The organism is Microbispora sp. H10670 (assembly GCF_014161385.1).
In the GTDB taxonomy this organism is placed as follows: Bacteria; Actinomycetota; Actinomycetes; order Streptosporangiales; family Streptosporangiaceae; genus Microbispora; species Microbispora triticiradicis.
The window spans coordinates 1-43639 of the sequence record NZ_JABBWW010000042.1; the positions used below are offsets into that span (position 1 = coordinate 1).

General features: G+C 71.0%; 33 protein-coding genes and 1 tRNA gene. 25 read left to right on the forward strand and 9 right to left on the reverse strand.

What is annotated here, in order from left to right; genetic code table 11:
* Positions 1-629: 629 nt before the first annotated feature.
* Positions 630-2162: a recombinase family protein gene (locus HHX33_RS32830; RefSeq protein WP_182877971.1), complete on the reverse strand. Its 1533-nt coding sequence runs from the start codon at positions 2160-2162 to the stop codon at positions 630-632.
* 116 nt (positions 2163-2278) lie between these two features.
* On the opposite strand from HHX33_RS32830, the gene HHX33_RS32835 reads away from it, so the two are divergent.
* Together HHX33_RS32835 and HHX33_RS32840 are read left to right on the forward strand one after the other, a co-directional pair.
* Entirely contained in the window at positions 2279-2623 is a 345-nt protein-coding gene (locus tag HHX33_RS32835; RefSeq protein ID WP_182877972.1) for a hypothetical protein, read from the forward strand.
* Positions 2624-2632: 9 nt separating this feature from the next.
* On the forward strand, positions 2633-2884 hold the full coding sequence (locus HHX33_RS32840; RefSeq protein WP_182877973.1) for a hypothetical protein: 252 nt from the start codon (positions 2633-2635) through the stop codon (positions 2882-2884).
* An 86-nt stretch (positions 2885-2970) separates the two neighbouring features.
* Here the strand turns inward: HHX33_RS32840 and HHX33_RS32845 are convergent, their stop codons facing one another.
* On the reverse strand, positions 2971-4014 hold the full coding sequence (locus HHX33_RS32845) for a substrate-binding domain-containing protein (protein ID WP_182877974.1): 1044 nt from the start codon (positions 4012-4014) through the stop codon (positions 2971-2973).
* A gap of 230 nt (positions 4015-4244) precedes the next feature.
* Between HHX33_RS32845 and HHX33_RS32850 the strand changes: the two genes are divergently transcribed.
* Positions 4245-4321, forward strand: a tRNA-Ile gene (locus HHX33_RS32850).
* A gap of 127 nt (positions 4322-4448) precedes the next feature.
* Here HHX33_RS32850 and HHX33_RS32855 read toward each other — a convergent pair.
* Positions 4449-5714, reverse strand: coding sequence for a serine hydrolase domain-containing protein (locus HHX33_RS32855; RefSeq protein WP_310741623.1), 1266 nt, complete (start codon positions 5712-5714; stop codon positions 4449-4451).
* 493 nt (positions 5715-6207) lie between these two features.
* Here HHX33_RS32855 and HHX33_RS32860 point away from each other — a divergent pair, with 493 nt between their 5' ends.
* From HHX33_RS32860 to HHX33_RS32885, 6 genes are all read left to right on the forward strand, one after another.
* Entirely contained in the window at positions 6208-7806 is a 1599-nt protein-coding gene (locus tag HHX33_RS32860; RefSeq protein WP_220502456.1) for an AAA family ATPase, read from the forward strand.
* 138 nt (positions 7807-7944) lie between these two features.
* A complete protein-coding gene (locus HHX33_RS32865; protein WP_182877975.1) occupies positions 7945-8193 on the forward strand; it encodes a hypothetical protein in 249 nt (82 codons plus the stop codon).
* The gene (locus HHX33_RS32870; protein ID WP_182877976.1) at positions 8190-8591 is read left to right on the forward strand and encodes a DNA-binding protein; all 402 of its coding nucleotides are present in this window, start codon (positions 8190-8192) and stop codon (positions 8589-8591) included. The genes HHX33_RS32865 and HHX33_RS32870 overlap by 4 nt, the downstream gene beginning before the upstream one ends.
* A gap of 536 nt (positions 8592-9127) precedes the next feature.
* The gene (locus HHX33_RS32875) at positions 9128-10099 is read left to right on the forward strand and encodes a hypothetical protein (RefSeq protein WP_396786236.1); all 972 of its coding nucleotides are present in this window, start codon (positions 9128-9130) and stop codon (positions 10097-10099) included.
* A 15-nt stretch (positions 10100-10114) separates the two neighbouring features.
* Positions 10115-13042, forward strand: coding sequence for a DEAD/DEAH box helicase (locus HHX33_RS32880; RefSeq protein WP_182877978.1), 2928 nt, complete (start codon positions 10115-10117; stop codon positions 13040-13042).
* A complete protein-coding gene (locus HHX33_RS32885) occupies positions 13039-14235 on the forward strand; it encodes a hypothetical protein (RefSeq protein ID WP_182877979.1) in 1197 nt (398 codons plus the stop codon). The genes HHX33_RS32880 and HHX33_RS32885 overlap by 4 nt, the downstream gene beginning before the upstream one ends.
* A 30-nt stretch (positions 14236-14265) precedes the next feature.
* On the opposite strand, the gene HHX33_RS32890 is transcribed toward HHX33_RS32885, so the two are convergent.
* Both HHX33_RS32890 and HHX33_RS32895 read right to left on the reverse strand, forming a co-directional pair.
* A complete protein-coding gene (locus HHX33_RS32890) occupies positions 14266-16131 on the reverse strand; it encodes an ATP-binding cassette domain-containing protein (protein ID WP_182877980.1) in 1866 nt (621 codons plus the stop codon).
* A complete protein-coding gene (locus HHX33_RS32895; RefSeq protein ID WP_220502457.1) occupies positions 16128-18029 on the reverse strand; it encodes an ABC transporter ATP-binding protein in 1902 nt (633 codons plus the stop codon). Before HHX33_RS32895 ends, HHX33_RS32890 begins: the two co-directional genes overlap by 4 nt.
* Before the next feature lie 330 nt (positions 18030-18359).
* Here HHX33_RS32895 and aspS point away from each other — a divergent pair, with 330 nt between their 5' ends.
* Positions 18360-19658 carry an aspartate--tRNA(Asn) ligase gene (aspS, locus tag HHX33_RS32900; RefSeq protein WP_117410169.1) on the forward strand — a complete coding sequence of 433 codons (1299 nt, stop codon included), beginning with the start codon at positions 18360-18362 and terminating at the stop codon, positions 19656-19658.
* Between the two features lie 20 nt (positions 19659-19678).
* Here the strand turns inward: aspS and HHX33_RS32905 are convergent, their stop codons facing one another.
* On the reverse strand, positions 19679-21523 hold the full coding sequence (locus tag HHX33_RS32905) for an ATP-binding cassette domain-containing protein (RefSeq protein WP_182877981.1): 1845 nt from the start codon (positions 21521-21523) through the stop codon (positions 19679-19681).
* 309 nt (positions 21524-21832) lie between these two features.
* Here HHX33_RS32905 and HHX33_RS32910 point away from each other — a divergent pair, with 309 nt between their 5' ends.
* The 12 genes from HHX33_RS32910 to HHX33_RS32965 all read left to right on the forward strand — a co-directional run bounded on the left by HHX33_RS32910 (position 21833) and on the right by HHX33_RS32965 (position 36660).
* Positions 21833-24577 carry a helix-turn-helix transcriptional regulator gene (locus HHX33_RS32910; RefSeq protein WP_182877982.1) on the forward strand — a complete coding sequence of 915 codons (2745 nt, stop codon included), beginning with the start codon at positions 21833-21835 and terminating at the stop codon, positions 24575-24577.
* 322 nt (positions 24578-24899) lie between these two features.
* Positions 24900-25883 carry a TauD/TfdA family dioxygenase gene (locus tag HHX33_RS32915; RefSeq protein WP_182877983.1) on the forward strand — a complete coding sequence of 328 codons (984 nt, stop codon included), beginning with the start codon at positions 24900-24902 and terminating at the stop codon, positions 25881-25883.
* Positions 25884-25920: 37 nt separating this feature from the next.
* Positions 25921-27060 carry an amidohydrolase family protein gene (locus tag HHX33_RS32920; RefSeq protein WP_182877984.1) on the forward strand — a complete coding sequence of 380 codons (1140 nt, stop codon included), beginning with the start codon at positions 25921-25923 and terminating at the stop codon, positions 27058-27060.
* A gap of 18 nt (positions 27061-27078) precedes the next feature.
* A complete protein-coding gene (locus tag HHX33_RS32925) occupies positions 27079-28194 on the forward strand; it encodes a hypothetical protein (RefSeq protein ID WP_182877985.1) in 1116 nt (371 codons plus the stop codon).
* Positions 28187-29020, forward strand: a complete 834-nt coding sequence (locus HHX33_RS32930; protein ID WP_182877986.1) for a TauD/TfdA family dioxygenase — start codon at positions 28187-28189, stop codon at positions 29018-29020. Before HHX33_RS32925 ends, HHX33_RS32930 begins: the two co-directional genes overlap by 8 nt.
* Positions 29021-29039: 19 nt before the next feature.
* Entirely contained in the window at positions 29040-30107 is a 1068-nt protein-coding gene (locus HHX33_RS32935) for a Rieske (2Fe-2S) protein (RefSeq protein ID WP_182877987.1), read from the forward strand.
* Positions 30104-30889, forward strand: coding sequence for an ABC transporter ATP-binding protein (locus tag HHX33_RS32940; RefSeq protein ID WP_220502458.1), 786 nt, complete (start codon positions 30104-30106; stop codon positions 30887-30889). Before HHX33_RS32935 ends, HHX33_RS32940 begins: the two co-directional genes overlap by 4 nt.
* A complete protein-coding gene (locus HHX33_RS32945; RefSeq protein ID WP_182877989.1) occupies positions 30882-31646 on the forward strand; it encodes an ABC transporter permease in 765 nt (254 codons plus the stop codon). The genes HHX33_RS32940 and HHX33_RS32945 overlap by 8 nt, the downstream gene beginning before the upstream one ends.
* Positions 31643-32404, forward strand: a complete 762-nt coding sequence (locus HHX33_RS32950) for an ABC transporter permease (RefSeq protein ID WP_117410159.1) — start codon at positions 31643-31645, stop codon at positions 32402-32404. Before HHX33_RS32945 ends, HHX33_RS32950 begins: the two co-directional genes overlap by 4 nt.
* 47 nt (positions 32405-32451) lie before the next feature.
* Positions 32452-33480 (forward strand): ABC transporter substrate-binding protein, encoded by a 1029-nt coding sequence (locus tag HHX33_RS32955; protein ID WP_165900901.1) that lies wholly within the window; start codon positions 32452-32454, stop codon positions 33478-33480.
* Entirely contained in the window at positions 33473-34708 is a 1236-nt protein-coding gene (locus HHX33_RS32960; protein ID WP_182877990.1) for a glycosyltransferase, read from the forward strand. Before HHX33_RS32955 ends, HHX33_RS32960 begins: the two co-directional genes overlap by 8 nt.
* On the forward strand, positions 34705-36660 hold the full coding sequence (locus HHX33_RS32965; RefSeq protein WP_182877991.1) for a hypothetical protein: 1956 nt from the start codon (positions 34705-34707) through the stop codon (positions 36658-36660). The genes HHX33_RS32960 and HHX33_RS32965 overlap by 4 nt, the downstream gene beginning before the upstream one ends.
* An 82-nt stretch (positions 36661-36742) precedes the next feature.
* Here the strand turns inward: HHX33_RS32965 and HHX33_RS32970 are convergent, their stop codons facing one another.
* Complete coding sequence (locus HHX33_RS32970; RefSeq protein ID WP_182877992.1) at positions 36743-38470, reverse strand: cellulose binding domain-containing protein; 1728 nt, start codon at positions 38468-38470, stop codon at positions 36743-36745.
* Positions 38471-38882: 412 nt separating this feature from the next.
* Here HHX33_RS32970 and HHX33_RS32975 point away from each other — a divergent pair, with 412 nt between their 5' ends.
* The gene (locus HHX33_RS32975; protein ID WP_182877993.1) at positions 38883-39404 is read left to right on the forward strand and encodes a SigE family RNA polymerase sigma factor; all 522 of its coding nucleotides are present in this window, start codon (positions 38883-38885) and stop codon (positions 39402-39404) included.
* A 23-nt stretch (positions 39405-39427) separates the two neighbouring features.
* Positions 39428-40288 carry a hypothetical protein gene (locus HHX33_RS32980; RefSeq protein WP_182877994.1) on the forward strand — a complete coding sequence of 287 codons (861 nt, stop codon included), beginning with the start codon at positions 39428-39430 and terminating at the stop codon, positions 40286-40288.
* 80 nt (positions 40289-40368) lie between these two features.
* Here HHX33_RS32980 and HHX33_RS32985 read toward each other — a convergent pair whose 3' ends face one another.
* Entirely contained in the window at positions 40369-41109 is a 741-nt protein-coding gene (locus HHX33_RS32985; protein WP_220502459.1) for a trypsin-like serine protease, read from the reverse strand.
* Positions 41110-41737: 628 nt separating this feature from the next.
* Here HHX33_RS32985 and HHX33_RS32990 point away from each other — a divergent pair.
* Complete coding sequence (locus tag HHX33_RS32990) at positions 41738-42385, forward strand: hypothetical protein (protein ID WP_182877996.1); 648 nt, start codon at positions 41738-41740, stop codon at positions 42383-42385.
* A 209-nt stretch (positions 42386-42594) separates the two neighbouring features.
* Here the strand turns inward: HHX33_RS32990 and HHX33_RS32995 are convergent, their stop codons facing one another.
* Positions 42595-43503, reverse strand: a complete 909-nt coding sequence (locus HHX33_RS32995) for a hypothetical protein (RefSeq protein WP_182877997.1) — start codon at positions 43501-43503, stop codon at positions 42595-42597.
* Positions 43504-43639 lie beyond the last annotated feature (136 nt).

A 43639-nucleotide genomic window follows, 5' to 3' on the forward strand; every position in this document is an offset into this window, starting at 1 on the left:
CGCCTCCACAGCGCCTGCAACGACCTCCCACCAGCCGAATTCGAGACCCACTACCAAACACAAACCGACCCGGCTATCCTCACCCCAGCCAGCTAACCCGGCCTCCACGAAACTCGGCGCGGTTCAGAGGGCTCCTTTCGCCGAAGGGAGCCACCGGGCACGAGAAGGCGAAAGCACCAGCGCCGAGCATGCCGAAACCCGACATGATGCGGTGATGGTGCCTTCAGCGAGAGATTATTTGGAGTGTTTGTTTTTATGCGCGACTTTTTATAGACCGGTTGGCGTGTCCATTTTCTGGCCTACCGCTGGGCCGGGTCCCTCCAGCGGAACAGCAACCATGAATTTTTTGGTTTATGTGCCCGGTGTTTGATTCGCGCCTGTACGTGTCGCGTGCCGGTTTCTCGCTGTCCTGTCGTTCGTGGTCGGTGGCTTGTGAACACCTCTAGATCTACCAGGCTGAGAACGGACAAAGCCAGCTCAAGGTTCCCGAACGAGGACGTTCCGTCAGCGTCCGTAGGCGTCCAGGGGCGTCCGTAGGCGTCCGTAGAAGTCCGCGAATCCCGGGTCAGAAGTTAGAGAGCCGTCACCCCAAAGTAAGGGGAACGGCTCTCACGTATCCCTAGGACGTCTCAGACGTCCTCACGCCCGACCGGTTCGAGGAGATCGGGATTGAAGGGTGCGCGGCCTGTCCTGCCACTCGGATGGACGATCACCGCCACCAGGGCTTCCCGGACGTACATACGCTTGCGCGACAGAGGAAGGCCGCCGTCCTCTTCCGGCAGATACCAGCGCTTGCGGAGGTCGTCCACGTCGATCTCCGATCGGGCCCGCTCGACTTTCGCGGCACCCTCATGCTTGTTCTTCTCGGCACGCAATTCAGCCACGTCTCTTTCGAGATCGGGAAGCAGTCGATAGAACAGTTCGGCCGATATCCTCTTGGGCTTCGCCATGAACGCCGCTATATGCTCGTCGAGAGCGGCTTGCGCCTCTTCGAGTTCCGCTCGGCGAGGCCACTCGGCCGAAGGAACGCGCTTGCGCATCTGCGCCTCTTCGAGCTTCGCCAGCACCATTTCGGAGACGTACAGGTCAACGAGATCCCCGCGCCGTGACAGGCCACCGCACCCGCCCGCGCTACGAGCCGGGCAGAGGTAGACGTGGTGACCGAGTTCCGGGCGTTGCGCGACCCGTAGTTTCGTGTTGCAGATTCCGCCGTTTTCGGTCGGACGCCCGCACCGAAGAATTCCGGTGAGCAGGTAGCGATGTTCCCGATAGTCGGGAGCCAGCACTTCACCGGCCGTGCCGTCCTTGCTGACGCTGCGACCTTTGCGCGTGGCGAAGATCGCTTGCACACTGACCCACTCGTCGGGCGTGAGGATGGCTTCCCACTTGCCGACGACAGGGTCACCGTTCGCGTCTCTGACAAGTTCGTCACCGAGTTTGCGCCACCCGCACAGCCGAGGGTTCGCGAGAGTGCCCTTGAGAACCCGCGTCTGCCACTCTCCCCCGCGTGGAGTCCGCACACCTTTGCGCGCCCACTCGTTGACGATGGAGCGCAGCGAGCGCCCCGCGATGAAGTCTCGCGCTGCCTGCTGAAGTAGCGGAGCCTCAACCGGATCGAGGGATACGCGGTCGGCCTGCCAGCCGAACGGCCGAGGCCCGCCCACCGGGATACCCTCCTCAGCCCTCCGGCGATGCGCCCGCCGTACGCGGCGTTGCATCTTCCGCACCTCCATCTTGGAGATGACCGCGCCGAACAGGCCCATGCTCTCGACGTCTTCGCTGTAGAGGTTCTTGGTCTGCTTGGCGTCCGCGAACACGAACCCGTCGTTGTAGGTGAACGCCTCTACGAAGCGCTCGTAGTCACCAGGGCGACGAGTCAGCCGGTCATCGGCCACGACCACCACCCCGCGAACCGACCTGCCGTCATCGAGCTTGCCCGCGCGGAGCGCCTTCAACAGGGCCTCGAAATCGTCACGCACGACATCGGCTTTGGCAGCAGACTTGTCGTTGTCCGTGAACTCATGCACGACGGCCCAGCCGTGCCGGGCAGCCGTCTCCCGGTTGACCTTGTGCTGGTCCCGTACGCCGTGCTCGTCTCTCTTCGTGTCGGCCGAAATGCGCGCATAAGACACGACGGGGATCGCATCCGCGAGCCTGAGCATGTGATCTCCTGGGGGAAGAAGAACGTCCTTTAGGACAGTACTACCTGCAGTCGCTGTTCTCGTTCTTCAACGCCCCGCTGTTCGCGACGTTCATCATCGGCCTGTTCTGGCGGCGGATGACCGCGTGGGCGGGTTTCTGGGGACTGCTGAGCGGCACCGTCTGCGCCTTCGCGTCGTACATCCTCTACAAGGTGGGCGTGCTCGACTTCGGCACCGAACTCAACGCGAGCTTCTGGGGCGCGGGCATCGCCTTCGTGGTCGACGCGGTCGTCTCGGTCGTGGTCACGCTCGTCACCACCCCCAAGCCGCAGAGCGAGCTGCGCGGGCTCGTCTACGGCCTGAGCGACGCGTCCGTCTCGGACGACGCGCTGGCGGGAGACGCCGCCTGGTACCGCTCCCCCGTGATCCTCGGCGCCGGGGCGGTCGTCCTCGCCGCGGCGTTCTACCTGCCCTTCCTGTAGGAGGTTCCCATGGCCGCCCCGCAACGGCTCTTCGACATCCGCCGCGTGATCGGTGGTCTGTTCCTGCTGTACGGACTGATCCTCACGGTCACCGGCCTGTTCGACGGCGCCCAGGAGATCCAGAAGGCGGAGGGCATCCGCATCAACCTGTGGACGGGCATCGCCATGCTCGTGGTCGGCGGCGCCTTCCTGCTGTGGGAGCGCCTGCGCCCGTCCGACGCCCCCGCGCCGTCCGACGCCTCCTCCGTCGACGAGGAGTGAGGCCGATCCCCTCCCGGGACACGAGGGCCGCGGTCGTCCCGACCGCGGCCCTCGTCGTTTCCGATGACGCATATGCGATGACGCGGTCAGCGCGGACGGACCACCGCTCCGGCCGCGCCTTCGGGAACGGCGGGACCGGCGGCTTCGGGACCGGTGGCGTTCCGGGGTCCGGGCGCGGAGTCCTTCGTGACGACGACGGGAGGCACCAGCACGGCCGGGATCGAGGCCGTGGTGCCGTTGGACACGGTGGCCGTGCCGTACACAATTCTGCCGCCCGCGACCTCGACGGCGAGTCTCGCCGCGGCGGCGGCCTCGGCGGCGACGTCGGAGCGCACGGTCGCGGTCGAGGCTTGCGTCTGCGCCCGCCGCGGGACGCCCGTCCCGCCCTGCCCGACCAGCGGGACCCCGGCCGCGCCCGCTCGCGCCAGCGCGGCCACGACCGTCTCGCTCGCGTCGCCCGGGCAGCAGACGCCGGCCACCTTCGCGGGCCCGCCGAGCGCCGCGAGGGCCGCCGCCACCTCGCGCGCCGCGTCGCCGGGCCGGGCCAGGTCCCGTTCCCATGCGATCGTCACTCGGCCGTCCAGCACCGCGTGCAGGCTGCGCTTCACGGCCGCCGCGTACGGATCGCCCGGCGGTCCGTTGAGGAGCAGGACGGGCCCGGGGCGCTTCATCGCGCCGAGCAGGGCCAGGGCCTGCATCCGGCCGGCCCGCGCCGGGTCGGTCGAGACGTACGCGTCCACCGGCCCGTCGGCGAGCCGGTCGTACGCGACGACCTTCGCCCCGGCCAGCTTCGCCCGCGCCACCCAGGGGGCGGCGGAGCCGGGGTCCACGGCGCCGAGGATCAGCACCCGGACGCCGTCCGCCAGCATCCGCCCGATCTGCCGTCCCTGCCGGGCCCGGTCACCGGCGGCGTTCGCGTACTCGACCCGGCAGCGCGGGCAGCGAGCCGTCAAGGCGCGGGTGAACAGGGCGCGCTCGGGGCCCTCGCGCGGAAGCAACAGGCCGACGGTGAAGCCCTCGCGGATGGTCCCGATGGCGCCGAGGCCCGCTTCCCGCTCCTCCCCTCGCTGTCCGCACGCCGAGACCGACGCCAGGAGAAGCACGCAGACGCCCGCCAGCCGTCTCCCCACCGGGACACCCCCGATCCGTTGCGGAGCCACGTTTCGCAGAGCCGTCGTGTGTGGAGCCTGACCACCTCTCGCATCACATACCCGGACAATGGCCCCACAACTCCCAGACCACCCAGCAGCACCAGCGGACGATCAGCGGAGGCGGGGATTACGCCGTGGGCCGAAGGGCGCCGCTCCCCTCCGCGCCCGCATCCCCTCCCGCCCTAAGTTGTGAGAGACTCCACCATTGCGGGGCGGTAGCTCAGCCGGTCAGAGCATCGGACTCATAATCCGTGGGTCGTGGGTTCAAGTCCCACCCGCCCTACCACGTACGGCCAGCGATCAGCGGTCCGACCTGCGCATGCTCCGATGGTCTCGCCTGTCCGTACATGCCGCCTCGCTCACATGTCCGGCTCGGCCGTCCAGAGCTGCCGGAGGATGAGCGGCCTCACCTCTTACGAGGCGTTCTCAGCTGGGGCGTCTTCGTCGCCGCACAGTGCTTGCCGCTTGAAGGCCGTCAGCGCGTCATCGATGGGATGGCGCTGCGGCCGACCCGAAGAGTCGATCGTGTTCCACCTCGCGAGGTTCATCGCGACGGAGATCTGGCGCTTGCCGTCCGCGCGGATCCACGACTGCGTCTCGGCGCCCCAGACCGTCCCGTCGTTGCCCCAGAAGGTGCCGCAACCCGGGATCTGGAGCTCGTGCAGGCCGAGGCCGTAGGAGATCATCTGCCCGGACTGGCTGATGACAGGGCCGGTACGCCGCATCTGGGCCAGCGATGACGGCTTGACGATCTTGCCGTCGAACAGCTTGCCGTAGAAGCGGTTGAGATCCTCCATCGTCGACACCAGCGAGGCCCCTATCCCTGTCCAGGACATGTCGTAGACGCTGTAGTCGCGCGGCGGGTCGATCAAGCCGAAGAACGCCTCGTACATCCGTGGATGCGGTCCATCAACCCGCGGCCCGACCGGAAACACGGTGTGCCGCAACCCGGCGCGTCTGATGACATTCTGGGTGATGTACGTCTCGGCGGTGGTACCGGTCACCTTCTCCAGGAGCTCGCCGAGGATCAGGTAATTGGTGTTGGCGTACACCCCCGGCGAGCCTCCGGGCTCGCCGACGGCGGGGGCCCTGAGCCCCATCCCGATCAGCTCAGCCGGAGTGAACCGCTTGAACCGGTTGTCGTCCAGGCTCTTGGGCGACATGTCCGGCAGAGAAGGAAACCCCTGGAGGGACGGAAACGCATAGCCGAGGTATTCGGCTATGCCGCTGGTGTGGTTGAGCAGCATCCGAACAGTGATCTTCTCGCCGCGTTCGCCCGGCACCAGGTGCGGCAGGTAGCGGCCGATCGGCGCGTCGAGCCCGACTCGCCCCTTCTCGACCTGCTGCAGGACCGCGGCCGCGACGAAGGTCTTGGCGAGGCTGCCGACGCGTTGCAGCATGCCCGGCGTCACGGGACGGCCGGTCTCCAGATCGGCCACCCCGGAGGCACCACGCCAGACCTGGCCGTCAGAGCGCACCTCGGCGAACACACCGGGCATCCCCGCGCGGTGGACATCGTCCAGGGCGGACTTCAGCCTCGCGGGATCGACGCCTGTCACCGAGCCGGTCGCGTCGGCCCGCACGACTGCCGTCTCGCTGGTCGCGGGCACCGCCGTCACCGTGCCCGTGCCGACACCCAGCATGGCCACGCTTGCCAATGCCATCAGTCCGATCTTCACGCCAGTCGTCCTTTCGTGATCCCTGGGCGCGACGGGGACTGTCCCCTCGCGTACATGCCGGACATCGTGGCCTTCGGGCCGGTCAGCGGTCGTCCTGCCCAGGAAGACATCTCAGCCTGGCACCGGGGAAGCAGGCCGCGCCCGGCTACATCCTGGGGAGTAGCGGTCACTCGTTCCCCGGCGCCCGGGCTCGATGGAAGAAGCGGCCGGCGGTGCCTTCACGGCCGCGTGGCACGAGCAGTGTGTGAGCGCCGCCGTACCAAGACTCGGCATCGGTCTGATCGTCATCGTCGCCGGATGGCTCATCGCAGCCGCCTTGCGGTCCGACATCACGCGTACGCGGCAACACCGATCAACAGACCGAGCACCCGGCCATCCTCCGGCCGGGTGCCTCGACTCCGTGGTGATCACCTGAGCGTGAGCGGGAGTCCGGGCGACAATCACGTCCGGCATCGGCCCGCACACCGGACGAGATCAGTGGCAGAATGTGACCATGCGGCCACCCTCGGCGAAGTACTTCAACACCACGGGCCCGTGCGACCCGCGGCGTCACTACATGCTGCCCCCTACGCCGCGGCTCCCGCAGGCGCGCGTGCTCATCGAGATGGATCGCTACTTCGTGCTGCACGCGCCCCGGCAGACCGGCAAGACGACCACGCTGAATGCCCTGGCTTCCGAGCTGAACGCCGAGGGCGACATCGCCGCCCTGATGTTCTCCTGCGAGCGCGCCAAGTCAGCCGGAGACGACTATGCCGCCGCGGAAGAGATCCTGCTGAAGTCCCTCCGCCAGGCCGCCGAGTGGGCGGCATGGCCGGAGGAGCTGCTGCCGCCGGACACCTGGCCCCAAGCTCCGGCGGGCACCCGATTCGGTTCGGCGCTGACCGAGTGGTGCCGCCGCTGCCCGCGCCGGGTGGTGCTGTTCCTCGACGAGATCGACGCCCTGCAGGGCAACAGCATGGTCAGCATCCTCAGCCAGCTCCGCGAAGGCCACAACGCACGGCCGGGAGGCCGTCCGTTCCCCGCGTCCGTGGTGCTGTGCGGGCTGCGCGACGTGCGTGACTACAAGGTCGCCTCGGGCGGCGTACCCGGACGGTCGAACCCTGCCAGCCCGTTCAACATCGTCACCGAGTCGCTGCGCCTGGACGACTTCAGCGCCGACCAGATCGCCGAACTCTACGGCCGGCACACGCAGGCGACCGGCCAGGAGTTCGCCAAGGACGCGGTGGACCGGGTCTTCGAGCTGACACAGGGACAGCCGTGGCTGGTCAACGCCCTCGCCTATGAGATCACCGTACGGATGGGGGTGGCCGATGCCATTAACGCCGGTCAGGTGGAGGAGGCCAAGGAGCGGTTGATCCGGGCGCGCGCCACCCATCTGGACTCTCTGGTGGCCCGGCTGCACGAGCCGCGGGTCAAGCGGGTGCTGGAGCCGGTCGTGGCCGGGGTCTTCCCCCATGTCGAGCCCAGCTTTTCCGACGACCTTTCCTACGTCCGCGACCTGGGCCTGATCAGGCAGAAACCCCCACTGGAAGTGGCGAACCCGATCTATCGGGAGGTCATCCTGCGGGTGCTGGGCGACCCGTCGGAGCAGTACGTGATGGCCGATCCGCACAGCTTCGTACTGCCGGACGGCAGATTCGACCTGCCGCGCCTGCTGGAGGAGTTCGTCGTCTTCTGGCGCGAGCACGGGGAGGTCCTCGTCCGGCAGGAGGGCTACCACGAGGCCGCCTGCCAGATCATCCTCATGGCCTTCCTGCACCGCCTGGTCAACGGCGGCGGCCACCTCGACCGGGAGTACGCCGCCGGCACCAAACGACTGGACGTGCTCATCCGCTGGCCCTACACCGGCCCCGAAGGCGAGCGGCACATGCAGCGGGAGGCCATGGAACTCAAAGTCAGGCGAGCAGGCGAGAACGACCCGACGTCCGACGGCCTCGCCCAGCTCGACCGTTATCTGGACCGGCTCACTCTCTCCACCGGCGTCCTGGTGATCTTCGACCGCCGCCCCGAGGCCCCGCCCTGGAAGGAACGCGGCGGCTTCGAGCGGACGACCACCCCCTCCGGCCGCCAGGTCACCGTCCTGCGCGTGTGACGGGGATGATCAAAGTCTGCGGGGCCGCGCCCGCTACAGCCGGCCGCGCGCCCCGGGCGAACACCGGCCCCGCCCTCCAGAGGTCCCGGCCTCGAGTCCGACTCCCGCCGGGTGCGCATACCGCAGTATGATTACCTTATGGCCGATACGACGCGCATCACGGTGACGTTGCCGAACGAGCAGGTCGCCGAACTCAGGAAGATCACCGACAATGTCTCCGGTTATGTCGCCGAAGCGGTGGCACGCCAGCTGCGGCACCAACTCCTAGGTGCTGACTTGCTGCGTCACCAGGAGGAGCACGGGGAGTTCACCGAAGAGGAACTGGCCCAGGCCCGCGCCAGTATCTTCGGGACGGCGGATTCCGGCGGTTCGGCGAGCGCAGCGTGATTGCTCACGTCGAAACCGTCGTCCTCGACTCTCAAGGGCTCTCCGCCTGGATCGCGCAGGATCGCAAGATCCTCGCAATTTTCCAGGTGTTCCATTCCATGGGTGCCGATTTCGTCATCGGCGTTAACACCATTGTCGAAGTCAGCCACGCACGAGTGGACATGCCGCGGCTGCACTGGGTGCTCTCCCGGGTGAAGGTCGAGCCGGTGACGGAGAGCGCGGCGAAGAGGTCCGCTGAACTGCTCAAGGCCACGGGCCTGCACGGCCACAAGTACGCGATCGACGCGACGATCGCCGAGATGGCGTTGCGTCAGCCGGGCCCGGTGACAATGCTGACCTCCGATATCGACGACATGGCCCGGTTGTGCGGCGGTCGCGTCCGGCTCATCGGCATCTGAACACGTTGCGGCAAGCGGGCCGTATGGGTCAGCGTGCCCCGCCACTCGCCGGAGTTACGATGTGGCGCCAGAACCGTATCCTGCCTGAGTGGACGCGGTCGCGATGCTCGAATGGCTCCTGGAACACGACGTCAACGCGCTACTCAGGGTCGATGCTGAGCGCGGAGAAGGCCGGTCGTGGACCTTCCACGCCAGTGGCGGAGGCCAGAACGAGGAGAGATGGGTTGTTCGGGCCGACGCAGGCTCCGCGGAAGAATGTCTCCGTCGAGCTCGGAAGGCGCTGAAGGCTTATGGCCTCGACCTGCCCGAGTAAGACCCACTTGTCGAGGCCGGTCGCGTACGACTGAATCGCTCCCGTTTCGTGGAACGCTCTGATCCGGATGAGTTCGGATCGCTACTATCTTCGGGTGGCGCAAGCTCAGCGCAGGCGCATTCCCGATGAAACTCGGCGCGCGCTCTTCGACGCGACCGACAGGAAATGCACCATATGCCGCAGGCCTCTGGACATCGAAGGCGGCACCCGTCACATCGGCGAGATGGGCCACATCGCGCCGCACTCCCCCGACGGGCCTCGCCGGGAGGCGGCCAGGCCGGCCGAGGTCGACGGCTTCGACAATCTCATGCTGCTGTGCCCGAGCTGCCATCGAACCATCGACAAGGAGCCGGGTCTGTGGCCGGAGCCCTGTCTGCGCGCCATCAAGGCCGAGCATGAGGGGTGGGTGGTCGTCGAGCGAACCCGGCCGGAGCCGCGGCGACCACCCGGCGGAGAGCCGGCCGGCATCGGCGGCACCGTCGAGATCGAGGGCGTCGCCTACCACGTCGCGGGAGATCCCGAGGAGGAGAGGTCAGCGGACGGCACGGCGATCGCGTCCCGGGCGTTCGCGCTCACGCCGGAGGGCGGTCACGTCTGGATCCGCAGGATCGCCGCCAGGTCGCCCGGTCCCGCGGCCCTGGAATGGCGCGCCGCTCTGGCCGGCGAGGCCGGCCTGCTCGCCGAAGCGCTCCCCGGCCTGCCGCCGCGGGTCGCCGCGTCCGTGACGCCGGAGACGGCGGTGCTGGTCACCGCGGTTCCGTCGTTCACCACCCTCGCCGGTTTCTACGACGGCCGGGGCCGGGAGGCCGAGACCGTACGCGTCCTGGGCAGCGGAGTCGCCGGGCTCTGTGAAGGGCTGGCCTCCCTGCACGGCAGGGGGCTCGCCCACGGCGCCGTCAGCCCCGATTCGATCATGACCGACCGGGCGGGGTCGCTGTTCCTGCGCGACGCCGGCCATGCGTTCCTGCGCCCCGATCAGGCCGCGGAGCCCGCCGAGCCCGCCGAGGACGTCCGCCGGCTGGCCGAGCTGATCCACGTCGTCGTGACCGGGCGTCCGTCCATACCGCTCGTCTCGGCCGCGGTCCTGAACCCCGCCGTGCCGGAGCGCTTCGCCCACGCTCTCGATCGGGCGCTGTCCCCCGACCCGGCCGGACGCGGCCACATCCTGGAGCTCGGCGAAGGTCTCCGCATCTGAACGAAGGAGCAGACGGTGGAGGGAAGGATCGTCGACCTCGGTGCCGAGGCCGGTCTGGTCTGGTCGCAGAAGTTCCCCGGGACGCTGGTCAAACAGCGCGAACGCCACCCCCTCCTGCCGGGCATGGAAGGGATCAGCCGGGACCTGTGGGCGGCCGGGCCGCAGAATCCGGTCCCCGCCCGCCTGCAGCGCGGCCGGGGAGACCGTGGCGACTTCCTCAAGATCTATGTCGACGGCCGGTACGCCCTCATGCTCTTCCCCACCCGGGACCTGCGCGGCTACTGGGTCGGCGGCATCCATCCGATGCACTTCGACGACCATGACCAGATCGTCCGGGGCGCTTTGCTGCTGCGCGCCGGGCGCTGGCGGGTCTTCGACAGCCCGCACGACCTGCGTCATTCCTCCGGCTGGCCGATGATCCAGAGCGCCTGGAGCGCCGGCGTCGGCGTGCCGCCGGGGGGAGGGCCCACGCTCCCGCCCGCCCACGCCGCCTACCTCGACCGCCTCACCACGCTGGTGGACCAGGGACGGCGTATCGAGGCGTCGTCCGGGGACGCCCGCCGTCTCGTCCCGTACCGGCGGGTCACCCCGGTGGCCGCGACCCGCCGCTCCGCCCGGTCGGTGCACTCCTTCCAGCTCATCGACTCCAACCGGCTGACGGCGGGCACCCGCGTCCACATCGACGGCGAGCCCGACCTGCGCGGCCGGATCGAACGGATCGACGAGGCGGTGGCGACGGTGCGGTTCGAACGGCCGGTGGACTTCGCCCGGATCCCCGAGAGCGGCGCGTTCGCCGAGACGCCGAACCTCATCACCTACGACAAGGAACGCGAGGCCATCGAGATCCTGCGGGAGGGCCGCGCCCGCAACCCGCTGCTGCTGACGGCGCTGGTCGACCGCAGGTTCCAGACCTTCGCCCCCGCGCTCCGGAGCCGTCCCCGTGAACCCCTGGACGCCAGCCAGCTCAGCGCCTTCCGCAAAGCGCTGGCCGTTCCCGACCTGGCGCTCATCCAGGGACCCCCCGGCACCGGCAAGACGCACACCATCCGGCAGGTCGTCCTGGCCTGCGTGGAGGAGCACCGCAAGGTCCTCGTCTCCTCCTTCACCAACCGCGCGGTCGACAACGTGCTCAAGGACCTGCCGGAGAACCTGCTGGTGCTGCGGGTCGGGAGGGAGGACGGCATCACCCCCGGCTGCGAGCACCTGACACTCGAGGCGCGGGCGGTCGAACTGCAGCGGCTCATCGCCGGCCGTACCGAGCCCCTTCTCGCCCGTTACGGCGCCGCGGCGCCGGACGGCCCGGCGGACGCGCTGTTCCGGCAGCTGACCGAGGACATGCGGCGTCTCGACGACGCCGGAGCCCAGGTCCGGCGCAGCGCCGCGGCCGCCGCCGAGCGCGAGGACGTCGTGGCCGCCGACCTCAAACGGCGGGCGGCGTCCCTGGACGACGCGGGGAGCCGCCACGGGGAGCTGCTCACCGAACGCGTCCACGACCTCCAGCGGCTCGACCGGGCACTGGCCCGCGCCCGGCGAGCCGCCGAGCTTCCGCTGGTCGGCCTGTTCTTCCGGCGCCGGCTCACCCGGCTCCAGGCGAGCCGGTCCAGGGCGAGCGCCGAGGCCGAGGGCATCCGCCGGACGCTCGACGCGATCGCGCGGGACCTGGCGCGGGTCGCCGCCGAACTCGATCACGTCCGTGCCACGCATCCCGACCTGGTGGCCGCGCGCCAGGCGCACGAGCGCGATCTGGCCGAACAGCGGTCGCGGGCCGAGCGGGCCGCGCGCGTCGCCACGTCCTTACGGGAGTTGCTCGACGGCGAGCATCCCGAGATCGCCCCCGACCCCGCGAGGCTGGCCGCCTTCCTGCCCGCCGCCGGCGCCGCGCTCGGCCTGATGCGCAGACGGCTGGACCTGCTGACCTCCTGGAGGGGGAAGCTCGAACGGCGGACCGATCAGCTGTACGGCGAGCTCGTCAGATACGCCGATGTGATCGGAGCCACCTGCATCGGCACCGCGACGAGCGGGCATCTCGACGGCGTCGACTTCGACCTGGCCATCGTCGACGAGGCCGGCCAGATCAGCACGGCGGACCTGCTCGTCCCGCTGGTCCGGGCGCGCCGGGCCGTCCTCGTCGGCGATCATGTCCAGCTGCCGCCGCTGCCCGACGACCGGCTGGTCGCCTGGGTGGCGGCCGAGCACCCCGGCGACCGCGAGCTGGCCCGGCTCGTCACCGACAGCGCCTTCGAGCTGCTGTTCCCCTCCGCGCCCCAGGAGAACAAAGAGGTGCTGCGCTTCCAGCGCCGGATGCCCGAGAGCCTGGCGCGATTCATCTCCGGACACTTCTACGGCGGGCTGCTGGAGACCGACGTGCGACGGGTTCACCACGACGACCTGTTCGCCGCGCCCGTGGCGTTCGTCGACACGGCGGAGCTTCCGCAGCGGCAGCGAGGCGACCGCAAACCCCGCGAGGACGAGCCCTGGCCCAAGGACAGCCGGCTCAACGAGTGCGAGGCCCGGCTGCTGACACTCCTGGCCGCCCACTACCACGCCAGGTCCGACGACTGGGCGGTCATCCTGCCGTACGCGGCCCAGATCGGCCTGGTCACCTCCCTGCTCGCCCGGCAGGTCCGTGACGAGGACGCCGTCGCCCGCCGGGTGGCGACCGTCGACTCGTTCCAGGGCGGCCAGCACGACACGATCCTCTTCGGCTTCACTCTCAGCAACCCGCGCCGCGGTGTCGGCTTCCTCCGGGAGGTGCGCCGCTCCAACGTCGCCTTCTCCCGGGCCAAGCAGCGGCTGATCCTCGTCGGGGATCTCTCCACCCTCCTCAACGCCACCGACCCGGGTTTCCGTGACCTGGCGCGGGCGCTGCACGACCATGTGCGGGCCACGGGAGATCTGCGGAGCTACCGCGAGATCATGCGACGCCTCGGGGAGAACCCATGAGCAGTGCGCCGGCCGACACGATCCTCTACGCCCAGACCCGCGCGCTGGAGCACGCCGCCGGCCTGCCCGGGATCCGTCCGTTACGGATCCACGCGCTCGCGTTTCCCCTGCACGCCGCGGAGCTCTCCGCGACCATCGAGGAACGCGACCCGTTCGACCTGCTCGATCGGTACGTCGGTCTCGCGATCGCCGAGGGCGGGTTCACCCGCCGTGCCGACATCGCCGTGTTCCTGGGCCTGACCGAGCACACGGTCGACCGGGTGCTGCGCTTCCTGGGCGGCATCGGCCATCTGTACGGCACCGCCGACGCCCTCTTCCTCACCGAGCGCGGCCTGCGGTCGGTCCGTGACGACCGCCGCTACACGGAGAAGCAGGAACGGCTCCGCCTGTACTTCGACGGCGTACGGTGCGGGCCTCTCCGCACCGCCCACTACGCCCACGGCGTCCGGATCCTCGACCGGGACACCGGCCACGCCCAGCGGACCTTCCGCCTCCTCCCGGAGGCGTGCGGCTTCCGCCCCGGAGCCGTCCAGGAACTGGCCCGGCGGCACGACCGGGGCGAGTACGACCTGCCCGACGAACTGCTCAACCTCGAAGTCCTGGAGGTGGGCCGGGCCTTCCTGCCCTGCTACGCCGTCAGGGCCCACGACGGTCACCGGCTCAGGACGCTCGTCTACTCGGGCGTCGCCGATCTGCGGGACGATCACCTTGAGGAGATCCTCAACTCCTGGCCGACGGCCACTCACGTGATGGAGAGCGCCGACTCGGAGCACCCACGCGACCACTTCGCGGAGTGGATGCGCGAACGGGGGATCGCCCCCCAGTCGCTCTCCTGGGTCGACCACCACAGCTTCCGGCTCGTCCTCCCCCCGTCCCGCTACACCGACCGCTACTCCGACCGCGAGGACGGGACGCGCGGGAAGGGCACCTTCTCCCTGGCGATGCTCGGCGCGTACGTGGCACCGCGCAGCCACGTCCTGCAACTGTGGTGCGACGACGTTCCCACTCGGACGAGGGCCGTCCTCACCCGGGCCCTGGCCTACGCCACGGCGACCCGCCGTACGGTGCCGGAGGTGACGGCGTTCCTCGGCCGCGTCTGCCGCCAGCTCGAACCGGAGGCCGACGTCACCCTCGACGACCTGCGCAGGCACGCCCGCAGGGCCGGATACGGCACCCTCGACCTCGAAGAGTGAAACGGCCGCCGTTCCGCCTCTCCGGTGCGGTCAGTGGTAGATGCGCTCCTGGAGTTCGTAGAGCTCCGCGTAGAGCCCTCGCCTCGTCACCAGCGCCCGGTGGTCGCCGCTCTCCGCCACCCGGCCCCGGTCCAGTACGACGATCATGTCGGCCATCCGCACGGTGGAGAAGCGGTGGGAGACGAACAGGGTGATCCCGCCGGATCGCCGGCCGGCGTCGGCCGACAGGTCGGCGTAGCGTTCGAAGATCGCGTGCTCGGCGGCGGCGTCGAGCGCCGCCGCGGGCTCGTCCAGAACCAGGAGGAGCGGGTCCTCGCGCATCTGACTCCGGGCCAGTCCCAGGGTCTGCCACTGCCCCATGGAGAGCTCGGTGCCCTGGCCGTAGCCGTGGCCGAGCAGCCCGGACAGCCCGCCGGGCACCGACGCCACGATCCGGCCGGCCCGCGCCAGCTCGACGGCCCGCAGGACCGCCTGCTCGTCCTCCATCCGGGCGACGTCGCCGACCCCCACGTTCTCCCGCAGCAGCAGCTCGAACCGGGCGAAGTCCTGGAACAGGGACGCCACTCTCGCCTGCCATTCTCCGGCCGGCAGGTCGCGCAGGTCGGTCCCGTCCACCAGGATCCGCCCGGAGGTGGGCTGGTAGAGGCCGCACAGCAGCTTGACGAGGGTGCTCTTGCCCGCGCCGTTCTCGCCCACCAGCGCCACCGACCCCCCGGCGGGGATCGTCAGGTTGAGATCCTCCAGGATCACCTTGCCGGTGCCCGGATAGACGAAGCTCAGGTTCTCCAGCCGGATCCCTTCGCGCAGCACGGCCGGGACGGCTCCGGTGCCGGGATAGACGGGCTCCGGCGACGTCCGGGCCGGTGTGGCGTGGCCGCTCTTCCGCGACCCCCGCTCACCTGCCTCGTGCTCCCGCGACCCCTGGTCCCGCGACCCGTGATCGCGGAGCGAGGTCAGCCGGTCCAGCGTCCTGCCCACGCCCTGCAGGCCGGTGAGAAGGGTGGCGGCGCCGGCCACCTGCACGCTCACCTGTACCGCCAGGGTGATGACCAGGATCACGTCGCCGACGCCCGCCCTTCCCTGCTCCGCCTGCCAGAGCACCAGCGTGATCGCGCCGCCGTAGGCGAGGGCGAACACGAGTTGGCCCGCCGCGCGCAGGGCGGCGGCCCGCAGGTGCGCCCTCCGCAGCACCGCGCTGGTCCTGGACCAGTTGGCGTCCTGCTCCCGCAGGAGCGCGGCCTCGGCGTGGAAGAGGCGGATCTCCTTGATCGAGGCCGGAGCGGTCGCCAGCGCGAGCAGGTGGCGGGTGCGGCGGGTGTTCTCCGCGCTCGCCTCCTTCGCCGACTCCAGGAGGTTCTGTGCCCACCTGCCCACCAGCACCGAGGGGAGCGCGGCCAGCGGCAGGAGTGCCAGCCGCGGATCGAGCGTGACGAGGACGACGGTGGTGAGCGCTGTCTGGAGGGCGAGACCGCCCAGCTGGAGCACCGACTCCACCGCGGTGCGGGTGTTGCCGAGTTCCTCCCGGACGAGGTTCACGTTGTCGGCGAAAGCGGGGTCGTCGAGGCGCTCCAGCCCGGGAGAGCCGTTGACGTGGCGCACCAGTTCCTCGTTGAGCGTGGTCTCGGCGAGTTCGCCGACCTCGAAGTACGACAGGTGCGCGAAGTGCCCGAGCATCAGTTCCAGGACGAGCAGGACGGCGACGCCCCCGATGACCCACGTCGCCACCTCCAGCCGCCTCGCCAGGGCGGCCTCGGTGAACTCCCGGAGCCCGAGGGCGATGACGGGCGTGGCCAGGTAGCCGACGGTCATCAGCCCGACGGCCCGCAGCAGGCGGCCCCGGTCCACCGCCGCGGCGAGGCGCAGCACGAACACGGCGCTCAGCACGATCCGTCTCATCTGGTGGTTCCCGTCCCGGTGTCGTCGGCGCCGAAGCGCCGTGCCTGCAGGTGGAACAGGTCGGCGTAGCGTCCCCCCGACCTGAGCAGCCCTTCGTGGTCGCCCTGCTCGACGACCCTGCCGTGCTCGACGACCACGATCCGGTCGGCGCGGCGTACGGAGGAGAAACGGTGCGAGATGATCACCGTGGTCAGTCCGCCGGTGATGTCCAGGAACCGGTCGTAGAACTCCGCTTCGGCGCGCACGTCCAGCTGGGCCGTGGGCTCGTCCAGCACCAGCACCGAGGCGCCCTGCGCGACGGCGAGGAAGGCCCTGGCCAGGGCGATCCGCTGCCACTGCCCGCCCGAGAGGTCGCGTCCGCTCCTGTACCGCGGGGAGAGCGGGGTGTCCAGCCCCGCGGGCAGCGCCTCCACCACCTCCAGCGCGCCGGCGCGGCGGGCGGCCGCGAGAAGAGCGGCCCGGTCGGCCGACACGGCCGGCGCGCCGAGACCGATGTTGGCGCCGGCGGACAGCTCGTACCGCACGTAGTCCTGGAAGATCACGGCGAGCCGGCGTTGCCACTCCCTGGGATCGAGGCGTCTCAGGTCCTCCCCGTCGACGAGGATCCTGCCCTCTTCCGGGTCGTACAGGCGGGTCAGCAGCTTGACGATCGTGGTCTTGCCCGCGCCGTTGAGCCCGACGATCGCGGTCGAGCGGCCCGCCGGTATCTCCAGGTCGAGACCGTGGAGAACCTGCCGTCCCTCCCCGTAGCGGAAGCGGACCTGTTCGAAGCGGATGCCGCGCCTGGGGAGCCCGTCAGCCGTCAGACTGCCGCGGGGGACGTCCTTCTGGCTCCCCTCGGCCAGTTCCTCGAACTCGGTCAGGGCCTCGTAGGCGTTCAGCCCGTACTGCGTCTGGACGTCGCTCTCCGGGAAGAAGGCGCCGAAGCGGATCGCGACGAGCGCCGCCTGGAGGACGACGGACAGTTCGAGCAGGCCGAAGTCGCCGCCGGCGGCGGAACGGCCGAGCCAGACCAGGAGGACGGAGCCGCCCGCCAGGCCGACCAGCGTGTAGCCCACGAACGGCCAGAACAGGATGCGTCGCCGGCCGGTCCACAGCGCCGCCAGATACTCCTTCGCGTCCGCGCGATGGCGGCGTTCGTGCCAGTCGATCAGGCCCAGCGTCCGGAACTCCTTGGCCGCCGTGACCGTCGTCCCGATGTCGCGCAGGTAGGTGACGCGGCGGCGCGGGCCGGACAGTTCGTGCCAGAGCCCGCCGAGCCGTCCGAGAGATCCGCGCTGGCCCCGGCGGATCACCAGCGCGGTGCCCGCCGCGACGGCGCCCGCGATCGGCGAGAGCGCGATCCCGATGAGGACCACCGCACCCGCCAGCTGGGTGTACCTGGCGATCAGGGTGAGCCCGCCCGCGACCGCCTCCCCCGGCGTGGGCGGGCGGCGGCCGAGGCCGTCGCGCGCGTCCCCGAGCCTGCTCATGACGTTCTCCCGCTCCAGCACCGACATCGGGGCCCGCGCCAGGGCCGAGGTCATCAGGCGGTGGGCGCAGCGGCCGTCCACCCGGCGCGCGATCACCTCTCCCACCGCGGCCTGGTACGGCACGAGCAGCTGCTGGAGGATGTAGGCGCCGACCGTGAGCGCCAGCGCGGTGCCGACGGCCCCGAGGTCGCCGGTCCCCTCCCCCACGGAGGCGGAGATCTCGCTGAGCAGCACGCTCGTCCCCACGATGAAGGAGATGGGGAGCAGGCCCGCGAGCAGGTTGAGCACCACCGCGATGCTCAGCGGGGCCGCCCCGGCGTAGGGAAGCAGCCGCGCGAACGCGTGCCGGCGCTTCGCGGCGGCGGACGCGGTGGACATGGCGGCGGACGTGGCGGCGGACGTGGCGGCGCGTGTTTCCGTGGTCATGCGTTCCTTCCGCTCCCTGAGCCGATCTCGACTATGATCGGGAGCAAAGCTGTGACGAAGCCAAGTAGGCCGGGACCGCGCGAGTCACGAGAGAGCCGCCGTCGCTGGAAAGGCGGTCTCGCCCCCCGGTCGAAGACCCTTCTGAGCTGCGGGGAGGAACGGCGGCGCCGTCGTGGCGGCCGCCCAATGCCCCGCCGGTGGGCCCTCGTGACCGGGCCGCAACGAGGTCTCGCCGGCGGCGGGGCGAAGGTGTGGTGGCACCGCGAGCGACAGGTCCCTGCTCGCCCACACCGGACAGGGACACCTACGGTTCTCGTCTGTGGAGTTGTCATGCGAATTCTGTCCTCCCAGGTCTCCAAGCATGTCGGGGAAGAGGTGACCGTCGCCGGCTGGCTGCACCGCGTCCGCGCGCTGAAGTCGGTGACCTTCGCCATCGTGCGTGACCGGGATGGTCTGGTGCAGGTCGTCGCCGCCGAGCCGGACCTGGTGAAACGCCTCGCGGTGCTCACCGAGGAGACCGTGATCGAGGTGACCGGGACCGTCACCGCCAACCAGCAGGCGCCGGGCGGAGTGGAGATCACCTCGCCGGCGGTCCGCGAGCTGTCCGAGCCCGCCGTCGCGTCGCCGTTCGACCTCTACCGGCCGGTGGTCTCGGCCGCGCTGCCCACCGTGCTCGACAACGCGGCGGTGGCCCTTCGCCACCCCAGGCTGCGCGCGCCGTTCGAGATCTCCGCGGCCTCGGTGGCGGGATACCGCCGCGCGCTCGACCGGCTCGGCTTCACCGAGGTGCACACTCCCAAGGTGGTCTCGTCGGCCACCGAGTCCGGGGCGAACGTCTTCGCGCTCGACTGGTTCGGCCGCAAGGCCTACCTGGCGCAGTCGCCGCAGTTCTACAAGCAGACCATGGTCGGGGTCTTCGAGCGCGTCTACGAGGTCGGCCCCGTCTTCCGGGCCGAACCGCACGACACGGCGCGGCACCTGGCCCAGTACACCAGCCTCGACGCCGAGCTGGGCTTCGTGACCGACCACCGCGACGTCATGGCCGTGGTCCGCGAGGCGGTGGCCGAGATGGTCGCCACCATCGCCGAGCGCGCCCCGGGCGCGGTGGAGCTGCTCGGAGTGAAGCTGCCGGACGTGCCGGAGGAGATCCCGTCGATCCACTTCGCCGACGCGCAGGAACTGCTGGCGCGGGAGACCGACGAGGACCCGCGCGGTGAGCCCGACCTGGCCCCCGCGCACGAGCGGTGGCTGTGCGAGTGGGCCATGCGCGAGTACGGCTCGCAGTTCCTCTTCGTCACGGGCTATCCGATGCGCAAGCGGCCGTTCTACACGCACCCCGACCCGCAGCGGCCGGAGTTCTCCAACAGCTTCGACCTGCTCTTCCGCGGCCTGGAACTGGTCACGGGTGGGCAGCGGCTGCACCGCCACTCCGACTACCTGGCCGCTCTGGAGGCTCGCGGGGAGAGCCCGGAGCCCTACGCCGGCTACCTGGCCGCGTTCGCCCACGGCATGCCGCCGCACGGCGGGTTCGCGCTCGGGCTGGAGCGGTTCGTGGCCCGGCTGACCGAGGCGGACAACATCCGCTGGACCACGCTCTTCCCGCGTGACCTGCACCGCCTGGCGCCCTGACCGGCGGCTCGAATTCCGGTTCACGCGCACAGGTGCCGCTGCAGGCTGTACAGGGCGGGACCGAGCAGGACCAGCGAGAGCGCGACCAGCCAGCCGAGATGCCCGGCGGCGGCCGGGAGATCGCCGGTGATCACCAGGGCTCTCGACAGCTCCACCCCGTGGTGGAGCGGAGAGACCTCGGCCACGGCGCGCAACACCGGAGGGAGCCTCTTCGTGGGGAAGAAGACCCCGCTCAGCAGAGTGAGCGGGGTCAGCACCAGGGTGTAGAAGTAGGAATAGGAGTTGATCGCGCGGACGGTGCCCGTGAAGATCAGTCCGGCGCAGGCGAAGACCAGGCCGAGCGGGAGCAGGGCGGGAACGGCGAGCGGGGCGGTGCTCGCGGGCGCGTAGCCCAGGGCCGCGACGATCGCCAGGTAGACGCCGGTGTAGACAAGGCATCGGGTCAGCGCCCACATCAGCTCGCCCAGCGCGATGTCGGGCGGCTCCACGGGGCTGGTCACCGCCGCGTCGTAACTGCGGGCGTGCCGGAGCCGTACGAAGACGTTGTAGGTGACCTCGAAGACGGCGCCGTTCATCGCGGTGACGGCGAGCAGTCCCGGAGCGACGAAACTCGCGTACGACGAGCCGATGGCGGCTCCGTCCACGTAGAACCCCAGGCCGATCCCCATGGCCGCCAGCGAGAAGACCGGTTCGAAGAAGTTGGGGACGATGGTGGTCCGGTAGGACTTCCTGAACAGGGTGAAGTCACGCCACCAGATCCGCCGGGCGAGGGCGGGAGAGGGCGCGGGGAGCGCACGGCGCGTGCGATGCCGCGCGCCGTGCCGGTCGCCCGCACCCCGGCGGCCTGTCCCCGGGCCCGGCGGCGCGGCGGGAGTCACCGGTGCCGGATCCGCCGGTGTGGTCTCCTCCCGCCGGTCGAGGGCGTGCAGCGCGTCCTGCAGCGACGCCGGCCGGACGAGGTGGTCGCCGGCACCGGCCGCCGCGAGGTCCCTGGTCAGGTCGGCGGCCGAATCCCCGAAAACCAGCAGGCGGTTGCCCACCCGCAGCCGCTCGCGCTCCCCGGCCCACGCGGGCACCGTGTTCTCGACAACCGTGTTCCCGGCAACCGTGCTCCCGGCGGCCTTGTTCGCGGCGGCCTTGTTCGCGGCCACCGTGGCCTCCGAAGCCGGCAGATCGAGTTCGACCACGTACTTCGGAAGCGTCGCGGCGATCAGCCGCCGCGGGTGGGACGAGTGCCGCACGCGTCCGGCGCGCAGCACGGTCACCCTGTCGCAGAGGCGTTCGACCTCCTCCAGGTAGTGCGTGGTGATGACCAGCGTCTTGCCGGTGGCGCAGAGTCTGTCGAGCAGGTCCCACAGCATCACCCGGCTCTCCGGGTCCAGTCCCGTGCTCGGTTCGTCCAGCAGGATCAGGTCCGGGTCGTTCACCAGGGCACGGGCGATCAGGAGCCGCCGCTGCATGCCGCCGGAGAGTGTCTGCGGCATGGCGCGAGCGTGCGCGGTGAGGCCCACCATCTCCAGCAGTTCGTCGGCGCGCGCGGCGGCCCGCCGCCTGGAGAGCCCGTGATAGCGGCCGAAGGTGGTGAGGTTCTCCCGCACCAGGATCTCGTTGTCGTGCGTCATCCCCTGGGGCACCACGCCGATCCGCGCCTTGGCGGCCCTGGGGTGGCGTGTCACGTCGTGCCCGAGCACCCGGAGTGATCCGTGGTCGGGTGCGAGCGTGGCGCTGAGCATGCGCATCAGCGTGGTCTTGCCGGCGCCGTTCGGCCCGACCAGCCCGTGGCGCTCGCCCGCCGGGATCGCGAGCGAGACGCCGTCCACGGCGAGATGGGAGCCGTGCCGGCGGGACAGATCATGGCCCTCCACAGCCAGAGTCAGTGGCGCCCGGGCGATAGGTCCGGCAAACGCGGGATCGGCCAGTTCAGGCTCGACCGAATTATGGCTATTCAAAGGGAGAAGTACCTTTTGGTAAGAGAGTTGTCCGTAGGTCCGCCTGTGCACGCGGTACTCGCGGCCGCTCCACCGAAGGAAGTAAACGTGACATTCTTGGCGGTTTCATCAGGGAAAACCCTGAATGTTTCGCATCAACTGTTACATTGCGATCATCGCGGTAGTTGAATCTCCTCACCGCCGCGGCGACCGCTGCCGGTGAGGAAACTTCCGTCGAGAGGATCAATGGACGTCCCCGGCAGGGCCGACGAGGCCCGCGCGATCGAGACGTGGCTCGACGCCGGCGTCTCCGGTCCCTCCATGGGAGTGCTGGGTGGAGACGCGGGTGTCGGCAAGTCCACCATCTGGTCCGCCGCGCTGGCCGCCGCGAAGGAGCGGTCGTTCCGGGTCCTCTCCTGCCGATCCGACCTGAGCGAGACCGGCCTGTCCTATGTGGGTCTCGGCGACCTCTTCGCCGGCCTGGAGGGCTCGGAGGCCGTACGCGGTCTGCGCGAGCCGCTGCGCGGCGTGCTGGCCGCCACGCTGTGGTGGGAGCAGGCCCCCGGGACGCCGCCCCACCAGCGCGCGGTGGCGCTGGCCGTGCTGGACCTGCTCAGGAACCTGTCCGCCGAAGGACCCGTGCTCATCGCCCTCGACGACCTCCAATGGCTGGACTCCGCGACCGAGGTCGTGCTCACCTTCGTGCTCCGGCGCCTGACCGTCGAGCCCGTGAAGCTGCTCGTCACGCTCGGCGCGGAGACGGAGGGCGACGCCTGGCCCACGCTCGTCCGGGTGCTGCCTCCCGAGCGGGTCACCTGCTGGGAGGTCGGGCCGCTGGCCCCCCTCGCCCTGGCCGCCGTGGTGGAGAGCCGCTACGGCACGGCCTTCCCCCGGCCTCTGCTGCGCTGGCTGCACAGGGCGTGTGGCGGCAACCCCCTGTTCGGCCTGGAGACGGCCCGGGCGTGGAGCGAGCGGTCCTATCCGACCGGCGACCTCCCGCTGCCGGAGAGTCTGCGGCGCCTGCTCCGTGCGCGCGTCCGCGCACTGCCTCCGGCCGTGGCGGAGGCGGTGCTGGTGGTCGCCTGCGCCGAGACGCCCACGATCGCTCTCGTCCGCACTGCGATCGGCACGTTGACAGGGCTGGCGGAGGCGATCGCCCGGCGGCTCGTCGTACTGGAACACGAGTCCCTTCGCTTCCGCGACCCGCTGCTCCGGAACGTGGTGTTCGAGGTCGCCGGACCGCTGCGGCGCCGGGAGATGCATCAGCGGCTCGCCCGGGTGGTGAGCGACGTAGAGGAACGCGCGAGACACCTGGCCGCCACCGCCGGCCATACCGACCCTGTCGTGGCCGACACGCTCGCCGCCGCCGCCACGCTGACCGCCGCCCGTGGCGACCCGCTGACCGCGGGCGACATGACGGCGCAGGCCGCCCGGCTCACCTCCCCCGGGGAGCGGGAACTCCGCCTGCGCCGCTGGCGCGACGCCGCCGGCCACCTGATCTCCGGAGGAGACGGATCCCGGGCCCTGGACATCCTGGAGGACGCGCTGCGCCGCTGCCCGCCCGGGCCGGTCCGTTCGGAGATGCTCCTCCGCCTGGGGCAGGCCGCCTTCAACTCCGGCGACGTCGCGGGTTCGATCACGCGTCTGGAGCGCGGCCGTGCCGAGGCCGCCGGCCGGCCCGACCTGCTGATCCCGATCACGACCGGCCTGACGTACTACTGCGTGCACAGAGGCGACCTCGCCGCCGCTCAGGGGCATGCCAGGGAACTGCTGCGCCTCACCGAGGCGTCCGGGAACGACGACGCGCGCGGCGAGGCCGTCTCCGTGCTGTCCACGATCGAGTTCATCCGCGGTGCCCCGCCCCCGGCGGCCATGCCCGTGCCGCACCGTCACAACCCCGTGGAGCACTCGCTCGCGGTCCCGCACCTGTACGGCTTCCTGTGCCGTTGCCTGGGCGACCTGCCCGCGGCGCGGGCCGTGTTCGGTGCTCTGCGCACCGCGGTCGTCGAGGCCGGCACCGTGGCCTGCGCCGACTGGGGGATGGCCTGGGCCACCGAGGTGGAATGCCTCGCCGGTGATCTGCGCGCGGCGGCGCGCTACGCGGACCTGGCCGCGCGCGCGGTGGAGGCGACCGGCGTCCCCACGTCCGCCGCCCTGTTCACCGAGGCGCTCCTGCTCGGCATGCACGGCGAGCTGGGCAGGGCCCGGCTGCTGGCCGGCGAGGGACTGCGGATCGCCCAGACCTCGGGCAACAGGCTGGCCGCGCTCTCGGTGCGCGCCCTGCTGGGCTTCATCGACCTGTCCGACGGCGACCCGATGGCGGCCGTCCAGCACCTGGACGCCGCCGAGCAGACGTCCCGCTCCCTCGGCGTCGTCCTCGACGTGGTCTGCCCGACGGCGGGCGCCGACCACGTCGAGGCGCTGGTGCAGGTCGGACAGTACGACCAGGCGGCCGAGCGCGTCGAGCGGATCCAGCGGCACGTGCGCGTCGCCGACCGGCCACTGGGGCGGGGCCTCGCCGGCCGGGCACACGGCGTGCTGCTGACCGCCACCGGATCCCCGAAACGGGGAGCCGCCGAACTGGAGGCCGCCGTGGCCGAGTTCTCCGCCGCCGGTGCGCCCTTCGAACTCGGCCGCGCCCTGCTCGCGCTCAGCAGGTCACAGAGCCGCCTGCGCCGGCGGGAGGCCGCGCGGCGCACCATGGAACGGGCGTCGAGGATCTTCACCAAGATCGGTGCCGAGTGGTGGGCGGGGAGAGATGAGCCGCGGTCGAGGCTCACCCCGCCCGACCGCCTGACCGTGTCGGAGGCGCAGGTCGCCGCACTGGCCGCCGAGGGCCGGACGAACCAGGAGATCGCCAGGGAGCTGGCGATCGGGGTGAAGACGGTGGAGAGCCACCTGTCCAGCGTCTATCGCAAGCTCGGGGTGCGCAGCCGCACCGAACTCGCGCTGCGCATGAACTCCGGCAGGCGGACCCCCGGGCACGGCTGACGACGATCCGCGTCCGATCACGGCGTTTCAGGGTTTTCCCCAATGACGCCGCAAGAAGGGGCATGTTAAATCAACTGCGTTGAAACCGGCCGCCGGGCCGGCGGCGTGTGCAATCTGAGGAGGCGTGTGCGATAGGAGAGGTATGACCCGCGCACCTCGGAACCCGGATCGACTCAGCCCCGGTTTTCCGCGCCCGGAATTACGAGGACCCGGGCGGGAATGACAGGCCCGGCACGCGTACTCCTCCGCTACGGAACGGATTTCCGCCATGTCCGAATCAACTGAGCCGCTGACAGAAATCCCCGTCGTCGAGCTTACAGACGTGGAAAGAGAGGCCCTCAGGGCCGGGATCGCCTCCGTCGACGCCAATCCGTACGACGAGTTCGAGACCTTCCTGGCGCAGGTACGCCGGAACCGGGGCGTGCTCCCCGCAGGGGTGCGCGCGGCGGTGGAGGCCCTCCGGCTCCGCCGGGCGCCCGGCGCGCTGCTCCTCCGCAACCTGCCGATCGTCCGCGACCTGCCGCCCACACCAGGACGGTCCTTCTCCTCGCTGCCCGAACTCGCCGCGGTGGGCACCGAGGCGTTGCTCGCCGGCGTGGTCGACCTGCTCGGCGAGCCGTTCAGCTACCTGGAGTGGGACTCCGGTCATCTGGTCCACAACAAGTACCCGATCCGGGCCCATCGCGATCTGCAGTTCGGGTCCAACGCGGTGGAGTTCCTCCTGCACACCGAGACTCCCTTCCGCGACGTGTCCCCCGACTATCTCGCCCTGCTCTGCCTGCGGGGCGATCCGACCGGTCAGGCCAAGACCCGGGTCGCCGACATCACCCGGGTCGTCGACTCGCTGGACGAGGCCGATCTGGCGGTGCTCGCCCAGGCGCGGTACGCGTTCGAGACCGACAACCCGGTGGTCGTCATCGACGGGCGCGGGCTCACCGAGCCGCAGCCGATCATCAGTTTCCGGGACGGCACGCGGGTGATCGAGTACGTCGGCGACCTCGTCGCGATCGACGAGGAGTCGCAACGGACGCTGGACGAGTTGTCCCGGCGGGTCCTGGCCATCGCCACCGACGTCCCGCTGGTCACGGGAGACCTGCTCGTCCTCGACAACTCGCGGGTCGTCCACGGGCGCAACGCCATCGTCCCGAGCTACGACGGGACCGATCGCTGGCTGCAACGCATGCTCGTCACCACCCGCCTGCTGGACGGCGACCGCGAGACCGGCCGCCTGATCTCCGATCGGCGTTACGCGAACTACCCCGACGACTACCAGAAGGCGCTCAGCCAGCCCGCCACCCAGCCGTAGCGGGCCCGGCTCCCCGACCGACGCGAGGACTCAGACCATGTGGAACGGCTACCCGGTCGTCGACGCGGACGGCCATGTGATCGAACCCGGGAATCTGTGGGAGGAGTACGTCGACCCCGCTTTCCGGGAGGCGTGCCTGCGGGTGGAGCGTGATCCGTCCGACGGCGACCGCCTCCTCATCGACGGGAGACCCTCCAGGCTCATCCGCCGGCTCGGCGGCGTCCCCTACGATCCGGACGAGCCGATCGTGGACTGGAACACCCTGGAACGCGCGGAGTACGCGCCCTTCAGGGAGTCGTGCCCGCCGGCGTCCTACGACGGCGACGCACGGGTGCGGTGGCTGGACGCCGAGGGCATCGAGGCCACGCTGCTCTTCCCGTCCCTCGGCCTCATCTGGCCCAGGGAGGTGGACTGCGCCTCCCCCTACGCGGTCGCCCACCTGCGGGCCTACAACCGCTGGATGGCCGACTTCGCCTCGGCCGCCCCGGACCGGCTCGTCCCCGTGGGTCAGCTGGCGCTGTCCCCCGAGGCGCCGTTTCCGCAGGAGGTGGCCGCGCTCGCCGCGACGGGCTTCCGGCACGTGATGCTTCCCCACGGGGTGACGGTCCTCGACGCCCGGCTCGACCCGTTCTGGGCGGCCGCGCAGGACCACGGCATGGTGATCCACCTGCACAAGGTCGCCGTGCCGCACCTGCTGCCGCTGCCCCTCCCGACCAGCGTGCGCGCGCCCGGCACCGGCGCCTTCTTCAACCACGTCAACGAGATCCTGCCCGGGCAGCTCTTCCTGGCGGGGCTGCTCGACGCCCGGGTCCCCGACCGCTTCCCGGACCTGCGGTTCGCCTTCCACGAATGCAACATCGGCTGGCTGCCGGCCTGGCTGGAGCGCGCGCAGGAGTCGTTCGAGACGCTGCGGGAGACCGGGCGCGACACCCCCGACCACCCGCCCCGGCACTACCTGTACGACCGCGACGCCTTCTTCTTCTCGACCGGCCTCGGCGAGCGTCTCGACGGGCTCCACGAAGAGCTCCGCTCCCGGGTGCTCCTCGCCACCGACTTTCCCCACCCCGGCACGCCCTTCCGGCCGCGCGAGGAGTGGGACCCGGTTCTGGCGGCCTTCCCCGAGGACCTGCGCCGTGCCCTGCTCGGCGAGAACGCCCTCCGCATCCTGGACAAATAACTCCCCCGGAGAACTTTCATGAGACGTGCGGCCGCTCGTGACTCCCGCATCCCGCTGACGCTGAAGAACCTCGATCTCGTACGGATCGAAGAGGTGTTCCGGCTCGGCGCCCTCCGGGACGGAGTGCGTTTCGCCACCACCGACATCCGGCTGCCGATCCTCGGCCAGGTGCTGCCGCGGATCGAGATCGTGATCAGCGGCCCCGACTTCCGCAAGAAGATCACCGTACGGGTGAACCAGGCCTCTCCCTTCTGCTTCGACGGCACGCGGCTCAGCGCGCTGATCAACGACGAGGATCGCGAGGTGGCCTGCGAGCAGTTCGTCGACGACGACCGGGCGCCCACCGGCATGTACAACTTCGGGCTGCTCCGCGAGAACGGCACCCGCAGTTTCGTCTTCGACTACCACACCTACTGCGCGTACTCCTGCGACTTCTGCTTCAAGGAGAGCGAGTGGGAGGTGCTCGCCATCCAGCAGACGAAGACCGGGAGCTACAAGGCCAACTTCGACGAATGCCTCCGCTACGTCGAAGAACACGCGGAGGACTTCCACACCAAGTACGACATCGTCTGGCTGTGCACCGGCAGCATCACGAACGAGGCGCTCGAACTGGAGCGTCACTGCCGGATGGCGACGGCGCTGCGCGACGTCGGGTACACGGAGGGGATCTACGTCTCGCAGGTCATCCCGCCGAGCCTCATCGGGAACCGGGCCCGCCGGATCGAATATCTCACCACCCTGCGCGACTCGGGCGTCTCCCGCTTCAACAGCGGGATCGAGGTGGTCAGCGCGGACTACCGGCGACGGCTCATCCACGGCTACAAGGCCGACATCACCTTCGCGGACTACGTGGACATCTTCACCGACGCGGTGGAGGTGTTCGGCTCCGGCAACGTCGGCAGCTGCCTGCTCGCCGGGATCGAGCCGCCCGAGGAGACCCTGCGTGGGCTGGAGACCATCGCCGGGCTCGGGGTCGTCCCCTCTCCCACGGTCTTCACCGCGTTCGTGGTCAAGCAGCAGCAGATTCCCTTCGTCTACGACCTCGACGAGCTCATCCGCGTGCACGTGAAGTTCAACGAGATCATCGAGCAGTACCGGCTCCCCGTCTTCTCGGGGGTATTCAGCCTTGCCTGAGCACCACCCGCACCGCCGGGGGCTGCTGACCCTGCCCCCGGACGTCGCCGAAGGCGGCGAAGACCAGTCGTCCGGCCTCGGGCCCGAGCTGGCCCGGGCCGCGACGCGGTTCGGCCGGACCCTGGGCGAGGCCGGCCTGCTGCACGTCACCGGGGCATGGGTACCGGCGGACCTGCCGCCCACGCCCGACCGCCCCTACACCGAGGTGGGGCACCCGATCGGGACCGAGTCGCCGCTGCTCGCCCTCGCGTCCCTGGTCGGCGAGGTGATCTCCTTCGCGGACTGGCACGCGGGCGCGCGCGTGCAGAACCTCTACCCGCTCCGCGGGGAGGCGTCCAGGCAGAACGCCAGCAACGCCGTCTACCTGGAGATGCACACCGAGACGGCGTTCCGCCCGAACACGCCGGACGCCCTCGTCCTGCTCTGCCTGCGGGCGGACGAGAGGGTCGGCACCCTGGCGTGCGACCTGCTCGACGTGTGGGCGGAGCTCGATCCCGGCACTCGCCGTGCGCTGGCCGAGCCGGCCTTCGCCTTCCGCCTGCCCGACGGCACGGTCACCGAGCCCAAACCGGTGGCGTCCCGGTGGCGCGGCCGGCTCCGCTTCAACTACGCCGAGGCGCTGTGCGCGGTCGGGGAGGAGTACGAGCGCCCGCTGCGGACGCTGCGTGAGGGGATCGCGGACCGCACCGTCACGATCAACCTTCGGACCGGGGACCTGTTGCTCATCGACAACACCCACCTCGTTCACGGCCGCACCGCCTACCAACCGCGCTACGACGGCACGGACCGCTGGCTGCAGCGGTGCCTGATCCGTGCCGCCGCGTGAACGCACAACAGGAGAAAGATTGAGCAACCTCTGCGACATCGGTGTGGACCCCCGCTGCTGGTATCCGGCCTGCCGCAGCGACGAGCTGGGTCCGGGACAGGCCAGGGAGGTCCGCTTCCTCGGCCGTTCCTTCGTCGTCTTCCGTGACGGTCAGGGCGCGGTCCACTGTCTCGACAACGCCTGCGCGCACCGCCGCGTCGCGCTCCACGAGGGCGAGGTGCGCGACTGCCGCATCGTCTGCCCGTACCACGGATGGGAGTACGGCCCGGACGGAGCGCTCGCCCGGATCCCCTACTGGGAGGAGGAGGCGCCGCTTCCCCGCCTGCGGGTGCGGAGCTTTCCCGTCGCCGAGCGCAGCGGCCTGGTCTGGTTCGTCCCCGAGCCCGCCGACCCGCTGCCTCCGCAGCCGCCGGACACCTCGCGCTGGGACGGCGGCGAGTGGTTCTCGTTCCGGCAGGACCGGGTCTTCCCCAACCACTACGGCGTCGGCCTGATCAACGGGATGGACTACACCCACTTCCACCTGCATCGGAAGTACCAGCCCTGGTCGCGGCTGCGCCTGCGCGACCTCGAGACCGACGAGCAGCGCGTCTTCGGGTCGTACGAGGTGACCAGCGGGCACAGCCGGGCGGAGCGTACGCTCCGGATGCTGCTCGGCTCCGATCGGAACGCCTCCACGGTGACCTACCCGCTGGAGGTGTACTACGACTATCCCCATCATCAGGCGCGTCTCGGCGACGGGATGGTGGTGTGGGCCTTCTTCCGGCCGGAGGGCCGGGACCGGGTCGCCGTCTACATCACGCTGTACATCAAGGCCAGGCGGGGCACCAGGCGCCTGCGCCAGTTCGCCGAGCCGTTCTTCCGCCGTCTGGTGCTCGCCCGGATCCAGGAACAGGACGCCTGGATCGGGGTGCGCGAGCAGATCGCGTGGGAGACCCGCCCGGACGAACCGCGCTGCGAGCTCAACCCGGTGGCGGCGGCGGCGGAACGGCTGCTGCGGTCCAGGTGGCAGGCCTACGTCGAGGAGGCCGGCCCTCCGGACGACCGATGGCCGGGCGTCCGCCTCACGCACGGGGCCGCTCGGTGAGCGCACGCGACGAGGAAACCTCGCCGGCCGGGACCGATGTGGCGATCCACGGCCAGGCTCTGTCCAAGAGCTACGGTTCCGGCCGCCGGGCCGTGCGGGCCGTAAGCGACGTCAGCCTGAAGGTCCGCACCTCGGAGTTCCTGGCGATCATCGGTCCGTCGGGCTGCGGGAAGACGACGCTGCTCCGGATGATCGCCGGGCTCGAGACGCCCACCGACGGCACGATCACCTGTTGCGGCGGTCCACCGGCCCGGCTGGCGCGGGAACACCGCATCGGCATGGCCTTCCAGGACCCGGCCCTCCTCCCCTGGGCGTCGCTGCGGCGCAACGTCGAGTTCGTCTACCGCGCCGCGGGACGGCGGCCGGACCGGGAGCGCGTCGACGAGATCCTGGACCTCGTCGGCCTCCGCAGCCTCGCCCACCTGCGCCCCCACGAGGCGTCCGGCGGCATGCGACAGCGCGTGGCGCTGGCGCGGGCGCTGGTCATGGAGCCGTCGCTGCTGCTCCTCGACGAGCCGTTCGGAGCGCTCGACGCCATCACCCGGCGCCGGTTGAACCGCGAGCTGGAACGCGTCTGGACCGTCGTCCGCCCGACCACCGTTCTGATCACCCACGCGGTCGAGGAGGCGGTGCTGCTGGCCGACCGCGTCGTGGTGATGTCGGGCCGCCCGTCCACCATCGTGAGGGAGATCACGGTGCCGATGGCGCGGCCCAGGCCCGAGGTCCCGGACGAGTCGTTCCGGCACGCCGTGCAGGAGTGCATCGAGGCGCTCGATGCCTAGACCGTCTCTCCGTGGCCGCGCTCACCGCGCGGCCACGCCCCTCCTGGGCGGCGTGCTGCTCGTGTCCGCCGCCCTGCTCGTGTGGTACGGGTTCGGCGCCGCGGGTTCGGCGGAGATCTGGCCCGTTCTGGCCTCCCGCCGGGAATTGCTAATCGAGTCGGCCGGAGTCACCCTGCTGGAGGCCGCGTACGGCCTGGTCGCCGGGGCCGCGCTCGCGATCGTGGCGGCCTGGGCGGCCGGCGCCGCGGACGGGGCGCGGGGGCCGCTCCAGCTCCTCATGCTGATCTGCTACGCGGTCCCGCTGGTCGCGCTCGGGCCGCTGCTGACCTCGTCGGTGGAGCGCGAGGCCATACCGGTGATCGCCGCCGCGATCAGCGTGGCCCTGCCGGTCTTCTCGGCGGCCGAGGCCGGGCTGGGGACCATCCCCAAGGGACTGCGAGACCTGCTCGCCGTGCACGGCGCGGGACGGTGGCGTCGCCTGCGCCTGGTGGAGGCCGCGGGGGCTCTCCCGCACGTCGTGGAGGGCGTCAAGTTCGCCGTGCCCGGAGCCCTCCTCGGAGCGCTCATCGGTGAGTGGTTCGGCTCCGAGCGCGGGCTCGGCGTGCTCCTGGTCTCGGGGCTGCGTGAGGGACAGGACGACCTGGTGGCGACGGTCAGCGTGCTCGTCGTCGCGGTGTCCTCGATCGTCTACGCGGTGTTCGCCCGGCTCGCCCGGACGGTCCACCGCCGCCGCGGAACCACCGGGAGCGTCGCATGAGCCGCGCGCGCGTGCACCGGCTGCTCGGATACGGCGTCGTCCTCGTCGGCCTCCCCGTGGTCTGGGTCCTGGTGCGCCTGAGCGGCGCCGTGCCCGCGCTGCTGGTGCCCGACCCCGCGAAGGTGGCGGACAGCCTGGTCGCCAAGGTCGCGGACCCGAGCGCGCTGGCGCTCACCGTGGCGCGTGCCGTCGCCGGCATCGGGCTGGGACTGGTGTTCGGCACGGCGCTGGCGATCGCCGCGCACCTGCTCCCGATGGTGGAGCCGCTCACCCGCGTCGCCGGAATGATCATGCGGTGTGTGCCGGTGCTCGCCCTGAGCCCGCTGATCGCCACGTTCTTCGGCTACGGCGGGCCGGCCGCGGTCGCCACCGCTGCGATAATGAGCTTCTTTCCCTCGTTCGCCCTGGTCGGCGCCGCTCTGTGGCGGATCCCGCCCGCCCTCGTCGACGTCGTCCGGGTCACCGGGGGCGGCCGGGGCAGGCTCCTGTGGTACGTCTCGCTGCCCGTCGCCCTGCCGGAACTGGTGCAGGCGGCCAAGCTGACCTCCTGCGTCGGGGTGCTCGCCGCGCTCACCGCGGAGTTCCTCACCGCCAACGACGGGCTCGGAGCCCTGCTGGCCCGCTCCCAGGGGCTCCTGGACACGCCCACGGTGTGGGCGATCCTGCTGACCTCGCTGGCCAGTTCCCTGCTCGCCTACGAGGTCATGGACCTCGCCGAGCGGAGGACACGTTCTCTCCTCTCCCTGCACAAGAACTGAACGGCACCAAGAAAAGTGAACGGCACCAAGAAAAGGACGGACTCACAGTGGACCAGTTCTCCCGGCGCGGGTTCCTGCGCACCACCGTGGCTCTCGGCGGACTGAGCGCCGCGGGACTGCTCACGGCGTGTTCTCCGTCATCGGGCGGGGGGTCCGCGGACGGCGGGAAGGTGGTGCGTACCCAGTTATCCTGGCTGAAGACCGTCACGTTCGCCGGCTTCTACATCGCCGAGGAACAGGGGTACTTCAAGGAGGAGGGACTGTCGGCGCCGCTTCTCGCCGGCGGGCCGAACATCCCCGACGCCGTCAGCGTCGTCACCGCGGGTGGCGCGGACGTCGCACTGGTCGACTTCGGCGCCCTCATCAAGGCCAGGGAGAGCGAAGCCGACCTCGTCGCGATCGGCGCCGTCTTCCAGGAGAGCCCGGGCGGCTTCGTCAGCCTCGCGTCCAACCCGGTGCGCACCGCCAAGGATCTCGTGGGCAAGCGCATCGGCCTGTCACCCGGCGCGGAGGTCATGGTGGAGGCGATCCTGAAGATCAACAAACTGCCCGTCCGCTACGAACGGGTTCCGGTGGGCGCGGGCACCACGGCGCTCACCAAGGGGGACTGCGATGTCATGGCCTGCTACGTCACCGCCCAGCCACTCGCGCTGGAACAGCAGGGCGTCCGCGTGGTCAGCGTGACCCAGGGGCAGCTGGGCATGCCCGACTACGCGCTCGTCATGGCGGTGAAACGCGCCGACCTCGCGGCGGACCGGGCGCGTTTCGTCGGTTACCTGCGCGCGGTGATCCGGGGATACCGGCACAACCTGAAGGACCCGGCGCTCGGGACCAAGCTGGCCGTGGAGAAGTACGGCAAGGACCTCGGACTCGATCCGGCGGCGGCCCGGCGGGAGAACGAGGTGCAGGCCGCGCTCATCCGCGGAGCCACCGGTGACCGCGGCCTGGGCTCGATCGACCCCGACCGGCTGGCGGGTCCCGTCTACGCCGGTCTGCGGGCACGCGGCGTGAGCACGCTGCCTCCCGTCTCCTCGGTGCTGGACACCAGCCTGGCGAAGGAGGCCCTCGTTGGCTGAGCGGCCGGGTGAGCACGGCGCACCGGAGGTGTCCGTCGTCATCCCCACCTACAACCGGGCGCGGGAGCTGGACCGTACGCTGCGCTCCCTGGCTCACCAGGACCTGCCCCGCGACCGGTACGAGGTGATCGTCGCCGACGACGGGTCGAGCGACGACACCCGGCTCGTGGTCGAGAGTCACGCCGGGAACCTCCGGATCGGCTACGTCTACCAGGAGGACCTGGGATTCCGGGCGGGGCAGGCACGCAACCTCGGCGCGGCCCGGGCCGAGGGGCGGATCCTGGTGTTCCTCGACAGCGGGATGCTCGCCTCCCGCCACCTGCTGAGCGGGCACCTGGCCGCGCACGAGGGCGGCGGCCGGGCCGTGATCGGTTACATCTTCGGCTACGACCACGACCCGGCCAACCGGGTCTCCCACGACGATCTCGGCGAGCCGCCCGACGAGCTGATCGACCGGTTCACCCTGAGCGGGCGGCACCGGGACATGCGGGAGCCGTGCTACCGGAGCCTCGGGGACGACATCGACCGGTACGCCGCTCCGTGGATCTTCTACTGGACCGGCAACGTGTCCGTCGGCGCCGCCGACTTCCACCTGGCCGGTGGTTTCGACGACGACTTCGTCGGCTGGAGCGGTGAGGACGTCGAACTGGGCCGGCGCCTGTACGAGAAGGGGCTGAAGTTCACCCTGGCCCGCGGGGCGGCCTGCGTCGAGATCCCCCACACCCGCGACCTGGCGGCGCTGCGCCCCAGCTACGAGAAGCACGCGGCGCTGCTGCTGCGCAAGCACATGGATCCCGTCGTCGAGGTCTCCACGGTCTGCTGGGCGCACGAACTCCATCCGCGGCTCGCCGAGCTGCGGGCCGCGTCCCGGAACCGGATCCGGCTGGCCCGGCTCCGGCCGTCCGGCCGGCGGGTCGATCCCGGCCCCGCCACGGCCCTGTTCGGGGCCGACTGCCTGTACGCCGTGAACGGCGGTGACCTCTGCGTCGAGCCGGTTCCCGGACTCGCCCAGGAGGCGCGCCGCAACCACCCCGGCATCGAGGTGCTGCCGCTGCACGGCTTCCGCACAATGCTGGAGCCCGGCACCTTCGACCTCTGCCTGCTCGCCCCCTCCCTGCGCGCCTATCCCCGGTGGGCGGTGGAGCTCCTGGAGAGCGAGGCGGCCAGGATCGGCAGGCGCGTCCGGTGGCTTCCCGCGGCGGAGACCGTCCCGAGCGAGGAGCGATGACGGATCGCCTCGCCGACCCCCCCGGGTTCCCGCGCATCAGCGTCGCCGTCATGTACCACCCGGCCAGAGGGGACCGGATCCCCCGGATCGCCGAGGCGTGTGCTCCGTTGCGGCTCGTGCCGGTCCCCGACCCCGACCCCGGCTCGTTCCCCAGCCCGCTGCGTACGGCGAAGCGCGCGTGGGCGGCCTGGAGCCCGGACGCGACCCACCATCTCGTCCTCCAGGACGACGTGCTCCTCGTGGACGGGTTCCCCGCCCATCTGCGCGCCGCGGTCGCGGCCTGTCCGGACGACGCGCTCGCCCTCTACGCGCACTGGAACTCGCCCTACAACTCCTACGCGATCCGCCAGGCGGCGGCCGGCGGCGCGTCGTGGGCACGGCTCGTCCCCGGCGAGTGGGTCCCCACGCAGGGGCTCGTCCTGCCGGTCGGCCTGGCCAAGGAGCTCGGCGACTACCTGGCGGGCGTCCCCGACCACGTCCGCGACGACGACACGGTGATCGACCTCTTCCTGCGTGAGCACGACCGCCGCGTCCTGGTGACCGTGCCCCACCTGCTCGACCACGACGAGGTCGCCAGCGTCGCCGGGAACATGGATCACGGCGTGCGGCGCGCCACGGTCCTCCTGCCCGGCGCGGACCTCCCCGCGGAACGCTGGCTGGAACCGCCGCGATTCGACAAGGGCGCGGTGATGCGCGGGAAGGGTGCCTCCACCTGGGACTTCTCCGTGACCTACGCCTTCGGCACCTGCTTCCTCGGCTTTCTGCGGCCGACGAGTGAGGAGTTCGTCCGGCATCCCTTCGGACGGTGGAGCGACTGGTGCGGCGTGCTCGGCCTCGGCCGGGCCGACGTTCTGGCAGGTCTGGAGGCCTATCTCGCGTCCCCGGACGGCCGCGACCGGGCGCGTGCCCTCGCGGAGGCGGGGACGGCGCCGGGCACCGCGGCGGAGCTGTGGGCGGCGGCGTTCCTGCTGGGGGCCGATGTCGGAACCGGCCTCGCAACCGGCCTCGGAACGGACGGCGGAACGGGCGCGCGCGCGGGTCTCGTCGGTCCGCTGCGGCGGGCGGCGGTGACCAGCTGGATCGACTCGGGGCTGCCCGCCGCCGACAGGGCGTTGCTGTGCGGCGGAGCGCGTGCGGCCCTGGCCGATCTCGGCGTCGCGGGCCTGACGCGCGGCCTGACCGCGGACCGGGGGCGGGCGGCCCCCTCCGACGAGCCACCGGCCGGGGAGATCCTCCGCCTGCTCGCCGTGCGGGAGGCCGAGGGATTCCTCCGCACGGCGCGTTTCCCTCCCCCGCTCACCGTCGAGGTCGTCACCTGCCCCCGCTGCGGGGCGGGGCCCGAGGAGGCCGCCGCGTATCTCAGGACGGTGGAGTTCTGCGCGCTGCGCGTGGTGCGGCCGGGCGCGGGGCCCCGCGACGGCACTCCGTGGCTGCGGATGACCGGATGCGAGCGGTTCCCGGTGCACGGGCTCACTCTCGTCGCCGATGTACGGGAACGGCTGCCGCGGCTCTCGGGGGAGTTCGTGACCCGGCCGGCCTTCCTGCTGGATCGGGGGCTCGACCCGGACGCGCCCGATCCGCTGCCCGCTCTGGCGGCGGTGGACGCGGCGGAACGCTGGGCCGACGACTTCTTCGCCGGCCGCCTCTCCCCCTCGGCGGCTCCGGACGTCATGGTCCTTCCCGTGTCCACCGGTGTCCATCGGTGGGCGGCCCGGCCGGCCGCGGACCTTCTGGAGCCCGCCGCGTGGGTCGAGGAGGTGAGCCGGTACGGGCGGGCCCTGGACGGGCACCCGCTCGCTCCGCACTCCCCGGCGTCCGAGGCCGCGGAGCGCTACCGCGCGATCCGCGACGACCTGGTCCGGCGGAGGTTGACCGAGATCACCCTGAACTACCCGCGGGGCCCCCGGGTGAACGGCCGGCTCGATCCCGCGAAGCTCGTACGCCCCTGGTGACCCGGCGAGGTGCGGCCCCTCTCGCACGAGAGGGGCCGCACCTGTCCCTTCGCAGGTCGGGTGCCAAGGGGTCTTCCGGCGGTCAGACCACGGTGCAGGGGACGCCGTTGAGGGTGAAGGAGGTGGGCTCGGACGTGTTGCCGGTGTGGCTGGCCTGGAACCCGATGTCGACGGTGGCCCCGGGGGCGAGCGTGCCGTTGTAGTCGACGTTGCGGGCGCTCACCTGGCCGCTGGAGGGCGAGTAGGTGGCGTTCCAGCCCGAGGTGATGGTCTGTCCGGAGGGCAGGGTGAACGCCAGCGTCCAGCCGTTGATCGTCGAGGACCCGGTGTTGGTGATGCTGATGCTGGCGGTGAAGCCGTTGCTCCAGCTGTTCATCGTGTAGGCGACCCGGGCCGCACCGGTGCCGCCGGTCGGCGACTGACTGGGTGACTGGCTGGGTGACTGGCTCGGCGACTGGGAGGGCGTCACGGTCGGCGTCAGCGTGGGCGTCGCGGAGGGCGAGGAGCCGCTGAGGCTGGTCACGTAGGTCGTCATGCTGCGAGCGGGAAGCGTGACGGTGAGGGAGCCGTTCGACATGGTGGTCGCCGCCTGGGGCGCGACGTTCCTGCTCCCGTCGGTCACCCACGACGAGACACCGGCCGAGCCGGCGCCCGCCACGCTGAACTGCTGGCTCACCGCAGAGGTGTTCTTGTTGATGGCGACGATGACGACGGTGTTGCCGCTCCGGTACGCCGAGACGTAGACGTTCGTCGCCGGGTTCGCCGTCGCGTCGATCCGCACGTATCCGGGGCGGACGAACCTGGCGAACTGCGCCATGATGGCGCCGCGCTTGCTGAGCTGGCCGTCCTCCCGCATGGGGCCGTAGCTGCGCCGGATGTACCACCAGACGTACGCCTGGAACTCGGCCTCCACCATGGCGCGGTGCATGTGCTCGCCCACGTCGAGCGCCTGGGGCCAGGTGTCCGCCGAGTCGGTGCTGTTGGGGTAGTACACCTCCGTCATCCAGAGCTCCTTGCCCGCGCCCTTCTGCTTAAAGAGGGGGTAGGGGAAGTTCGAGTAGGACGTGCCGTAGAGGTGCGCCCCGATGATGTCGGTGTTGGCGAGCGCCGTGGAGTCGTTGAGGATCGGGTCCGACATGCTCTTCACGTACTGGAAGGACTCGGGCGCCATGACCCTGGTGTTGATCGAGCCGGCGTTCTCCCGCAGGAACTTCACCATCTCGGCGGAGGTCCACCACGTCCAGTCGTGCGCGTAGTCGGGCTCGTTCTGCACGGATATGGCGTACAGGTTCACCCCGTTGTTCTTCATGTACGTGCTGAAGGAGTTCAGGTGCTGGGCGTACGCCCCGTACTGGTCGTACCTGAGGCGTTTGGCGTTGGTCTGGCCGCTGCGGTTGAAGGTCTCGATCATGCTGGCCGGGGGATTCCACGGCGACGCGAAGACGGTCACCCCGAGCTCGACCGCGCGCTTCGCCGTCGCCAGGTCACGGCCGAAGTCCGCCTGGCTCTCGCCGACGGGGATCCGCAGGATGGAGAACCCCAGCTTGCCCTCGCCGGTCTGGAACGCCGTGTCCCGCTGGGCGGACGTCAGATCGCCGGCCCAGGCGGCGTGGGTCATGCCGCCGAAGCCCTTGATCGTCTGCCGCTGCGCCGACGGGTTGACGGTCGCGGTGGCCGCCGCGGCCTCCGTGGCCCCCAGGACGGCCGACGTGGCCGTGATGACCGGCACGGCTCCTATCGTCGTCAGGACGGACCGCCGGCTCAGCGCCCTTCGCTCGCCGCTCACCGGTCCATTCTGGTCGTGCGTCATGTCTCCTCCTCGTGGTCTCCGGTACCGATCCGCGCCTTGACGTCGCGGTTCTTCCTCGGCTCCGGATGTTGGCGTTAACATTCCCTCGCATGGACCGGCACGTGAGGCGCCGGAGATACGGACCGCTCAAGGTGGTGCGCGGAGGGGGTAACACTCCAGCGGAGTGTGGTTCCGCCCCCGGCGGGGGTCAAGCACGGGGTGCGGCCCCTACGCCCGTGAACTGTGCGAACGTCTCGCCGGACCGTGAAACTTACAGCTCGGGGAATCGGCCGCTCTGCACCGGTTCAGCCGAGGTCCGGGCCGGGGACCGCACGGCGCCGGCCCGGGCCGGCCGCGCGTTTCCCGCTTCTCGTCAACCCGGATCGCGTCTCAGGGCGTGTCGGGGTGGCATCCGCCGACGAGAGGAGACCGGGTGGACGCGGATTTCGTGGAGTTCGTACGGCGCCGGGGCGACCATCACCTGAGAACGGCGGTGCTGCTGACGGGAGACTGGCACGCCGCCGAGGACCTGGTGCAGACCAGCCTCGGCAAGCTGTACAAGGTCTGGCATCGGCTGGACACCGGCAGCGAGCCCGACGCCTACCTGCGGCGCATCCTGGTCAACACCCACCGGTCCTGGTGGCGGGCCCGATGGCGGCGGGAGATCCCGCGCGCCGAGCACCCCGGTATGCCGAGCACGGAGGACCTGGGTGAGACGCGGGCGGTGGCCGAGGACGTCAGGAACGCGCTGGCCAGGTTACCCGCGCGGCAGCGCACCGCCCTGGTGCTGCGGTTCTTCGCCGACCTGCCCGAGGCGGAGGTCGCCGACCTCATGGGCTGCTCGGTGGGGACCGTCAAGTCGCACACCCACCGTGGGCTGCACGCGATGCGGCGACTGATATCGCCCGGCCTGGTGGTCAACCACGCCGAGGCGGAAGGGAGTGGTCTCCGGTGAGACCCCGACACGAGGAGCCGGAAATGAACGAGAGAGACCTGCGCACGTTGCTCGTCAGAGCCACCGAGGATCGGCCCGCGGGCATCGACCTCATGCCGTCGATCACCCCCCGGCCGAGGCGGGTCCTGGTGCCGTCGCTCGCCGCGCTGGGGGCCGCCGCGCTGGTGACCGTGATCGTGACGGCGCTGCCCGCGAGCCAGACGTCGGCGCAGGCCCAGGTGGCCGCCGCCCTCCACACCACGAGCGGTGAGAGCTTCCGGATCCACGTCCAGTCGGGCGGCCGGACGTGGGACGGCGCCTTCGATCCCGTCCGGCGGGTCGGGGTCATCGCGGAGGCGGGAGATCCGTCAGAGACCCGCTTCGTCGGCGACCTGATGTACCAGAAGCCGGCCGGCGCGGCGAAATGGGAGGAGCTGCCGCGCGTCGACGAGAGACTGCGGAACGCGCCGCCGACGGCCGCCCTGGTCAAGCTCGCCCCGCAGGACCCGCAGGCGGCCCTGGAGCGGCTCCGCGCGGCCACCGACGTACGCGAGGACGGCCCGGCGTCCGGCCCCGGGTGGAGCGGGCGGCGGTTCGCCTTCACGATGACGGGCGGATCCGGCTCCGACTCCGGCTCCGGCGACGCGGAGTTCCGGTCTCCGGCGCTCTCCGGCCAGGTGGACGTGGACGACGAGGGCCGGGTGCGACGCCTGGAGTTCGACTTCCCGAAGGACAGCCATCGTCTCGTCATGGACATCGCCGACTTCGGCACCCCGGTGACCGTCACCGCCCCGCCCCCCGGCGAGGTGGTGCCCGGGCCGGTGGACGCCTCCGGCGGGGCCAAGGGTGAGCACTCCCCCGATCTCAAGGGGCGGGACACGAAGCCGGCCGGCGGGAAGTCCTGATCAGGCGGTTCCCGGGCCGGGGCGGCGCCGCCCCGGCCCGGGACCGCGAGGCGGCGTGACCGCGACGGCCACCGCATTCGTCAGGGAAGAGCGACGAACCACCTCAGGAACTCCCGGGCGGAGGGGGTGTCCAGCCGGTAGTCGATGTTCGTCGACCTGCAGACGTCGTCCACTCCGCTGATCGTCGTGGCCACGAGCAGATCGGAGTCGGCGGTGCCGAGGAAGTTCGGGCCGCCGGAGTCTCCAAAGCAGGTCCCCCCTTCCCCACGCTCCGAGTCAGGCGTCAGCCTGAGCCAGGTGGCGCCGAGGCGCCCGAACGAGATGGACGTCCGGTTACGCGTGTCGTTGTAGGTGAACCGCCATCCGCCCTCCCTCTTCGTGGGGGTCAGCGCGCCGTACCCGACGGGGGTGAACCGCGTCGACTTCAACGTGCCGTCGTCCCGCATCCGGTCGAGCAGGCCCTGGGCGGGCAGCCGGGCCGGCTTGATCGCGGGGACCGCGGAGGGGAAGACGACGACCGCCACGTCGTGGAGATGGTGCCCGCGCGTGTACCTCGGGTCGCGTACGAAGCGGCCGGTGAAGACCTCGGCCCCGGGCTCGTAGCGGCCGGCGAAGGAGACCCGCGCCGTCCGCTTCCCCGGACGGCCGCAGTGGGCGGCGGTGAGGAAGACGGTCGGGGAGATCAGCGTGCCGGTGCAGTACGCCCACGTGCCGTCGCTCTCCGGGGCGTCGCCGATGAGGGCTCCCACCTGCGGATGATCGTCGCGGTCCGCCGAGCCGTTGGTGATGGCCGACGCGGGGGTGACGATTCCGACGATCATACAAAAAATAATCATGACAAATGGGACGAAACGCATGGGCAAATGTACCCCGTTTATGCGCTTCGCCCCGAAACTCAGGGAAAAGATCTACCGGCCGCGTATCCGGACGGACGTGGAGGGGAACGCCGGGAAAAGCCCACCCGGCCGTCCGCGTCCGCAGCCCGTCCGCCGATCGGCCCCGTGGATGCCGTGCGCGTCACCCGGCGCGGTCCGCGCCGCTGCACACGGCGAGTGATGGCGTACGCCCAGGCGGGAGGCGCGACGACGGTCACGGCAACCTCCCCGATCGGCGCGGCTTCGGACGGCGATCCGCGGTAACGGCCGGGACGGGACGGAGCCCGCGGCGGCCCCGGGAGGGGCGAGCACAACCAACCTCACGCAATTCCCCGGAAGGCTTTCGCCCGCCGCGCAAAGCGGCTGTGAGCCCTGGGGAACGACATGCCCAAACACCAGAGGAAGCTGCGCTTTCTGATGCGCGAGGGCGTTGTTTGCGGCTTGATGGGTGACTGTGCCGTTTGTTACCCATAGCGTGAGAACCAGGGTCTGGATCCAAAGGTTCGATGGATCGAATCGCACTCCGTGTGGCCGGAGTTCCCGGTGACATCACGGAGTCGACGGAGTGATACCTATGCTCAGAGAAGCACTGGCCGCCGGCACGATCGCCGTATCGGCCCTCGCCGCCCCGGTGGCGCTGCAGGCGCAGTCCGCCAACGCCGCCGGTACCACCGCCCAGGCCATGCAGGCTCCGGCACAGCCCTGCCCGGGAGGCAGGTGCCGTGGACGGGAGCGTCAGCGGTACGGCCAGTACGGCCGTTCCGGGCAGGTCCGGGAGCGGGAACGCGTACGTGAGGAACGCGGACGCGAACGCACGCGGCAGGAGATTCGTGGCCGCGAACGGATCCCGGCCCGGGAAGAGCGCGGACGCGAACGCTTCCGGGAGGAGACCCGCGGACGCGAACGCACACGCGAAGAGACCCGCGGACGCGAACGCTTCCGGGAGGAGCCGCGCGGGCGCGAGCGCATGCGCGAGGAGACCCGCGGACGCGAGCGCATACGGGAGGAACGCGGGCGCGAGCGCATGCGCGAGGAGACCCGCGGCGGCGAGCGCATGCGGGAGGAACGCGGACGCGAGCGCATGCGCGAGGAGACCCGCGGCGGCGAGCGCATGCGGGAGGAACGCGGACGCGAGCGCATGCGCGAGGAGACCCGTGGCCGCGGGCCGGAGCGCGAGCGCACCCGCGAGAGCGAGCGGGGCGGGGAGGAGTTCGGACGGTGACGACGGCTCCCGGCAACAGGGACAAGAGCAGGGAGAGACAGGAAGCGACAGCCGCAAGGACCGGATAGTCCACGCCCATCGAACCTGCCGGACCCATGGCCCCACGAGGTCGCCGCCTCGCGGGGCTCTCCCGTTCTCCGGGCAGGCCGGGATCGGCCGGCCCGGACGTCGCGGACGTCGCGGACGTCGCGGCCACGCGACAGACGCGCTCAGCTCCCCACCGGCTTCAGGAAGCCCTCCAGCGCCACCGCGCCCTTCCCGTAGCGGTCGTCGAGTTCCCGTCGCAGCTCCGGTGTGGCGACGTACACACCGGCGCCGACCCGGTTGCCGACGGTGTCCACGGCCAGGTTCAGGAACCGCCGGCTCCGCATCTCCCCCTCCAGCTCACGCTGGATCCGGCGGAGTTCCGACTCGGTCCGCTCGGCCCCGCTCACGCACAGCGCGCCGCCCCAGACCTCGCGGATCCAGCGCTCGCGCCCTGAGAGGTCGCCCGTGAACCTGAGGTTCAACACGTACCGCCCGGGGTCGTTGCCCATCTTCTCGATGGTGCGGACGTCATGGGAGTCGATCCCGTCCATGTAGTGCTGGTCGAGCCATCCGCCCGCGAACTCGTCGGCGGACGCCGCGCGGTCCATCGCCGCCCGCATGGCCTCCTCGGTCGCCTTCGCCCGGTCGACCGGACGCCAGCCGCCCGCGGGTTCCGGACACGGACTGGCCATGTCGGCCCCCGGCCCACCGTCTCCCCCGGGTGCGCGGTCTCCCCCCGGCGGACGGGCCTCGCGGGGAGGTTCGGTGAGCGTGAGCCGGGAGCCGTCCCAGGTGCCGACCACCCGGTACTCCCCCCAGGTGACGCCGCCGGACGATTCGGCGCCGACGGCCGTCCAGTCCCAGCCCACGATGTCCGCTCCGCCGCACTGGGGAGGGTACGACTCCGCGACCGAGGCGCACAGCTGCGGCCCGTGGTCCTTGTTCTGCAGCACGGTCCCCGTCGCCGTGTAGCGCGTGTCACCGGCGGGAGCGGCGACGTCCGGCGGCGACCCGCAGGCGGAGGCGGCGAGCGGGACGACGAGCAGCACGGCCAGGGGGACGACCACGGCGGCTGACGGGAAGCGGCTCATGCCGACTAGCTAGAAGATCACTGAAAATCTTGCGTTCTGGCCTCGCTTGGGACAGCACGGGGCCAGACTTCGTCGGCATGCAGGGTGAGTGGACCGGGGAGCCGGTCGGACCGGATGTGTGGGTGACCTGCCGGGA

Bases quoted from the DNA above. Each gene is read 5' to 3' on its own strand.
- HHX33_RS32830 (WP_182877971.1), bottom strand. From the start codon at position 2,162: ATGCTCAGGCTCGCGGATGCGATCCCCGTCGTGTCTTATGCGCGCATT.
- HHX33_RS32835 (WP_182877972.1), top strand. From the start codon at position 2,279: ATGACCGCGTGGGCGGGTTTCTGGGGACTGCTGAGCGGCACCGTCTGC.
- HHX33_RS32840 (WP_182877973.1), top strand. From the start codon at position 2,633: ATGGCCGCCCCGCAACGGCTCTTCGACATCCGCCGCGTGATCGGTGGT.
- HHX33_RS32860 (WP_220502456.1), top strand. From the start codon at position 6,208: ATGCGGCCACCCTCGGCGAAGTACTTCAACACCACGGGCCCGTGCGAC.
- HHX33_RS32865 (WP_182877975.1), top strand. From the start codon at position 7,945: ATGGCCGATACGACGCGCATCACGGTGACGTTGCCGAACGAGCAGGTC.
- HHX33_RS32875 (WP_396786236.1), top strand. From the start codon at position 9,128: ATGGGCCACATCGCGCCGCACTCCCCCGACGGGCCTCGCCGGGAGGCG.
- HHX33_RS32885 (WP_182877979.1), top strand. From the start codon at position 13,039: ATGAGCAGTGCGCCGGCCGACACGATCCTCTACGCCCAGACCCGCGCG.
- HHX33_RS32890 (WP_182877980.1), bottom strand. From the start codon at position 16,131: ATGAGACGGATCGTGCTGAGCGCCGTGTTCGTGCTGCGCCTCGCCGCG.
- HHX33_RS32895 (WP_220502457.1), bottom strand. From the start codon at position 18,029: ATGACCACGGAAACACGCGCCGCCACGTCCGCCGCCACGTCCGCCGCC.
- aspS (WP_117410169.1), top strand. From the start codon at position 18,360: ATGCGAATTCTGTCCTCCCAGGTCTCCAAGCATGTCGGGGAAGAGGTG.
- HHX33_RS32910 (WP_182877982.1), top strand. From the start codon at position 21,833: ATGGACGTCCCCGGCAGGGCCGACGAGGCCCGCGCGATCGAGACGTGG.
- HHX33_RS32920 (WP_182877984.1), top strand. From the start codon at position 25,921: ATGTGGAACGGCTACCCGGTCGTCGACGCGGACGGCCATGTGATCGAA.
- HHX33_RS32925 (WP_182877985.1), top strand. From the start codon at position 27,079: ATGAGACGTGCGGCCGCTCGTGACTCCCGCATCCCGCTGACGCTGAAG.
- HHX33_RS32945 (WP_182877989.1), top strand. From the start codon at position 30,882: ATGCCTAGACCGTCTCTCCGTGGCCGCGCTCACCGCGCGGCCACGCCC.
- HHX33_RS32950 (WP_117410159.1), top strand. From the start codon at position 31,643: ATGAGCCGCGCGCGCGTGCACCGGCTGCTCGGATACGGCGTCGTCCTC.
- HHX33_RS32965 (WP_182877991.1), top strand. From the start codon at position 34,705: ATGACGGATCGCCTCGCCGACCCCCCCGGGTTCCCGCGCATCAGCGTC.
- HHX33_RS32970 (WP_182877992.1), bottom strand. From the start codon at position 38,470: ATGACGCACGACCAGAATGGACCGGTGAGCGGCGAGCGAAGGGCGCTG.
- HHX33_RS32980 (WP_182877994.1), top strand. From the start codon at position 39,428: ATGAACGAGAGAGACCTGCGCACGTTGCTCGTCAGAGCCACCGAGGAT.
- HHX33_RS32985 (WP_220502459.1), bottom strand. From the start codon at position 41,109: ATGATCGTCGGAATCGTCACCCCCGCGTCGGCCATCACCAACGGCTCG.
- HHX33_RS32990 (WP_182877996.1), top strand. From the start codon at position 41,738: ATGCTCAGAGAAGCACTGGCCGCCGGCACGATCGCCGTATCGGCCCTC.
- HHX33_RS32995 (WP_182877997.1), bottom strand. From the start codon at position 43,503: ATGAGCCGCTTCCCGTCAGCCGCCGTGGTCGTCCCCCTGGCCGTGCTG.